Below are 56,274 nucleotides of genomic sequence, written 5' to 3' on the forward strand. Positions count from 1 at the left end.
ACGCCTTCGACCCCTGGCTACACACCTACAACCACCACCGCGCCCACACCTCCCTCAACGGCCACACACCAGCCCAACGCATTCACAACCTCACAGGGCAATACAGGTAGCGGAACCTCAGACGCCTTCCGGCTCCGGGATCTCATCCTGAAGTAGCTCCCTACTCGGCGTCCTCATAGGTCCGGGCCGCTGTCCTCGCCAGAAGACGTCTGAGAACCCGCCGGTGGTCCGGCTGAGTCCTCGGACGCCGCAAGCGGCTGCCGCCGCTTTTCAAACAGAACCTAGTTCTCGCGTTCGGCCGCGCGGACTTCCAACCGGGCGCGCGCCGCGAGCGCGCCGCGCAGCCCGATCCGCAGCGGCGCCCATGCCGCTCCCCGGTGCCGGTCGGCGAGGTAGCGGTAGGCGCTGCGGTGGTGCTCGGTGAGCATCGGCCCGGGATTGCGGGACGTGGCGTGCCCGCCGATGTGCGTGATCCGGGCGCTGGGCACGTAGATGTTCAGCCAGCCCTTGCCGCCGAGCCGGTCGCCGAGGTCGACGTCCTCGAAGTACATGAAGTAGCGCGGGTCGAATCCGTCGACGCTGTCGAACGCTTCGCGGCGCAGCAGCAGGCACGATCCGGACAACCAGCCCGCCTTGCGCTCGCGGATCCCGGACTCCGACTGCCGGTAGGCGCGGGTCCACGGGTTGTCCGGCCAGACCCTGCTGAACGCGGCGTGCCCGGCGCCGCGGCCCAGCGAGGGCAGCAGCCGCGCCGACGGGTAGACGCTGCCGTCCGGCTCGTTGATCAACGGGCCGAACGCGCCGCCGCGGGGCCAGCGGTCGGCCGCGGCCAGCAGCTCGTCCAGCGCACCGGGCTGCCATTCCACGTCCGCGTTGCTGATCACGACCCAGCCGACTTCGTCGCCGAGTTCGGCCGCGCCGCGGTTCGCGGCCCCGCCGTAGCCGAGGTTCGCCCCGGTCGGCACGAACCGGACCTCGGGACGCGCTTCGGCGGCGCGTTCCGGGATGCCGTCGGTCGAACCGTTGTCGGCGAGCACCACCTGCGCCTGGCGGGTGGTCGCCGCTTTGATCGAGTCGAGGTTGCGCTCCAGCGTCTCACCGGGCGAGTAGGTCACGATCACGACGGCGATCTCGTCGCCGTAGCTGCGGGAGGCGGTCACGGCGGCCCATTCTGCCGAACACGGTCCGGGGTGGGCTGACGCCCCTCAGCACCGCCGGAGTTCGTCGTCGAGCCGCATCCGGGTGGTGGTTCCGATCTCGCGCAGGAATTCGGCGTCGTGCCCGGCGACGATCAACGCGCCGGCGTAGGACTCCATGGCCTGCGCGAGTTGCCGCACGCTGGCCGCGTCCAGGTTGTTGGTCGGTTCGTCGAGCAGCAACAACCGCGGTGCCGGTTCGGCCAGCAGCAACGTGGCCAGCGCCGCCCGGAAGCGCTCTCCGCCGGAGAGCCTGCCGACCGGCCGATCGGCGTCCGCCCCGCGCAGCAGGAAGCGGGCGAGCTGCGCGCGGATCGCGTTGGGTGTGGCCGACGGCGCGGCCTGCACGACGTTGTCCACGGCCGACATCCGCTCGTCGAGCACGTCGAGGCGCTGCGGCAGGTATCGCGCCGGTACGAGCGTGCGGACCTCGCCCGCGTCCGGTTCCAGCTCGCCCATGATGGTTCGCAGCAGCGTGGTCTTGCCCGCGCCGTTGGCGCCGACCAGCGCGATCCGTTCCGGTCCGCGCACCTCCCAGTTCACCAGCGGACCGTTGCGCAGCAGCACGCCGGTGAGCCGCAGGACCTCCTTGCGCGCGGGCACCTCCGTCGCCGGGAGGTCGATCCGGATCTCGTCGTCGTCGCGGACCGCTTCCTCGGCGGCTTCGAGCCGTTCCCGGGCCTGGCGCACCTTGTCGTCGTGCATGTTGCGGTACTTGCCCGCCGCGATTTCCGCGTCCTCGGCCCGTTTGCGCATCCGGACCTTGGGTTCCCGCTTGGTCTCCCAGCGCTTGCGGCCGTAGCGCTGCCTGCGGTCCAGCTTGATCCGCGCTTCGGCCAGCTCGCGGCGCTGGCGCTTGAGGTCCTGCTCGGCCGCGCGCACGCTGCGCTCGGCGGCTTCCTGGTCGGCGGCCACGGCCTGCTCGTAGTCGGTGAGGTTGCCGCCGTAGCAGGTGAGCGCGCCGTCGCGGAGTTCGGCCATGCGGTCCATCCGCTGCAACAGCTCGCGATCGTGCGAGGCGATCAGCAGCACGCCGTCGTAGGAGGCGATCGCCTGGTGCGCGATTGCCCTCGCCCGCTGATCGAGGTTGTTGGTCGGTTCGTCGAGCAGCAGCACGTCGGGCTCGCGCAGGAATTGCGCGGCCAGTCCGAGCAGCACCAGCTCACCGCCGGAGCACGCGCCCACGTGCGCGTCCAGCGGTACCTGTCGGAGGCCGAGCTGGTCGAGGGTCGCGCGGGTCCGCTGCTCGACGTCCCACCGCTCGCCCACGATCGCGAAGTGCTCTTCGCGGGGATCGCCGCTTTCGATGGCCGCGATCGCTCGCCGGACCTGCGCCACCCCGAGAACCTCGTCGACACGGCTCTCGGAGTCCAGGATCAGGTCCTGCGGCAGGTAAGCGAGTTCCCCGTGCGCGCTGACGGTTCCGGAGGTGGGTCGCAGTTCGCCCGCGATCAGCCGCAGCAAGGTGGACTTGCCCGAGCCGTTCGACCCGATCAGGCCGGTGCGCCCGGCGCCGAGCACGACGTCGAGGTGGTCGAACGCGAAACCGCCGTCCGGCCAGGCGAAGGTGAGATCGGAGCAGACGATGGATCCGGACATGCGGGCTCCCGTCGAGGTCGCGACTGGTGACGCGGCCCGGGGATGCGACTTCCGGGCCATGGGCGGCGCGTTCGCGCGCCCGCGTTGCGCGGCCTCAAAGGAGCACGTCAGTACCTCGATGTCCGGCGGTGGTCGTGCTTCGACCGTAGCGAGCACGGCAACCGGTTTTCGCCGCGATCAGCTCCGGCGGCGGTGCAGGTGATGCGCGCGGGCGTACGCCTCGCGGTGCTGAGTGGCGCAGGAAGCCCAGGTGAAGTCCTTGGCGCGGCGTTGCGCGGCGGTCGACAGCGCGGATCGGCGGGCGGGGTCGTCGAGCAGTTCGGTGAGCCCGGCGGCCACGTCGGCGGCGCGGATCCCGCAGTAGGCGACCGCGTCACCGCCGACCTCGGGCAGGCTCAGCCGCCGCGTGGTCAGCACCGCGGCGCCGCAAGCCATCGCTTCCAGCACGGGCAGGCCGAAGCCCTCGCCGATGCTGGGATAGGCGAGGACGTGCGCGCCGCCGAGGAATCCGGGTAACTCGGCGAACGGCACGTACCCGGCGCGGATCACCCGGATGCGGTGCGGCACGGCCTCCAGCGCCCGCTCCACCCGCACGTCCCAGCCGGGTTGCCCGGCCAGCACCAGCGCCGGATCGTCGGCGCGACCGCGGGCGGCGAGGGTGAACCCGCGGATCAGCGCGGGCACGTTCTTGCGCGGCTCCAGCGCGCCGAGGAACGCCACGTAGGGCTGGTCGCGCAGGCTGAACCGGTCGCGCACCGCGCGGATCTCGGCCGGTGACGGCGGGTGGAAGAACTCCGGGTCCACGCCGTGGTGCATGACGTGCATGGCGCGGCGGTCCGCTCCGGCGCTGCGGGCGAGCCCGGTGGCGGTGGCTTCGCTGGGCACCACGCACAGCGTGGCGCGGCGCAGCGCGGTTTTCGTCCAGGTGCGGAAGAACCGGGCCTTGACCGGGGAGTGCAGTGCGGCACCGGTGAAGAAGGTGGCGTCGTGCAGCGTCACCACGGACGCGGCCGGATTCGCCAGCGGCGTGGTGTAGTGCGGCGAATGCAGCACGTCGGCGCCGAGCCTGCGCACCAGCCGCGGCAACGTGGTCTGCTCCCAGGTCAGCCGCGCGGTGCGGGTGGCGACGGCTTCGGCGGCGGGCACCACCCGCGAGTTCGGGGCGATGCGGGCGTAGAGCCCGGCGTCCCGGGGCTGGCAGACGACGCTGACCCGGGCGCCGTCCTGGTCGAGCGCGGCCAGCAGCGAATCCACGTAGCGACCGACGCCACCGCGGTCGGCGGGGACGGCGGTGGCGTCGATGAGCAGATGCGGCTCACCTCGTTGCACAGCGTGCAGCGTACGGGGGCGCCGGAGGCGATCGTGGCCGGTTCCGCAAATCTTGAGCGCGTCTCTGCTTCAGCGGTGCAGGTGGGCTCGCCAGACGGCGCGGGCGGTGCGGTGCCAGTCGAACTCGGCGGCTCGGCGGCGCCCGGCCGCGATGAGTTCGGCGCGCAACGGCTCGTCATCGACGGCGCTGCGCAGCGCACGAGCCAACGCGGCGGGATCGCCCGGTGGCGCCGCGATCCCGGCGCCGCCGGCGACTTCGACCAGCGCGGGGTCGTCGGAATGCGCGACCGGCACGCCGAGCGCCATCGCCTCCAGCACCGGCAGGCCGAAACCTTCGGCGAGGCTGGGCATGGCCACCGCGGCAGCGCGGCGGATGAGGATGCCGAGTTCCGCGTCGTCGACTCCGCGCAGCAGCCGGATGCGTTCGGGCGGCAACCCGTGGTGTTCGGCGATGCGCGGCAGGTCGACACCGCCCCAGCCCTGCTCACCGACGACGACCAGCGGCACGTCCGGCGCCTCCGGCTGGGCCAGGGCGCGCGCCAGGTGCTCGTGGCCCTTGCGGGGTTCGATCGTGCCGATCGCGAGGATGTAGCGCGGCGGCAAGGTCGCGGCCAGCACCCGCGAGCAGTCCGGCTCGGGCTCGGTGAGCAGTGCTGGCGCGATCCCCTCGCCTGCCACGTGGATCTCCGCGCGAGTCGGCACCCTCCCCGCGAGGTCGGCGGCGACCGCTTCGGTGGGCACGATCAGCGCGTCGGCTTGCGCGGCGGCGCGGCCAACCGCGCGGCGATGCCAGCGGACGCCGCGCGGGGTCAGCGTCTCGGGGTGGGTCCAGGGGACGGTGTCGTGCACGGTGACCACGAGTCCGCGGCCGCGCCTGCGCGGCGGGGCGAGCGGGGTCATCGCGTGGACCGAGTCGCCACCGGGCCACCACGGCAAACCGCGCTCCCAGCCTCCGATCAACGCTTTTCGGGGCAGTGGCAGGACTTTCGGGCCGTGCACGCCGTCGACCGCGGCGCTGCCGGGATGTGCTGTGCGGCTGACCGCGGAGGTCACTTCCCAGTCGTCCGGGGCCGTGGCGGCGAGGGCGCGCAGCAGTTCTCGCGTGTAGCGGCCGGTTCCGCCGGGCACGGGAGCGAGCAGTTGCTCGGCGATCACCAGCAGCTCGGGCACGCGGTCACCCTAGTCCGCAGTGGTTCGATCTTCTTGCCGGGACCAGCGGCGATGGTGCCGAACCGGGAGATCGCGCTTCCGCCGGGTTAGGCTCCGCCGGGTGGGAACCCTGCGCAGCACCGTCGTGGTCGTCACGTGGCGCGGGCGGGCGCACGTGGCGGACTGCCTGGACGCGGTGGCCGCCCAGGACCGTCCACATCGGATTCTGGTGGTGGACAACGCGTCGGCCGACGGGACCGCGGAATTGCTGGCGCGGCACCCGTCGCGGCCGGAAGTGCTGCGGCTGTCCCGGAATCGCGGGTACGCGGGAGGTATCACTGCCGCGTTGGCGCAGGTGAGCACGCCGTTCGTCGCGTGGCTCAACGACGATGCGGTTCCCGAGCCCGGTTGGCTCGCGGCGCTGGAGGACGCGCTGGACGCGGATTCCGGAGCGTGGGCTGCCGCCTCGGTGCTGCGGGCGCCGGACGGTGCGGTGCAGTCGGTCGGGGTGCGGCTCACTGCGGATGGGCACGGGGCGGATCTCGCCGAGGTGACCGGCGGGAGAGTCCGCGGGGCCCATCGATGCGACGCGGCGCGAGACCGCTCGGGGGCTGCTCGAACCGGCACGGCCGAGACCGGCGAGAAAGGAATCCTCGAAGCTGGCACCGGTGCCGGACCCGGCGAAACGGGGCTCGCGCAAACCGGGCTCGGCGCATCCGCTTCCGAGCTGGGTGAGACCGGTTCCGGCGCAGCGTTCGAGGTGTTCGGGTTCTGCGGTGGTGCGGCGCTGCTGCGGACCGAGCGAGTGCGGGCGGTGGGCGGCGTCCCGGCGAACTTCTTCTGCTACTACGAGGACACCGACACGTCGTGGCGGCTCCGCCTCGCCGGAGGCCGCGTCGTGTCGGTTCCCGCAGCCCGCGTCACGCACCTGCACGGCGCCAGCTCTCGCCTCGGCTCGCCGCGGTTCCACCGCTGGAACGAGCTCAACCGCCTGCGCACGCTGCTGCGCTGCGCTCCCGCCCCGATCGCGACCCGCGAACTTCTCCGCTTCGCGGCCGTGACCTGCGCGCTCCCGCTCCGCTCGGCGTCGCACCGCTTCCGCTGCGCCGACCTCCGCGCGCTACCCGCGCGCTCCCGCGCGCGCCGCGCTCCGCCACTCCCCCGCACTCCACCGAACTTCCGCGTCGCCTTGCGGCTCCGCGTACTGGCTGAGGTGGCTGCCACTGCCCCCGCGGCGCTCCGCGCCCGCCGCGCACACGGCTCCGCCGCTGCGCGGCACGCCGTGTGGTCCAGGTGGTCGGGCGAACACCCGCCTCCCGGATCCGGGCGAACGGACCGCTGGTCCGAATAGATTGGCCGAACAGGCCGTTCACTCCTCGCGGAACCCGGCTTGCGCGCTGGTGCAGGCACGCAGCCGACACACCCGCGCATCGTGAGCGGACTGCGCGAGCGAACGGACCGCTGGTCCCAATAGATCGGGCTAGCGGTCCGTTCACTCCTGGAGCAACACCCCTGGAGAAAACCGGGGATCAGCGGGCGCTGTGCACGCGCGCCCGCCGCGTAGGGCAGGCTTGGGGTGTGGCTGAGCTGTCCGATTCGTCTGCCCTGCCGGTCGTTTCCGTGGTCGTGGTGAACTACCGCGGTGCGCAGGACTCGATCGAGTGCCTGCGCGCGTTGCGGGACGAGCTGGACTACCCGGCTGAGCGGCTGCAGGTGCTCTGCGTCGACAACGCTTCCGGTGACGGCAGTGCGCAGCGCATTCGGGAGGCGCAGCCGCAGGTCCGGCTGATCGAGTCCGGCGAGAACCTCGGGTTCGCGGGCGGCTGCAACCTGGCTGCGCGGGAGGCCGCGGGGCAGGTTCTGGCGTTCCTGAACAACGACGCGCGGCCGCACCGCGACTGGGTGCGCGCGGCGGTTTCGGCGCTGCGGGCGGAGCCGACGGCGGGCGCGGTGGCCAGCAAGGTCCTCGACTTCTCCGGCGAGCACGTCGATTTCGTGGACGCCGGGCTCACCTGGTTCGGCATGGGCTACAAGCGGCACGCGGGCGAGCCCGACGACGGCGGCCACGACGCCCCGCGCGACGTGCTGTTCGGCACCGGCTCGGCGCTGTTCGTGCGGGCGGAGCTGTTCGCCGCGCTGGGCGGGTTCGACGAGCGGTTCTTCATGTTCTACGAGGACGTCGACCTGGGCTGGCGGTTGAACCTGCGCGGCTGGCGGGTGCGGTACGAGCCGCGGTCGGTCGCCTACCACCGGCACCACGCGTCGATGAGCGAGGTCTCGTCGGCGCGCGAGAACTACCTGTTGGAACGCAACGCGCTGGCGGCGCTGTACAAGAACGCCTCGGAAGAGACGCTGGCGAAGGCGTTGCCCGCGGCGATGGCGCTGGCGGTGCGCAGGGCGACTGCGCGCGGCGAGGTTGACCCGGAGCAGCTGGAGATGACGCGGCGACCGGAGGGGGTGGACCACTCCGACGACGTGCCGATCTCGCGGGACGCGCTGGCGGGGATGCTCGCCATCGACCGGTTCGTGGAGCTGTTGCCGCAGCTCAAACAGGCCCGCGAGGTGGAGCAGGCGGCTCGGGTGCGTTCGGACGCCGACCTGGTCCCGTTGATGCGCAAGGCGATGGAGCCCGCCTACCCGCTGCCGCGCTACCTGGCCGCGCACGACGTGCTGGTGGACGTGTTCGGGTTGGAAGAGGTGTTCGGGCGCCCGCGCAACATCGCGGTGCTCACCGGGGATTCGGTGGCCGCGCGGATGGCCGGTCCGGCGATCCGGGCCTGGCACATGGCCGAGGTGCTCAGCGGCGAACACCGGGTGCGGCTGGTCAGCGCGAACCCGCACGTCGACCCGCCGGAGTCCGATTTTCCCGTGGTGGCGGCGAAACCGCGGGAACTCGCCGCGCACGTCGAGTGGGCCGACATCGTGGTGCTGCAAGGGCACGTGCTGGAGATGGTGCCCGCGCTCAAGCACGTCGACTCCACCAAGATCGTGGTCTGCGACATCTACGACCCGATGCACCTGGAACTGCTGGAACAGGGCCGGGACACCGACGACGAGCGCCGCGCGGCCGATCTGCGCGGGGTGACGAAGGTGCTGAACTCCCAGCTGCGGCGCGGTGATTTCTTCCTGTGCGCCTCGCAGCGGCAGCGGCACTTCTGGCTCGGCCACCTCGCTTCGCTGGGCAGGCTCACACCCGGGCTCTACGACACCGACCCGACGGTGCGCTCGCTGCTGGAGGTGGCGCCGTTCGGCCTGTCGCCGGTGGCGCCGCGGCGCACCGGGCCGGCGATCAAGGGCGCGCAGCCCGGCATCGGGGCCGACGACAAGGTCGTGCTGTGGGCGGGCGGTGTCTACAGCTGGTTCGACCCGCTGACGTTGCTGCACGCGGTGCACCGCCTCGCCGAACGCCACCACGACGTGCGGCTGTTCTTCCTGGGCATGAAGCACCCGAATCCGGACGTGCCGGAGATGGGGATGGCCGAGCGCACCAGGCACCTCGCCGGCAGCCTCGGGCTGACCGGCAAGAACGTGTTCTTCAACGAGACCTGGGTGCCCTACGGCGAGCGGCAGAACTACCTGCTCGACGCCGACTGCGGGGTCACTTCGCACTTCGAGCACGTGGAGACCACGTTCGCCTTCCGCACCCGGGTGCTGGACTACCTGTGGGCGGGGCTGCCGGTGGTCACCACGGACGGCGACTCGTTCGCGGACCTGGTGCGCCACGAGGGGCTCGGCGTGGTGGTGCCCGCCGAGGACCCGGACGCGCTGGCCGAGGCGTTGCAGCGGGTGCTCTACGACGCGGAGTTCGCCGCGGCGTGCCGCGAGCGGATCGCCGCGGTGCGGGAGCGGTTCACCTGGGAGTCGGTGCTGGCGCCGCTGACCGAGTTCTGCCGCGACCCGCGCCCGGCGGCCGACCGGCTGCGGGCCGCCGCACCGCTGACCCGCACGCCGCGGCCGAGCCGGTTGCAGGCGGTGCGCCGCGATGCGGCGCTGCTGCGGGGGTACCTCGACGCGGGCGGTCCGGTCGAGGTGGCCAAGCGCGCCGCCGGGCGGCTGCGCAGGCTCGCGGGCGAACGGTTGCGAGGGCGGTGAGTGCCCGGCTGCGGGTGCTGCTGGACGGCACCCCGCTGCTCGGCCCGCGCACCGGGATCGGCCGGTACGCGGCCGCGCTGACCCGCGAGCTCGGCCGGATGTCCGATGTGGACGTTCGAGCGGTCGGGTTCACCGCGCGCGGCCATCGCGCCCTGCGCGATGCGGTTCCGCCCGGGGTGCGGGCGAGCGGCGTTCCGGTTCCCGCGCGAGCGCTGCGGGCGTCGTGGCGCCGGGTTCCGTTCCCGCCGATCGAACTGCTCGCGGGGCGCGGCGACGTCGTGCACGGCACCAACTTCGTGCTGCCGCCGTCGGTGCGCGCCGGTGGCGTGCTGACCGTGCACGACCTGGCGTTCCTGGACGTGCCGGAAGAGGCTCCGGAGCCCGGCTTCGCCGATCTGGTGCGCACCTGCGCCCGCCGGGCGGCCGTGGTCTGCACACCGAGCGCCGCGGTGGCCGAGGCCGTGCAAGAACGGTTCTCCGTGCCGGAGCGCAGGATCGTGGTGACCCCGCTGGGCGTGGACAACGAGTGGTTCGAGGCGGCACCGCCCGGCCCCGAACTGCACCGGCTCGGATTGCCGCAGCAGTACTTGGTGTTCGTCGGCACGGACGGCCCGCGCAAGGGACTCGACGTGCTGCTGCGCGCGCACGAGGCGAGCCTGCCGCCGCTGGTGCTCGCGGGCCCCGGCGAGCAACGGCCGGAAGCGAAGGTGCTGCACACCGGCTACCTGCCGGAACGCGAGCTGCGCAGCGTCGTGGCCGGCGCGCGGGCGTTGGTGCTGCCGTCCCGGGACGAGGGGTTCGGGCTGCCCGCGCTGGAGGCGCTGGCGTGCGGCGTTCCGGTCGTGTGCGCGGAGCTGCCCGCACTGCGGGAGATCACCGGCGGGCACGCGGATTTCGTGCCGTACGGGGATGTCGACGCGCTGCGGGCGGCACTGCACGACGTCGTGTCCCGCCCGGTGGACCGCCGGGCGGCCGCCGCACGTCGCGCCCACGCGGCCCGCTACACCTGGCGCGGTTGCGCCCGCGCGACGCTTCGCGCCTACGAGCTCGCGCGCTGAAACACGTCCGGTGCACCGGGTTTTCCTCATCGTGACCTCCGGGCGCGGATGGCCGTGGGAAGGTTCCCCGTGCTCGGCGACACAAAACCCCGCAGTTCCGGAATAGGCGCGTTCGGAGCCCGCGGGCATTCCGATTGGCCGGTCGCCGAATTTTCTCCGCTGGTTTTCGCCACACCCGCGAACGCAGTGCGGAACAGCACAAGATCAAAACCAATCGATTCGGGAAATGCGCCGTCCGCTGCTCAGATGAAGATCATTCGGCCCGACCCCCTAATAGTCGAATGAGCGCTAGGGGATCGGCCCCATGTCCGATCGCGCGGATCCGCGCCTAATCTTCGAGTCGTGGCGGGAACGCGCTGGTGGCGCGAGTCGCGGTGCGATCGGAATTCCGGCGGGCGAACGAGACCGGTTCGCCGAGTGGATGTGCGGGCCGGATTCCGATGATCGCCGGAGCGTTCCGGCCACCTCCCCACCTGCTCGGCGAAGGGCGTGACGGCGATGTTGACGGTGCACGAGTTCCTGTCCCGGCTCGTGACCGACGCGGCCGATCGCGCGTCGTTCCAGGAGGACCCGCGGGCCCACCTGGACCAGGCAGGACTGGCGGAGCTGAGCAATGCCGATGTCGTGCACGCGGCTTCGCTGGCACTCGATCACGCACCGGTCGAGCTCGTCGACGAGTACTTCCGGACGCTGCCTCCGGCACTGGTCCAACTCGCCGCCGACGGCCCCGGAGTCGATGCGCACGACCTGATGCCGTTCCTGGTGAACGGCCCCGACGACATGGAGCTGGACATGACCACCCCCGACATCTTCGGCCCGCTCGGCGACGTGGACTCGATGCTGCGCGGCGAGGCGAGCTCGACCGAGGACAGCAACAACAGCACCGAGATGACCCGCACCGAAGACGGCGGCAACGGCAACGAGAGCCCGGTGGGCAACGGGAACGGCAACGGCAACGAGGTCATCGGCGACGTGAACACCGGTGACATCAGCGGCGTGGCCGGTGACCTGAACGCGGGCAACATCGCGGGCAACGGCGTCACCGACGTGGTCGGCGGCGTGCAGGACGCCGTCGGCGGCGTGCAGGGCGGCGACGTCGCCGGGCAGCTGGACGGCCTGACCGGCCAGGTCGGTGACATCGCCGGTGGCGACGTCACCGGCGGCCTGCAGGACCTCGGTGGCGTGGCCCCGGACGTGCAGGACGTCACCGGCGGCCTGCCGGTCGGTGATGTTGCCGGCGGTGACGTTGCAGGCGGCGACGTCGCGGGCGGGATGACCGACCTGACCGCGCCGCTGACCGGTGCCGAAGGCCCGGTCGGTGAAGAGGCGGGCGGCGGCCTGCACGACGTCACCGGCGGCCTCGGCCTCTAATCGGCCGAACGACGGGACCTCGGGCCGCTCAGCGGTACCGGTCCGAGGTTCCCGCCGGCGGGCGGCTGAGGCCGCTCGCAGGACTAACCCGGTGATCTGCCGGGTACGCAATCGACGGGGGTCATCGGCAGCGGTGCGACGCCGCTGCGGTGGCCCCCGTTTTCGCGTCCTGTTCATCCTTTGTGGAAGAATTGAGATCTTTGACCAATCCGCCCGGCCACCGGCTCCGAAACACTGATGGCAGGTGCGCATCTGCCAGGCACGGGAGGTGGCGGATGGACGAGTGTCCGATCGACCGGGAAGTCAGCACCGAGCAGCTGCTGGTGAAGATCGGCAGCGGAGATCTCCGGGCGTTCCATACCTTCTACGACCGCACGGTGCGACCGGTGCGGACGCTGGCCAGGGAACTGCTCGACGACGACGCGCAGGCCGAAGAGGTCGCGCAGGAAGTGCTCATCGAGGTCTGGCGCACCGCGCCGCGCTACCGCCCGGAACGCGGCAGCGCGCAAAGCTGGGTGAGCACCATGACGCGCCGGCGTTCGGTGGACCGGCTGCGCTCGGCGCGTGCGGTGCGGGAACGCGACGACCGGTTCGCGGCGGGCTCGCAGGAGACCGCCTACGACTCGGTGACCGAGACGGTGCTGGCGCACTGCGAGCACCTGAAGGTCCGCAGCTGCCTGTCCGCGCTGACCGCGTTGCAGTCCGAGGCGGTGCTGCTCACCTACTACCGGGGACTGAGCTATCGCGAAGCGGCCGAGCAGCTGCGCATTCCGCCGTCGACGGTGAAAACGCGGCTGCGGGACGGACTGCTGCGGTTGCGCGAATGCCTCGGCGACTGCTGCCTGGCTTCTCCCGGGCAAGCTCGAGAAGATCGTCCGTGACCCGCTGACCGACAGTTTTCCCGCGTTCCCGATCGGTTCGTGGGCGCAAACCCCGCCGCTCGCCGTCCGTCCTGTGAGGTTCCACACCGGAAAACCTGGAAGTGATCGACGGGATCTCGTGTTGTACCGGCTGCGAGATCGATCGACGGTCTCGTCACCTACCGGATTCGTCCCGTACCTGAAAGCGGAACGGATTCGAGGAAACGAGCTAGCGGAAGAGGTGAGTTCTCATGCGCAAGCTGAACCGTGGAATCGCAGCCGGACTGATTTCGGCCCCCCTGGTGCTCGGGTTCGCCGGGGTCGCGGGTGCCGCCGACTTCGAGGGCACCCAGTCGGTCGCGGGTCCGGAAGGTGTGCAGTCCAGCCAGACCACGGCGGGCGCCGACTCCAACGGTGACGGCCGGGTCTCCTACGAGGAGAGCCACTCGGTCGCCGGCCCGGACGGGGCGGCGACGCAGCAGACCAGCTCGAGCTCGGACTCCGGCAGCGGTGACTCCGGCTCGGACGGCGGCCTGCTGGGCATCCTCGGGCTGTGAACCCGACGGAGCTGATCAGCTCCACCTGCGCCGTGGCCGCGGGAACTCCTCCCGCGGCCACGGCCACCTTGATGTCCACTGCGGACAGTGGAAAAGGACGCCGTCAACGGCGCAGCGCAGCACCGTCGGTCTCGAAGGCGGCGGTGAGCGCCGATCGCCAGTCTCGCAACGGCGTCAAACCCTCCGCGGCCCATGCGCGCCCGGACAGCACCGAGTGCGCCGGTCTGGGCGCGGGCAGCGGAAATTCCTCCGTCGAGCACGGCTGCACCCGCTCCGGGTCGGCGCCGAGTTCGGCGAACACCGCGCGGGCGAAGGAGAACCAGCTGGTCCGCCCGGCGTTGGTGCAATGCAGCACCGGGCGCTGCGGGTCGCGGCGCTCGGCGAACGATCCGGCGAGCTGCACCACTCCCGCCGCCAGATCACCGGTCCAGGTCGGCGCCCCGACTTGATCGTCCACAACGGACAGCGAGTCCCGCTCCCGTTCCAGGCGGGACATCGTGCGCACGAAGTTCTGCCCGCCTGCGCCGTAAACCCACGCGGTTCGCACCACGCAGGCGCGGGCTCCCGCGGACAGCACGGCCCGCTCCCCATCCAGCTTCGTGCGGCCGTAAACGGTGCGCGGCTCGGCCGGATCGTCCGGTTCGTACGGCACATCCGCATCGCCGGAGAAGACGTAATCGGTGGACATGTGCACCAGCGGAACCCGGCGGGCCGCGCAGGCCCTGGCCAACGCAGCGGCTCCGTCCACGTTGATCGACCGCGCCGCGTCCGCATCGCTCTCGGCCGCGTCCACGGCGGTGTAGGCGGCGGCGTTGACCACCACCGGGCGCAGATCGTTGTCCAGCGCGGTCTCGGCGAACGAGCCGACAGCGTCGCCGACCTCCGCGGCGTCGCGCAGGTCCAGTTCGCCCGATCCCGGCGCGTGCACCAGCGGCACCGCCGAACGCGCCAGCTCCCGTCCGAGCTGACCACGCCCGCCCGGCACGAGCAGCGCGAGGCGCTGCGCGCTCACTTCTGAACCTGCTTCAACGGCTCCCACCACGACCGGTTCTCCCGGTACCAGCGGATGGTCTCGGCCAGTCCCTCGTCGAAGCCGACCCGCGGCCGGTACCCGAGCTCGGCGGCGATCTTGGTGTGGTCCACCGAGTAGCGCCGGTCGTGCCCCTTGCGGTCGTCGACCGGGCGCACCATCGAGAAGTCCTGACCCATCGCCTCCAGCAGCCGCTCGGTCAGCCGCCGGTTGGTCAGCTCGGTGCCGCCGCCGATGTTGTAGACCTCGCCCGGCCGCCCGGACTCGGCGACCAGCTGGATGCCCCGGCAGTGGTCGTCCACGTGCAGCCAGTCGCGCACGTTGCCGCCGTCGCCGTAGAGCGGAACCCGGTGGCCGTCCAGCAGGTTCGTGATGAACAGCGGAAGCAGCTTCTCCGGGAACTGGTACGGGCCGTAGTTGTTCGAGCACCTGGTCACGCACACCGGCAGCTCGTGGGTGCGGAAGTAGGCCCGGCTCATCAGGTCGGAGCCGGCCTTCGCCGCCGAGTACGGCGAATTCGGCTCCAGCGCGTGCTCCTCCGGCCACGAACCGGTCTCGATCGAGCCGTACACCTCGTCGGTGGAGACGTGCACGAACTTGCCCACCCCGGCCGCGAGCGCGGCCTGCAGCAGCGTGTCGGTGCCGACCACGTTGGTCCGCACGAAGTCCGATGCGCCCAGGATCGAACGGTCCACATGGGACTCGGCGGCGAAGTGCACCACCACGTCGACCCCGGTCATCAGCTCCGCGACCAGCTCGGCGTCGCAGATGTCCCCGCGCACGAAGCGCAGCCGCGGATTTTCCGCCACCGGGCGCAGATTCTCCTGATTGCCCGCATAGGTGAGTTTGTCCAGAACCACCACTTCGGCGTCCGCGAACGCGGGATAGGCCCCTTGCAACAGCTGCCGCGCGTAGTGCGAACCGATGAAGCCGGCCCCACCGGTGATCAGTACTCGCATGCCACCTTCCATGGGGATTTCCCTTCCGCCGCAGGGCGGATCGGCAGGGACCGAACGTCGCCCGGAAGCAGTCTGCCACGCTGTCGGCCGGGCGTGGTCAGCGCCGACCACGCAGTGCGAAAAGCGGCGTCCGCGCCGCCGAACAACACGCGGAGTGCAAGCGGCGAACCACTCGCAGTGATCTTCCGACTACGAAGTACGTGCGGCTGCGGCGATTCCGCCCGCTCGCAACCCCGACGGCGGAACACCGTTAGCCTGCGTGGTGGCTTCGCCGAAAAATCACCCCGGCGAGGTGTAACGCTCGCAGGAAGTCCCAAGGAGGATTCGGCGTGGACGACCGGTCGCGACGGCCAGGTGGCCCACCAGGGCAACCGGGCAGGCCCGTCCCACCGCGCGGACCGCAGCGCCAGCCCCGCCCCGGTTCCGGCCCCGCCGGACGTCCCGCACCCGGCGGCGGACCCCGCCAGCCCTCCCAGGACCGCCCCGCACCGGCCGACCGGCCCGCCCGCGCGCAGCAGCGCCCGCCGGGCGAGCAGCAGCGACGACCCGAACCGCGGCCGGAGCGGCCCGCTCCGCCGCCGCCCGAGGACACCTGGAACCGCGGCCGCAACGCCCGCCGCAACGGCATGATCGTCGGGCGGACGTTCGTGGCCCTGCTTTCCGTGCTGGTGCTCGCATTCACCGGCTACGCATGGGCGACCCTGCGAAATCTGAACAGCAACCTCTCCGGCAGCGACGTCATCGGTGGCGGCCTGAGCGAACCGGACGGCGCCACCGACATCCTGCTGATCGGCAACGACAGCCGCACCGACGCCGACGGCAACCCGCTGCCGGACGAGATCCTCAAGACGCTGCGGACCACCGACGACGAAGGCGGCGACCTCACCGACACGATGATCCTGATCCGGATCCCGAACGGTGGCGGGCGCGCCAGCGCCATGTCCTTCCCGCGCGACACCATGGTGCAGATGGGCAACGGGTACGGGGAGAACAAGCTCAACTCCGCGCTGCCCAGGGCCAAGTCCGACGCGAAGCAGAAGCTGCAGGCCAGCGGCGTCACCGACCCGAAGCAGCTCGAACTGCAGTCCAAGGCCGAAGGCCAGAAGTTCCTGATCAAGACCCTGGAAGACCTCTCCGGGGTGAGCATCGACCACTACGCCGAGGTGAACCTGCTCGGCTTCTACGAGATCACCCAGGCGGTCGGCGGTGTCGACGTCTGCCTGAAGGACGAGGTCAACGACAGCGACTACTCCGGCGCGGTGTTCAAGGCCGGGCCGCAGACCGTCGCCGGTGCGGACGCGCTGGCGTTCGTGCGGCAGCGGCACGGGTTGCCGCGCGGCGACCTGGACCGGGTGGTGCGCCAGCAGGTGTTCATGTCCGGGCTGGCGCGCAAGATCCTCTCCAGCGGGACGCTGAGCAACCCGGCCAAGCTGACCAGCCTGATGGAGGCGCTGAAGAAGTCCGTCGTGCTGGACAAGGGCTGGGACGTGGTCGACTTCGCCCAGCAGATGCAGGGCATCGCGGGCGGCGACATCAGCTTCCAGACGATCCCGATCGAGCTGGAGGGCGAGTCCGGTTCGGAGGACGTCACCGCGAACCCGCGCGAGGTCAAGCAGTTCGCGGACGGGCTGCTGCTGCCGCCGCAGGAGCGCGCGGCCAAGGAGCAGGCCGAGCAGGCCGCCGAGAAGCAGCGCGGCGGCACCACCGTGAACGTCTTCAACGCCACCGGCAAGAGCGGCCTGGCGGGCCAGGTGCTGAGCACGCTCAGCGAAGCGGGCTTCAGCCAGGGCGGCAGCTCCAATTCGGACTCGATGGCGAAGTCGGTCGTCTACCACGCACCGGGCGACGAGGCCGCCGCCGGACAGGTCGCCGCCACCCTCGGCGGACTGCCGCTGCAACCGAGCGGCAACCTGCAGTCCGGCAACGTCGAGGTGTACGTGGGCAGCGACTACCAAGGCCCCGGGGCGCAGCAGTTCGCCGGGAACAAGCAGGTCCAGCTCGACGGCGGGCAACGCGCCGCGGCACCGCTGCACGCCCAGCAGTCCGGTTCCGGCGACGCGCCGATCGACGCGGGCGGCGTCCCCTGCGTGAACTGACCGGGTTCCGCGCCGCGTTAAGCTGATCGCGCGCGTCGGCCGGAAGGTGGACCCGCGCGGGCGGACCGCCGGTCCGGTCCCGGTGGCAGGCCGCCAGGGGGAGGGAACGTGGCCGAGGAAGACGTGCCGACCGCGGGCTCGGGCGACTCGCGGGAACCGGACGAGCAGCGGGCCGCGCAACCCGACCACGGGCGCGCTGCGGACGCGGCGGGTGGCGGCTCGGACCCGGGCGACCCGGCTTCGCACGGCACTGCATCGGGGCGCACCGCGTGGCACGGCACGGTTTGGACCGGCACCGTCTGGCCCGGCGACGCATCGGGCGGCACCGCATCGCGCAGCGCTGCTTCGGATGACACGGCATCGCGCAGCGCCGCATCGGACGACACGACATCGCAAAGCGCCGCATCGGCCAGCGCCGCGTCGCGCAGCACCGGATCGGACGGCGCGGCGGCGGCCGACAGCTCAGTTCTGGACGGCTCGGAACCGGACGACGCGGGCGGATCCGAGCGCGCCGCTGCCGCCCCGCGCAAGCACCGCGGCTGGCTGATCGCGGGCCGGACGCTGGTCGCGCTGATCTCCGCCGGAGTCCTGGCGGTCACCGCTGCGGGTTGGGTCGCGCTGGACCGCCTGGACACCGACGTCAGCACCTCCCGCGTACTCGCCGACACGCCGGAAGCTCCCCCGGCCGACGACGGCGCGACCGACATCCTGCTGGTCGGCAACGACAGCCGGACCGACGCGCAAGGCAACCCGCTGCCGCTGAGCGTGCTGCGCGAACTGCGCACGGAGAGCACCAACGGCCTCAACACCGACACCGTGATCCTGATGCGGATCCCGCACGACGGCGGCCCGCCCACGGCGGTTTCGCTGCCGCGGGACACCTCGGTGCCGATGCCCGGCGGCGGCACCCAGAAGATCAATGCGGTGTACGGCCTGGCGAAGAGCGCCGCCGCGGATTCCATCGAAGGCCGCGACTCGGCGCTGGCCGAGCGGCAAGCCCAGCTGGCCGGGCAGCGCGCGCTGCTGCAGAGCGTGCAGCGGCTCAGCGGCGTCCGCGTGGACCACTACGCCGAGGTGAACCTGCTCGGCTTCTACGAGGTGACCGACGCGCTCGGCGGCGTCGAGGTGTGCCTGAACCAAGCCACCAGCGACAAGGACTCCGGCGCCGACTTCGCCGCGGGCAGGCAGACCATCTCCGGCGGCGACGCGCTGTCGTTCGTGCGGCAGCGGCACGGCCTGCCGGGCGGTGATCTGGACCGGATCGTGCGCCAGCAGGTCTTCATGGCGGCGGTGGCCAACAAGCTGCTGTCCACCGGCACGCTGACCGATCCGGCGAAGCTGGCCGGGTTGCAGGACGCGGCGCGGCGTTCGGTGGTGCTGGACGAGAACTGGGACGTGGCCGGGTTCGCCGCGCAGATGCAGGGCTTGGCGGGCGGCGGCGTGCGGTTCGTGACGCTGCCGGTCGCTTCCACCGGCGGCAGGGACGAGCACGGGCAGAGCGTGGTCAAGGTGGATCCCGCGCAGGTGCGTTCGTTCATCGCGGGCCTGGTGCCGAAGACCGGTTTCGCCGCGAACGCCCCGCTGGACCTGGACGGCACGGCCCGGCGCCAGCCTGCGCCACCCGCCCAGGACCCGATCACCTCCGACGGCATCCCCTGCATCAACTAGCCGCAGCCGATCCGAGGCAGGGGTTCCTTCGCCCCAACAGACCGAGCGATCGAGTCGCTCACCCCCGACGTCAGCTCCCGCGCGGTCCGATCGAGGGGCTCCTTCGCGCCAATAGGCCGGTCGAACGGGTCCTTCATTCCTCGCGGTACGCGCGGTGACGAGCGCCTTCGCGCCGGTGGGACGCTCGGTCCCCTTCGCCGCGGGCGGCGGGCTACGCCATAAGGTCGCGGCATGAGCGTCACGCAAGCATTGCTCGCACCCATGCTGGCAACCGGTTCCCCGCGCCCGCTGATCACGCACTACGACGACGCCACCGGAGCCCGTGTCGAGCTGTCCCGCGCGACGGTCGCGAACTGGGCGGCGAAGACGGCGAACTGGCTGGTGGACGAGCTCGACCTGGAGCCGGGCACGCCGGTTTCGGTGGCGCTGCCCGCGCACTGGCAGACCCTCGGAGTGCTGCTCGGCTCCTGGTGGTGCGGTGCGCACGTGGTCGACGACCCGGCGGGTGCCGAGGTCGCGTTCGTCCCGGCCGCCGCGCCCGAGTCCGGCGCGGGCGCGCACGTGACCGCCGTGGTGGGCCTGGACGCGCTCGGCGGCCCGGTGCGCGAGCTGCCGCAAGGAGCCGTGGACTACGTCAGCGACATCCGGGTGCACGGCGACGAGTTCAGCCCGCGCCAACAGGTTCCCGGCAGCGCTCCGGCGCTCGTCGGGTCCACAGTGGACGAAGTGCTGGGCGTGGCCGCGGAGCGGGCCGAAGCCCTGGGCATCGGCCCGGACTCCCGCGTGCTGTCCACATTGGAGTGGACGTTGCCCGGCGGGGTCTACGACGGGCTGCTCGCCGTGCTGTCCGCGCGGAGTTCGCTGGTGCAGGTCAGCAACCCGGACCCGGACAAGCTCGCGCAGCGGCGCACCACCGAGAAGACCACTGTGGACCTCGGCGCGGTGCTGTGAACACCGGCGGGCCGGTCGACCACCGGCCCGCCGCAGCACTCCGAACTCCTTCAGACGCAGCGACCCGCCCTGCCGCCCAGCGACTTGGCCGCGCTCAGACAGCTGCGGGCGCGGAGTCCTTCCGCGCGGCGAAGGCCGCCTGCAGGGTGTATTTCGGGCCGCTGAAGCCGAGCGCGAGGCTCACCGCCGCCAGCACCAGCACGTACTCGAAGCCGCCATCGGTGGCGAAGTACGCCCCGGAGTGCGCGGTGACCAGCGCGCCGAGCATCACGGCAGCCAGCAGCACACCGGCGACCGGCAGCAGCACGCCGAGGATCAGCGCGAGCCCGCCGAGCAGCTCGACCAGCGCGGTGAACCAGGCCGCGGCAGCGGGCAGCGGGATGCCCATCTGCTCGAACCCGGCGCTGACGCCGGACATCCCGTTGATCGCCAGCTTCTGGTAGGCGTGCAGCACGAAGGTCACCCCGACGACCAGCCTGGCCAGCAGGGTCGTCAGGTCGCGGTACCGGTGCATCGGCTTTCCTCCCGGGTCGGTGGGCGCCGCCAGCTAAGCATGAAAGTTCAACTAAATCGCTCCCGCGCGGAATCGGATCACACGGACATCGGCGAAATTCCGCCGAAGGTTCGCAGCGGCACGACCGAACGCAGCACGCCTACCCAAAGTAAGCTACCGGCAAGTAGCATTCGGGCGTGCAAGACGAGACCCTCTTCCGGCCCGCGGGCGAGCTGTTCCTTCCCACCGACTCGGCGGGCAATCCGTGGGGCGAACTGACCGGCGGTGGCCCCGTCGCAGGCTTGATCGCCCGCGCCGTGCAGCGCGAACTGTCCGATCCGGACCTGTTCCTCGCACGTCTCACCGTCGATCTGCACCGCCCGGTTCCGCGGCGCACCGGCGTCGCCGTGCACACCAGAACGGTGCGCGAGGGCAAGCGGCTGCGCGTGCTGGAAGTGGTGCTGCACCAGGACGGGACCGAGGTGACGCGGGCACTCGCGCACGTGCTGCGCCGCGACCGGACGGACGAAGCCGAACCCGATGGCGAGATCCCGTTCGCCGGACCGGACGGAATCACCGACGGCACCCTGCTGCCCGCCGGGCTCGGCCTGCGCTGGGGCGTGCACGACGTGATCCAGGTGCGCTGGCTGTCCGACCAGATCTCCGGCAGCCCGAGCAGGGCGTGGATGCGCCTTCCGCTGCCGCTGCTGCCGGACGAGCCGACGAGCCCGCTCACCCAGCTCGCGGTGCTGGTGGACTGCATCAGCGCGGCCAGTCCGGTCGGCGCCCTGTTCGGGCCGTGGATCAACAGCGACATCACGCTGTACCTGCACCGCGAGCCGCGCGGCGAATGGATCGGCATGGAGATCGAGCGCGACGTCGAGCCGACCGGCATCGGCGTGGCCCGTGCGCGGCTGTTCGACGAGCACGGGCCGATCGGCACGGCGCACGAGGCGGTGCTGGAGCACCAGCTGGGTTGATGCGCGATTCGCACACTCTCGCGCATTTCGCGTGCACGATTTCCGGAACGCTCGTTACACGCCTAGTACCACCTTCACCGATTCGGGTCATCCTGCGGAAAAAAGATTGTGCCCGCCGCACGGCGACGCGCACTGTGATCGTCGGCAGAGATCAGCCGAACGCCCTTCGATAGCGCCCGCGAGACCCGACTCTCGGCGCACCTTGCAGGCCCCCGGGCGCGTATCCGGCGCGCGGGGCGGCGTTCGCAGGCACCGGGATCCCGGCGGTCTTGCGGACCACCGGCGATCGCCGGCTGATCCGCTGCCGGGTAGTCGCCGAGAACGTCGTGAAGAGGAGGCCGTCGTGGAGGAGCAAGCCGCACCGGAACCCTACGAACCGCCGGTACTGGTGGAAGTCGGAGAATTCGGCGCGGACGCCGCCGCGGACGGTTCCGGGCAATTCGATGCCTCCGTTCGCTGATCGGCGGAAAATGCGATGAACACGCAGCGCCGAGATTCCGGGTGGGTGGCCCTGCCCGATGCACCGGAGATGCGGGCGGTGGCCGACCGGTTCGATCCGCACGGCCGGATCGTGCTGCCGCACGCCTCCGGGAACCCGTGGCTGGTCGGCCACTTCGCCCCGGACGAACTCGTTCCGGTGGCGCTGGGGCCGGTGCGGGTGGCGCTGGTCGGACGCTGCCCGATCGACGCGGCCCGGCTGGCCGAGCTGGCCCGCGCGGTGCACTCGGTGTCCGATGTGGACGGCATCGTCCGGGCGCTGCCCGGCGGGGTGCACGTGGTGGTCTCGGTGGGCGGCGACGTCCGGGTGCAGGGCGGGATTTCCGGGCTGCGCCAGGTTTTCCACGGCGTGCGCGAGGGCTTCCCGATCGCAGGCGACCGGGCCGACCTGCTCGCCGGGCTGCTCGGCGCGGGCATCGACGACCGGGCGCTCGCGGCGCAGGTGAGCTGCGCGCAACTGCCCCCGCCGCTGGCCGGGCAGAGCATCTGGTCCGGCATCCGCGCGGTTCCCGCGGACAGCTACCTGCGGCTGCTCGGGCACCGGGCCACCGAGGTGCGCTGGTGGCACCCGCCGGAGCCGGAGGTGCCGCTGCGCCGGGGCGCGCGGTTCCTGCTGGAACGACTCGAATCCGCGATGGAAACCGGCGCGGGCGAGGCCGGGCGCGCCGGATCGGAGCTGTCCGGCGGAATGGAGTCGGCCGCGTTGTGCTCGCTCGCGGCCGCGCGGAATTCGGATCTGCTCGCGCTGCGGATGGGAAACGGCGGACGCGAATCCGCGGCGCCGGAATGGCGATCGGCCGAACCGCTCGTGCTGGACGACGCGGAACTCCCGGATATGTTCGCCGAACCGGACGCAGCGGCCGATCCCGAACATCCTTATCCGGGCTGGCGCACCGCCGCCCGCATCCGGTATTCCGCACGAATTCTCGGCGAACGCGGAGTGCGCAGGCATTTCGCCGCGCACGGCGGGGAAGAACTGTTCCACGACGGTCCCGCACATCTGCACGCACTGCTGCGGCACCGGCCGGTCACCGCGCTGCGGCGGCTGCGCGGCTACCGCGCGGCGCGGAATTGGGCGCTGCCACCGACGATTTCCGCGCTGCTGAGCGCGCACGACGTCGGACGCTGGTGGCACGAACAGGCGGATCGGCTCACCGAGCCCTATCCCGACTCGAACGCCCCGCGACTGGACTGGGGAGCCGCCCCGGTACGCGTGGCGCCGTGGGCGAGCGCGGAAGCGGTGAGCACCACGCGTGCGCTGCTGCACCGGACCGCGCGCAAGACCGAGCGGCTGGCACCGGACCGGGCGACGCATCAGCTGCTGTCCGCGCTGCGCACCGGCGCGCCCGCGCACCGCAGGCTCGCCCGCAGCTACGCGGCGGCGGGCGTGCGGCTGGAGCTGCCGTTCCACGACGACCGGGTGGTGGAAGCGGTGCTGGCGGTGCGCCCGCACGAACGCTGCTCCCCGTGGGAGGACAAGCCGCTGCTGGCCGAGGCGATGCGCGAGGTGCTGCCCGGTGCCCTGCCGCGCAGGGCGAACACCGGCGACGGCGAGGCGATCCGCATCGGTTTCCGGCGCAACCGGGCCGCGATCCTGGCGTTGTTCGCCGATTCCGAACTCGCCCAGCACGATCTGATCGACACCGGCGTGCTGCGCAGGCACCTGCTGGCCCCGCACGTCGGCGAGCACACGCTGTTCCAGCTCGACCACCTGCTGGGCTGTGAGAACTGGCTGCGCAGCGCCACCCGAGCCGGGAGAACGGATGTCCCTGCGACTGCGTCCTGACGTGGCCACCACCGACACCGCCGAGGGAACCGTGCTGCTCGACGAGCGCACCGGCCGGTCCTTCCAGCTCAACCGAACCGGCACGCACGTGCTGCGGGGTCTGCTGCTGGGGCAGGACACCGAACACATCGCCCAGGAACTCGCCGAGCGGCACCGGATCCCGCCGCACCGCGCGAAACGAGACGTGGCCACCATCGTGGAACGCCTGCGCAGCGTCACCCTGCTGGAGTCGGCATGAGCCTGCCCGTCACCCTGCCCGTCCGGGAGAACCTGCCGCTGCGCCAACGCGCTTCGGCCTTGCTGGCCGTCGGGCTGGCGCGGTTACTCGTGCTGCTGCGACCCGCGCGACAGCTCAAGCTGCTGCGCTTCGCCCGCCGCCGGGCCGTGCCCGCGAGTGCCACGCAGGCGCTGGCGGCCAGGCGCGACGTCCTCGCGGTGAGTCCGCGCAGCGCCGACTGCCCGCTGCGGCGGTCCATCGCCACGGCGCTGCTGTGCCGCGCGCGCGGAGTGTGGCCCACCTGGTGCACGGGCGTGCGCACCGCGCCGTTCGCGGCGCACGCCTGGATCGAGGTCGACGGCCACCCCGTCGGCGAACCGCACGCGTCGGCGCATTACCGCCGCCTGCAAAGCATCCCGCCGCGCTGAGCGCTCAGCGCCTCGCGGTTCACTGCTCGGTGGCGCGGCTCTGCAGGGCGGCGTGCTTGTCGTGGACCATCGATTCCAAGTCGGACTGGAACCGGGCCATCGCGGTCCGCAAGCGCGTGCCGAGCTCCCCGGAATCCGCGGCGAGCGTGCGGACCGCGAGCAGCCCCGCATTGCGCGCACCGCCGACCGAGACCGTCGCGACCGGCACGCCCGCGGGCATCTGCACGATCGACAGCAGCGAGTCCATCCCGTCCAGGTGCTTCAACGGCACCGGCACGCCGATCACCGGCAGCACCGTCGCCGCGGCCACCATGCCCGGCAGGTGCGCCGCTCCCCCGGCCCCGGCGATGATCGCCCGCAGGCCGCGGTCGGCCGCTTCGCGGGCGTAGTCCAGCATCCGCTGCGGGGTGCGGTGCGCGGAGTACACGCCGACCTCGTAGGGCACGTCGAACTCGCTGAGCGCTTCCCCGGCGGCCTGCAGCACCGGCCAGTCCGAGTCGCTGCCCATGATCACGCCGACCAGCGGCTGCACCATCCCGATCCCTTCCACACGCACACCAACGACGTCGAGTGAACGGACTGTTCGCCCCAATAGATTGGTCGAACGGTCCGTTCGCTCAAAACCTTCCGCCCGGCAGGGCCGCTCAGTGCACGAGGTGGCCGTCGGCCCATTCCCCGTGCGACAGGAAGTGCGCGGCCAGGTCGGCCTCGCGGCGCACCGCGCTCATGTCCTCGCCGAGCACGTTCACGTGCCCGATCTTGCGCCCTGGGCGCTCGGCCTTGCCGTAGAGGTGCACCTTCGCGTGCGGGAATCGCGCGAACAGGTGGTGCATCCGCTCGTCGACGCCCATCTTCGGTTCGGTGGGTGCGCCCAGCACGTTCGCCATGACCACGGCGGGCGCGGTCAGGCCCGTGCTGCCCAGCGGGTAGTCCAGCACCGCCCGCACGTGCTGCTCGAACTGCGAAGTGAGCGCGCCCTCCATGCTCCAGTGGCCCGAGTTGTGCGGCCGCATCGCCAGCTCGTTGATCACCAGGCCGTCGGCGGTCTCGAACAGCTCCACCGCCAGCACGCCGACCACGCCGAGCTCTTCGGCGATCTGCAGCGCCATGTTCTGCGCCTGCTCGCGCAGCTGCTCCGAGGCGTCCGGGGCGGGCGCGAGGACCTGCACGCAGATCCCCTCCGACTGCACCGTCTCGACCAGCGGCCACGCGGCGCCTTGTCCGAACGGGGAACGCGCGACCAGCGCGGCGAGCTCGCGGCGCAGCGGAACCCGCTGCTCGGCCAGCAGCACGGCGCCGGCTTCGAGCAGCTCGGTGACGGTGCGCTGCGCGCTCTCCGGCGTGTTCAGCGTCCACACGCCGCGGCCGTCGTAGCCGCCGCGAGCGGTCTTGAGCACGCAGGGCCAGCCGTGCTCGGCGCCGAACTCCAACGCGTCGGAGACCGAGCGGATCTCCGCGAACGGCGGCACCGGCAGGCCCATCTCCGCGAGCTTGCGGCGCATCACCAGCTTGTCCTGCGCGTGCAGCAGCGCGTCCGGGCCGGGGTGCACGGCGGCACCCGCGGCGACCAGCTCCCGCAGGTGCTCCCCGGGCACGTGCTCGTGGTCGAACGTGACGGCGTCGCAGCCTTGCGCGAACGCGCGCAGCGCGGCCAGGTCGGTGTGGGGACCGATCTGGACGTCCGGCGCGACCAGCGCCGCCGGGTCGTCCGGGGCGGCGGCCAGCACCTTCAACGACTGCCCCAGGGCGATCGCGGCCTGGTGCGTCATCCGCGCGAGCTGTCCGCCACCGACCATGCCGACGACGGGAGTACGAGTGCGGTGGTCCACGGCTACGCAGCTTAAAGACGCCCGCACTGATCATCTCGATGGGGACCGCCGAATGGCGACGTGCGGCACTTTCGCAGCGGCCGAGCGGCTTGCTCGAACTCAGTCCAGCGTGCCGAGCATCGCGCAGGCCGTGGCGTGGTCCTCCGGCAGTGGCTCCTCCTGCACCCGCACCGGCCCGACCGGCCGCAGCGCCGGATCGGCCGCGATCCGCTGTGCGGCCTGCAGCCGAACCTGCTCGCAGCGCTCGGAGAACCGCTCGTCCCGCGGCGCCAGCACCGCAGCCGTGCTCGTGCGCAGCAACGACACCGTCTCACCGGAGTCGAACACCTCCCGCAGCACGTCGGCGGCGAGCACCATGGCCATCATCAGCGGATAGCGGCCCGAAGCCCGCGGCATCTGCACGGACACGCTGATCAGCACGTGGTCGGCGTCCGGGGACCGCCCGGCGGCGCGCGCTCCCCGGTACACCTCGTGCAGCCGGGTCCGCAGGTAGGACGCGGTGGTCAGGCCGGTCAGCGGGTCCTGCACCTCGCGGTCCACGGTGTGCTCGGCCTGCACATCGGCCCAGCCCAGCGCGACCGGCCGCAGCATCGCTGCGGGCACCGCGTCCGGATCGGCCGAGACCAGCCCGTCCTGGTGCGAGCCCGTGCTCACCGCGTGCAGCGCGGCGACGTCCTGCAACGCCTCGGCGAGCCCGACACCGGATTCCGCGCGGCCCGCGCCGAGTTCGCCCAGCGGCTCCGCCAGCTCCGCGCCGGTCGCCACCGCGCGGCACACCTCGCGCACCGCCCGGATGCCCCAGTCGCTCGGGAAGGGCCATCCCGCGGCGAGGCTCGCGGTGCGCCAGCGCGCCCGCAGCGCCCGCTCGCCGCCTGCAGCGCTCCGGATCCGTTCAGTCATCTCCGACCCCCTTCGGCAACTGGGACGACCTGCGGGTTCCGGTATGACGCAAGACTGCCTGCGGCGCCTGCGGAGGAGTCGATCACAATGGTGGGCGGTCGGTTCGCACCGCGTTGGCGGATCGACCTCCGGCACCGCGAATGGTTCGATTGGGCGGTTCTTGCGCTGATCGGCGGTGCCGGTGCGCGGCCGTTCGCCGCAGCGCCGACCGGCGTCTCGCCGAAGGGGCGCCGCGGCGGATCGAGACAGCGGACCACGAAGGAAGGTGCGGCGTGGCCACAGCCCCGGCAGAAGCGCAGGACCCCAGCGACGGGGAACTGATCGAAGCCGTCCGGCACGGTTCCACCGAGGCGTACGGAACGCTGTACGAACGGCACGTGGCCGCCGCGCACAACATGGCCCGGCAGGTCGCCCGCTCCGGATCGGAGGCCGACGACCTGGTCTCGGAGGCGTTCGCGAAGGTGCTCGACGCGCTGCGCGGCGGGCACGGCCCGAGCACCGCGTTCCGCGCCTACCTGCTGACCTCGCTGCGGCACGTGGCCTACGACCGCACCCGCCGGGAACGCAAGCTGCAGCTGGCCGACGACGTCGCGGAGGTCTCCGGGGCGGATCTGAGCGTGCCGTTCAACGACACCGCCGTGGCCGGGCTGGAGCGTTCGCTGGCCGCGCGGGCGTTCACGCAGCTGCCGGAGCGGTGGCAGACCGTGCTCTGGCACATCGAGATCGAAGGGCAGACCCCCGCGCAGGTCGGGCCGATCCTGGGACTCACGCCGAACGGCGTCTCGGCGCTTGCCTACCGCGCCCGGGAAGGGCTGCGGCAGGCGTACCTGCAGGTGCACCTGAGTTCGCTGGATCCCGAGCAGCCGGGCCTGCAAGCCTGCCGCGCGGCGGTCGGCAGGCTCGGCGCGTGGACCAGGGGCGGGCTGTCCCGGCGGGAAACCGCGCAGGTCGATCACCACTTGGACGACTGCGACCGCTGCCGCGCGCTCGCGGCCGAGCTGGCCGAGGTCAACGGCGGGCTGCGCGCCGTGGTGGCGCCGCTGGTGCTGGGCGCCGGTGCGGCCGCCTACCTGGCGGCGGCACCGGCCGCGGGATCGGTCTCGGCTGCCGGGGCCGGTGCGGCGGGTGCGGCTAACGCGGCGAGTTCGGTGCCGCGGCAGGCGATCTCCAGCGGGGCCGCCGCGACCGCGCTGGTGCTGACCGTGCTGCTGGCGCTGACCTCCGGGACTGCCTCGCTGGGGCCGGTCGCTTCCGACCCGCCCGCTCCGCAGGCGGTGCTGCCGCAGCCACCGGCGCCGAAACCCGCGCCACCGCAGCCGCAACGGGCTCCGCAGCCGCAGCCGGAGGCACCGGCGCCGCCCCCGGCGATCCCGGATCTGCACGCGACGGGGCCCGCGCAGCCGTTGGAGCTGGTGCCCGGCGGGCCCGCGGTCGAGCTGCCGATCACCGTGACCAACCGCGGTCAGATGACTTCCGAGCCGGTCACCGCGACGCTCTCGTTGCCGCCCGGAGTGAGCGCCGAGGTTCCGGGGGCGACCACGCAGGCCAGCGGCCCGGCAGGCACCGCTCCGGCGAGCAGCACCGCCCCCGCCAGCACTACGCCCGCCAGCACTACGCCTGCGAGCGCTGCGCCGGCCGGCACCGCTGCGTCCAGCGCGGGTCCGCGAAGCACTGCTCCAGCCGGCTCCGGCTCGGCAGGCATTGCCACCGCACGCGCCGCTCCAGCAAGCACCGGACCCGCGAGCACCACTCCGGCGAGCGCCCGCTCCGCCGCACCGGCCGGCGAGCCGCAGGTTCGTTGCCAGGCGTACGAGGGCGGCGTGCGGTGCACTTCGGATCGCGGTGTGCCGCCGGGTGGCCACCTCACCTTCCGCCTGCGCGTGCAGGCGGCGCCGAACGCTTCGGAAGGCGAGATCCGCGCGCAGATCACCTCCGGCGCCACGATCGACCTGCAGCTCTCCGCGATCCGGGTCCGGCTGGCCCCCGCCGACGGCGTGGACGTGCGGGTCTCCCGCGCGGCGTTCGACGAGGGCCTGTCCGAGCAGGTCGACGATCATCCGCCGGTGCACCTCGAACTGGACGTGCGCAACACCGGCCGCACGGCCGGTCGTGCCGAAGCGATGGCTCGGCTGCCGGAAGGCACCCGCGCGATCGGGATTCCGCCGGAGTGCGAGGTGCACCCGTCCGAGCGGCAGCTGCGGTGCGCCAAGGACTTGCGGCCCGGCGAGTCCTTCGAGGGCGACCTGTGGCTGCTGACGTTCCAGGACGCGCCCGTGGCGGACGCCGAGCGGCAGGTCACCATTCCCGCTCAGGCCACGCTCGGGCAGGCGAGCGACAGCGACTCGCTGACCTTGCGGTTGCGGTATCCGGGAGTGCCACCGAAGCCGTGCCCGGGCATTCCGGAGTTCCCCGGACAGGGCTGGTGGCACTGCTGGTGGCCCGAGCCGCCCGAGTCCCCAGAACCTCCGGAACCGCCCGAGCCACCGGAGCCGCCACAGCCTCCGGAACCGCCCCGGCCGCCGGAATCACCGCAGCACCCGGAACCGCCCGAACCACCGGAACTGCCGGACCTGCTGCAACCGCCGGACGACCCGCCGCAGCAGGAAACCTCGCGGCCGGAACACGACGAGCCGGACGCGCCGTCCGGAACCCGGCCGTGGCCCTGGCCGCTGCGGGACCTGTCCGGGCGGTGACTCACTGCCGCGTGCGGCGGTGACTCACTGCCGCGTGCGGCGGTGACTCACTGCCGCGCACGCGGCGGTCCGCGCCGACGACCGGCCACCGGAAGCGCGCCGACCGCCACGTAAAATTGCCGCCGTGTCCGTCGTCGATTCGGTGCTCACCCGCATCCCGCAGCCGTACCGAAACGTGGCGATCCGGCACCGCGAACTGCTCAAGTTCGCGGTCGTCGGTGCGATCACGTTCTTCGTCGACACCGCGATCTTCTACGGGCTGAAGCTGACGATCCTGGTGCCGAAACCGGTCACCGCGAAAGTGATCGCCGTGCTGGTGGCCACGATCGCCTCCTACGTGCTCAACCGGGAATGGTCGTTCCGCACCAGGGGCGGGCGCGAACGCCACCACGAGGCGGCGCTGTACTTCCTGTTCAGCGGTATCGGGGTCGCGCTGTACGCCGCGCCGCTGTGGTTCTCGCGGTACGCGCTGCACCTGCAGGAGCCCTACACCAGCAGGTTCGTCGAGGAGATCGCGGACTTCACCGCCGCGCAGATCGTCGGATTGCTGCTGGGCATGGCATTCCGGTGGTGGGCGTTCCGGCGCTGGGTGTTCCCTTCCGGCGATTCCGAACAAGACGAATAGCTCGCCGCGATTCGTCTCGGCCGCACGAAACCGGGTGGCCTCAGCGCGGCGTCGACTCGATCTTCCAGGGAACGCCGAGCACGTCATCGGCACGTGCCACCGGCAGGTAGATCTCGAACAGCGCGGGCCGGGCCTTGCTGAGTTCGAGCCGCCCGCCGTCCGCCTCGATCAACGCCCGCGCCAGCGCCAGCCCGACACCGGTCGAGCCGCCCGCGGAGAACCCGCGATCGAACACGTACGGCACCAGCTGGTCCGGAACGCCCGGCCCGGCGTCGCCGACCTCCACGACGACCGTCCCGCCGCCCTCGCGGGCAGCCAGCGTCACCGCTCCCTTGCCGTGCCGCAGGGCGTTGTCCAGCAGCACCCCGATGGCTTCGCGCAACCGGGCGGGCGTCGCCCTGGCCAGCAGCCCCTCCGGCACCCGTTGCCGCAGCGTCCGGCTCTGCGCGCGCAGCAGGTCCCGCCACTCCGTCGCCGCCTCCGCCAGCAACGCCGAGACGTCCAGCGGCTCCGCGTCCCGCGCCCTGGCCGCGGTGGCGGCGGCGAGCAGGTCGTCGAGCACGCTGGAGAGCCGCTCGGCCTGCTCCAGCGCGGCGGTGGCCTCCTCCGAGACCTCCTGGTCCGGCACTTCGGCCAGCGCTTCCAGACGCAGCTGCAAGGCGGTGAGCCTGCTGCGCAACTGGTGCGACACGTCGCCGACGAGTTCCCGCTCCCGCTGCACCAGGTGCGACAACGCCGCGCCGGAAGCGTCCAGCGCGTCGGCCACCCGGTCCAGCTCGGGCACCTCGTGCCGCTTCGGGTCGGCCCGGAAGTCGCCCGCGCCGAGCCGCGCGGCCCGCGCCGCGACGTGCCGCAGCGGGTCGGCGAGCCGCCGCGCGGTCAGCCCGGCGACCACCATCCCGGTACCCGCCGAGATCACCACCAGCAGCAGCACCAGCCCTGCGACCTGGAACTGCTGCGTGCGCACCGGCGCGCTCGGAGCCGACAGCGTGACGGTGCCGCTCTGCACCATCGGCACCCTCTCGGTCAGCGGCGAGGGCCCCGGGTCGGAGCCGTACACGTAGTCCTGCTGCTTGGTGCGCACCACCAGCTGCGCCCCGCGCGGCACCGCCAGCAGCACCGACTCGACGTCGATCGGCCGGTGCGAAGCGACCTGCTCGTCCAGCGAGGTCGCGATCTGCTGCGAGCGGGTGGACAGATCGGCCCGGGTGAAGTCCTCGACCAGCTTCAGCGCGGTCACGCCCAGCGGCAGCCCGAGCACCACGGCCGTGACCGCCACCGCCAGCAACGTCGCCGCCAGGATCCGCCTGCGCATGGTCAGTCCGCGTTGAACCGGAACCCGACGCCGCGCACGGTCGCGATCCGCTGCTCATCGGCGCGGCCGTTGCCGTCGCCGAGCTTCCGGCGCAGCCACGAGATGTGCATGTCCAGGGTTTTGCTGCCCTTGCGGCTGGCTTCCGGCCACACCTCGTGCAGGATCTCCTCGCGGGTGACGACCTGGCCCGCGTGCTGCATCAGCACCCGCAGCAGCTCGAACTCCTTGTTGGCCAGGCCGACCTCCTGCTCGTCGACCAGCACCCGCCGCGCGGTGAGCTCCAGGCGGACCCCGGACGCCTCCAGCGTTTCCGGCGAGCCGCGGCGCAGCAGCGCCCGGATGCGGGCCATCAGCTCGGCCAGCCGGAACGGTTTGGCCACGTAGTCGTCCGCGCCCGCGTCCAGGCCGACCACGAAGTCGACCTCGTCGGTGCGGGCGGTGAGCATCAGCACCGGGATGCCGCGGCCCTGCGCGCGCAGCCTGCGGCACACCTCCAGGCCGTCCATTTCCGGCAGCCCGAGGTCCAGCACCATCAGGTCGATCACGCCGGACGACGCCTCCCGCAACGCGGCAGGGCCGTCCTCGATCACACGCACCGAGTAGCCCTCCCGCTGCAGCGCCCTCGACAACGGCACAGCAATGGCTGGGTCGTCCTCGGCCAGCAGCACTACGCTCACGCTCCCCACCCTAGATGTCCGCCAAGATCAGACTCGTCTCTAGGGAGCGTTCGCCGGGGGGCGGGGCCGCTGCGCCATCGGCGGGCACGATTAAGGTTCCGAGCGTGACGATCGCCGCTGACCTGGAACTCGCGCTGCACCTGGCCGACACCGCGGACGCGCGCACCACCGCCCGGTTCCGCGCCCAGGACCTGGACGTGACCAGCAAACCCGACCGCACCCCGGTCACCGACGCGGACCTCGCGGTGGAGGACGCGGTGCGCGCGGTGCTGGCCGAGCAGCGGCCCGGTGACGAGGTCGCGGGCGAGGAGCGCGGCGGGGACGCCTCGGGGCCGCGCGCCTGGGTGCTGGACCCGATCGACGGCACGAAGAACTTCCTGCGCGGCGTGCCCGCCTGGGCGACGCTGATCGCACTGGTCGAGCACGGCACGCCGGTGGTGGGCGTGATCAGCGCGCCGGCGCTGGGCAGGCGCTGGTGGGCCGCGGTCGGGCAGGGCGCGTGGGCTTCCGGCGGCGCGGGCCCCGAGCGGATCGCGGTGTCGGGCGTGCGGGAACTCGCCGACGCCTACGTGTCCACCACGCACCTGGGCACCTGGGTCGAGCACCACTCGCGGGAGTCCTACCTGCGGCTGGTGGACGCCTGCTGGGAGAACCGGGCGTTCGGCGACTTCTGGCAGCACTGCCTGGTCGCCGAAGGCGCCATCGACCTGGCCGCGGAACCGATCGTGAACCCGTGGGACGTGGCCGCCGCGCAGGTGCTCGTGCAAGAGGCCGGCGGCACCTTCACCGACCTGGACGGGACCGCGGATCACCGCGGCGGCACGGTGCTCACCTCGAACGGCCACCTGCACGCGGACGCGCTGGCCCTCCTGCGGCGCTGATCGCTTCAGGACTGGCGCTTCAGGACTGGGCGGGCGTACCGCTCGGCGGCGTGGCGGGCTCCTGCACGGTCGTGCCGGTGGGCTTCGAGGTCCGGTCGACCGGGCCGATCACGCCGCGCAGCGCCTGCGTCCAGGTGAGCCTGCCGAACAGGTAGAAGCAGGCGACCTGCTCGCTGCTGAACCGCGCCCAGTCGTAGCGGTTGCCCTGCTCGCGCCAGAACACCTCCCAGCCGGGCACGCCGTCGATCTCGGTGCGCAGCAGGCACCAGGCGTTGTCCGCTTCGGCACCGAGCGAGACCAGTTCCGCGGGCACGCCCATCGCCGTGAGCCAGCCGAGCACCGATTCGGTGTTCACTCCGCGCTCCCCTCAGTCGCTTCCTCCCGCGCGGCAGCCGGCTCAGCGCGCATCCGAGCCGTGCCCGCCTCCGTCTCGGCCCGCTGCACGGTCGAACGTTCCAGCCGGATGGTGCCGGTTTCCTCCAACGCCGGGGCGAGCTCCGCGAGCAGGCCCAACGCCACCAGCTCCGCCAACGGGTGCGTGGTCCGGTAGCGGACGCCGCCGCCGCGCGCGCCGAACCACGGCGCGGTCACGGCTCGCCACACCGGCAACGGGTGCAGCACGCGGTACCGGTGGTACGGCAGCTCCAGGTACTCGGGCGGCAAGCTGCGCTCGGTGAACGCCGTCCCCTCCGGCGCAGCGACGCGGCCTTCGCCGTCGCCGAGCTCGTCGAGGACCGTGTCCGGGTCGAGCACGATCGGCTCACCGGCCTCGGTGCAGCCCTCCGGGAACTCGTCGGGCGGCCACCGGTAATCGGATCCGGTGCTGCGGTATTCGCGGTCCCACGCGTGCTCGGACAGTTCGGCCAGCGGCTCGTGATCGGCGGTGAAGTCTTCGGGGCGCGACGCAGCTCCGCGGGCATCCGGCGGGGGAAGTTTCCCGGAGCGCACCCGGGCCAACGCGTCCCGGTCACCGACGAGCTCCGAGCGCGGGTGATCCAGCGGCCCGAAGCGGCGCGCGGCCCCCGGATCGGGCAACTGCCTGCTGGCGTTGGTCTGGGCGACCGGCAGATGGCCGATCGGGAACTGGTGCAGCATGAACGCCACCGTCTCCTTGTGCTCGCCTTGGCGATGCCCGGGAGCGGCGGCCTGCTCGGCGCGCGGCGGCTGCGGATAGGGCGGCCGGTTCGGCGGGTACGGCGCGCCCGGGTACCCGGCCTGCCGAGCCCGGTACGGGGAGCGCTGCCCGACCGCCGGTTGTCCGGGGTGCGGAGCTGGTGCGCCGGGTGCCTGCTGACCGGCCTGATTCGGTTGCCCGCCGGGCTGCCCCGGACGAACCGGCGGTTGCGCGGGCTGAGCCGGCCGGACCGGTGGGCCGGGCGCCCATCCTTGCGGAAATGCGGGCTGTTGCGCGGAGCCGCGCTGCTGCCCACCGCTGCCGGGCCGGCCCTGCCCTGCCGGCGCGGAGGACGACATGGCCGACCACGCTTGATGCAGCGAACGCGGCGCGGTCACCGAAGCCGGGTCCACGCCTTCGACTCTCCAGCCACCTGCCGCGGACCCGGCGGACGACGAACCGATCGACACGGGACCGGTGTGCTCGCCCTCCGCCTGCCAAGCCGGGCCTTTCCCATCCGGCGCGGGAGGTTCGACGCCCATCGGTGCTCACCCCTGCCCTTTCCGCTCACGCCGGTGGTGTCGGTGGCACCGCGCCGGAGGCGATCACCGGAACGACGCGCACCGTCCACCGAATGGTTCCATGCCGCGCCCGCATGATCCGAGCCGGATCGTCCGCCCGCGGATGCCGGGGAGCACCGCCGCAGGGCCTTGGTCGGCTGCGATGATGCGGTCATGGTGGCGATCGCGTACGAGGACCTCACGCCCGGCCGGGTCTTCGACCTGGGCTCGGTGCGGATCGACCGGACGGAGATGGTGGAGTTCGCCCGGCGGTTCGACCCGCAGCCGTTCCACGTCGACGAAGAAGCGGGCAAGCGCTCCGTGCTCGGCGGGTTGTGCGCGAGCGGCTGGTACACGGCTTCGCTGTGGATGCGGGCCTACGTGGATCACGTCGTGGGCGATTCGACCTCGCAGGGCTCGCCCGGTGGCAACGAGCTCACCTGGAGCGCACCGGTGTTCCCGGACGACGAGCTGCGCTTCGGCATGGTCGTCAACAGCAGCAGGCGCTCGCACAGCAAACCCGGGCTGGGGCTGGTGGAGGTCACCGGCACCGCCGATCGCGACGACCAGCGGGTTCTGCGGTTCACCTTCGTCGCCCTGTTCGGCACCCGCGACGCGCCCGGCCAGGACGGCTGAGTCAGCCGGTGAGCGCTCGGACCACGCCGGACGGGCTCGGGCGGCCCAGCTGCTCGGCCATCCAGGCGCTGGTCGCGGCCAGCGCGGCGAGATCCACGCCGTGCCCGATGCCGAGCCCGTCGAGCATCCACACCAGGTCCTCGGTGGCGAGGTTGCCGGTCGCCGACTTCGCGTACGGGCAACCGCCCAGCCCGCCCGCCGAAGCATCCACAGTGGACACTCCGAGCCGCAGCGCCGCGCAGGTGTTGGACAACGCCTGTCCGTAGGTGTCGTGGAAGTGCACCGCCAGCCGCGAAACCGGCACGTCCGCCGCGGTGCACGCCCGCAGCACCGCCTCGACGTGCCCGGGCGTGGCCACGCCGATCGTGTCGCCGAGCGAGAGCTGGTCGCAGCCCATGTCCAGCAGCCTGCGGCCCGCCCGCACGGCCTGCTCGACCGGCACCGGCCCCTCCCAGGGGTCGCCGAACACCATCGACAGGTAGCCCCGCACGGTCATGCCCGCTTCGACCGCGCGAGTCACCACCGGCTCGAACATCGCGAACTGCTCGTCCAGGCCGCGGTTGAGGTTGCGGCGGCTGAAGGCCTCGGTCGCCGATGCGAAGATCGCGATGTCGGTGACCCCGGACTCCAGCGCCCGGTCCAGCCCGCGCGCGTTCGGCACCAGCACCGGATAGCGCACTCCGGAACGGGGTCGCAGCCCGGCCAGCACGTCGGCCGCGTCGGCCAGCTGCGGCACCCACTCCGGGCGCACGAAGCTGGTCGTCTCCACGACGGGCAGCCCGGCCGCGGCGAGCCGGTGCAGGAACTCGAGCTTCACCTCGGCTGGCAGCACGCCCTGCTCGTTCTGCAGGCCGTCCCGCGGGCCGACCTCCCAGATCGTGACCTCGGCGGGCAGCCCGGCCGGCTCCGGCGAGGGCACCCGCATCGGAAGGCCGAGCTCGGGCGCGCTCATCGCTGCTGCTCGCCGTGGTGCTCGTCCACGTCGTCGTTGACCTCGTGGTAGAGCAGGGTGTGCACCCGCTGCACACCGGGGATGTCGTCGAACTCCAGCGGCTCGTCGGAGGCGGACTCGACGATCAGCGTGCCGCAGCCGAGCATCCGGTCGGCCAGGCCCTGGGTGAACCGCACGCTGTTGATCCGCCACATCGGGATGTCCACGCCGGTGCGGGTGAACACGCCCTCGCGGACCATCAGCCGCCGCGAGGTGACCACGAAGTGCGTGGTGCGCCAACGCAGCAGCGGCGCGAGCGTCCACCAGACCACCAGGATCACGCCGACCACGGCGATCGCGATCCACGCGGGCAGGTGCCAGCTGTACTGCCCGGCCATCGCGGCGCCGTACGAACCGGCCCCGACGACCACCAAGAACAGCAGCACCGGGAAGAACAGCATCTTCCAGTGCGGGTGGGTGTGCACCACCACGTACTCGTCCTCACCGAGCAGGCTGTCCGGATAGGCCACCGGAGATCCCTCCCTCAATCACCGCCGCCGATCACGCTACCTTCCCGCGCGCCCTCCGCACGTGATCAGTTGGGGCGAAGGTGCACCACGTCGCCCGCGGAGACCGGTGTGCTGGCACCGTCCACGCCGCGCACCACCAACCGTCCCGACGGGTCCACGTCGGTGGCAACGCCGCGCAGGTCCTCGGTGCCCAGCTCGACCCGGATCCGCTGGCCGAGCGTGCCGCAAAGTCGCTGGTAGCGGTCCAGCAGGCCACTGGCCAGCACGTCCCCGTCCCGTTCCCGCCACTGCCGGTCAGCATCGGCGAACGCGCGGAGCAGGGCGACGGCGAACTCCTCGCGGTCCACCTCGGCACCCTGCGCTGCCAGCGAGGTCGCGGGCAGCCCGCCCGCGCCGTGCGGCAGATCTGCGGCCTGCTGGTGCACGTTGATGCCCATGCCGAGCACGATCGCCATCCCGTCCGGCGCGGCGACCCCTTCGGCGAGGATGCCCGCGGCCTTCTGCCAGCGGTCGGCGTCGCCGAGCAGCAGGTCGTTCGGCCACTTCAGCTTGGCGGTGAGCCCGAACATCGCCTGCACCGTCTCGGCGAGCGCGACTCCGCCGATCAGCGGCAGCCACGCGATGGCCTCGCGCGGCACGGTGGACGGCCGCAGCAGCACGCTGACGTGCAATCCCTGACCGCGCGGGGAAACCCAGCCGCGGCTCAACCGGCCGCGCCCGGCCTGCTGCTCCTCGGCGAACAGCACCGTCCGGTCCGCCGCCCCGCGCCCGGCGGCCTGCACCAGGTCGGTGTTCGTCGACCCGGTCACGGTGACCACGTCCAGCGCCGAGTACGGGCCGTCTTCCACGAGTCGCTTGCGGAGGTTGTCGGCATCGAGCAGCACGGGCTCCATGCGCCCAGATTACGAGCACGCTCGACCGGGTCGTGCGCGACCTGGGCATCGGCCGGTTGCGCGCTCGTCGCCGCAGCAGTGCCGGTGCGAGGTCAGCTCGGGTATCGGAGCCCGAATCCCAGCGGGAACAGGGCGTCCTGGCCGTCGCCTTCGTTGATCGGCTGCTGGTCGAACGAGCGCATCCAGCTCATCGGCAGCTTCCCGGTCGGGTTGTGGTCGCCGAACAGCACGTCGGCCACCCCCTGCCCTTCGGACCCCGGCAGCCAGGACGCCAGCAGCGCGTTCCAGCCGTCCAGTTCACCGGCGACGTCCAGCGGCCGCCCGGAGACGGTCAGCACGACCACCGGGACGCCGGACTCGCGCAGCTTCGCGATGGTGGCGAGGTCTTCGTCGTCGAGACCGAGCCCGTCCGGCCGGTCGCCCTCGTACTCCGCGTAAGGGGTCTCACCGACCACCGCCACGGCCGCCTGGTAGCTGTCGTCGACGCCTTCTCCGTTGCGGGAGTAGTCGACCTGCGCACCGGGCGCGGACCGCCGGATGCCCTCGAGGATCGTGGTGCCCTCGGTGACGTCCCCGCTCCCGCCCTGCCAGGAGATCGTCCAGCCGCCGCTCTGGTTGCCGATGTCGTCGGCGTTCTTGCCCGCCACGAAGATCTTGCCGTCCTTGGCCAGCGGGAGCACCCCGTCGTTCTTGAGCAGCACCTGCGACTCGCGGACCGCTTCGCGCGCCAGCGCCCGGTGCTGCTCGCCGCCGACCTCGGGAAGGAGGTCGCGCTGGGCGAACGGGCGCTCGAACAGGCCGAGCTCGAACTTCTTGGTGAGGATGCGCCGGTTCGCGTCGTCGATGCGCGTCATCGGCACCCGGCCGGATTCCACCTCGGCGCGCAGGTAGTCCAGGAACTTCTCGTGCCGATCGGACATCATGATCATGTCCAGCCCTGCGTTGACCGAGGCGCGCACCTCCTCCGGCGTGAAGTCCTCCCGCCCGTCGATCTTGTCGATGGCGTCGTAGTCGGAGACCACGATGCCGCCGAAGCCGAGCTCGTCCTTGAGCACGTCGGTGACGAGGTAGCGGTTCGCGTGCAGCTTCACGTCGTTCCAGCTGCTGTAGGAGATCATCACCGAACCGGCGCCGCGCTCGATCGCCTCGCGGAACGGCGGCAGGTGGATCTCGCGCAGTTCCTGCTCGCTGATCTCGGCGTTGCCCTGGTCGTCGCCGCCGGTGGTGCCGCCGTCGCCGACGTAGTGCTTCGCGGTCGCCAGCACCGAGGACGGCGAACCGCCCAGGCGCTCGCCTTGCAGCCCGGTGACCGCGCTGCTCATCGCCGATGCCTGCTGCGGCGTCTCGCCGAAGGATTCGTAGGTGCGGCCCCAGCGGTCGTCGCGCGCCACGCACAGGCAAGGTGCGAAGTCCCAGTCGATGCCGGTGGCGGCGACCTCTTCGGCCGTCGCCGCGCCGATGCGCCGCACCAAGTCCGGGTCCGCGGTCGCGCCGAGCCCGATGTTGTGCGGGTAGATCGTCGCGCCGTGCACGTTGTTGTGGCCGTGCACCGCGTCCACGCCGTAGAGCAGCGGAATTCCCAGCGGCGTGGCCAGCGCCGCGCGCTGGTACTCGTCGTACATGTCCGCCCAGGCTTCGGCGGTGTTCGGCTCGGGCGCGGAACCGCCGCCGCTGAGCACCGAGCCGAGGCGGTACTGCGCCGCTTCCTGCGGCCCGGCGGCGACCCGCTCGGACTGCACCATCTGCCCGAGCTTGTCGTCCAGCGACATCCGCGACATCAGGTCCTGCACGCGTTCCGGCACGGGTGCGGCCGGGTCGCGGTAGCCGGGCTGCTCGGTGACCGCGGGCGTGAAACCGGCGGTGAGCAGCGCGGCCGCAGCGAGGCCGGTCACGGTCAGCGATGTCCGCAAACGTCGGCCCCGCATCGATCCTCCTCATCGAGAACGCATGTTCCGGGCGATTCCGCCATTCCGAACGTTAAGGAACGGTTCCCCGCGTTTCTTCCGCCGAACGGCCGCACCGGACTCCGGGAATTTCCCAACCGCATTTCCGCGGACGATCCGCGAGGATCGACCGCTGCACCTGCGAGGACGGCGAACGGTCCTTCTGGAGGAATGGCGGATCATCGGCAGCCACACTTTCGGCCGTGGCCGGGGTGCGCGCGCGGCGCTTAACCTGCCGGAAGATCATCGGAGGTGGCCGTGCCGGAAAAGTCGAAACGGCGGGGCGTGCTGCGCGCGCTGCTGTGCCCAGCCCTGCTGCTGCTCACCGCGACACCCGCGGTCGCAGCACCGGCCGCCCCGGCCCAACCGGAGCCGGTGCGCGAAACGGTGTGGGTGGACACCGGCCTCGACAACGACGGCGACGGCGCGACCGACCGGGTGGCCGCCGACATCGTCCGCCCGCCGACGGACCGGCCGGTCCCGGTGATCATGGATGCGAGCCCCTACTACTCCTGCTGCGGCCGCGGCAACGAGGACGAGCGCAAGACCTACGACGAGCAGGGCCGCCCGCAGGGTTTCCCGCTGTTCTACGACAACTACTTCGTGCCGCGCGGCTACGCGACGGTGCTGGTGGACCTGGCGGGCACGAACCGCTCCGAAGGCTGCGTGGACGTCGGCGGCGAGTCCGACGTGACCTCGGCGAAAGCCGTCATCGACTGGCTCAACGGGCGCGCGAAGGCTTACCAGCGCCCCACCGGCGGCGCCGAGGCGGACGCCGGCTGGTCCACCGGCGACACCGGCATGATCGGCAAGTCCTACGACGGCACGATCGCCAACGGCGTCGCCGCGACCGGTGTGGAGGGCCTGCGCACGATCGTGCCGATCGGGGCGATCAGCTCCTGGTACGACTACTACCGCTCGGACGGCGTCAGCTTCGGAACCGACCCGCGAGGGCTCGCCGAGAGCGTCGAGGAGGGCGGTGGCCGACCGGACTGCGGCCCGGTCAAGCAGCGGCTCGACGAAGGCGCACCGGCCAACGGCGACACGACGCCGATGTGGCGGCAGCGCGACTACGCACCGGACGCGGGCGAAGTCCGGGCCAGCGTGTTCGCCGTGCACGGGCTGGGCGACCTCAACGTCAAGACGATCCAGTTCGGGCAATGGTGGGACGCGCTGGCCGCGCACGACGTGCCGCGGAAGGTGTGGCTGAGCCAGACCGGCCACGTCGACCCGTTCGACTTCCGCCGCGCGGAGTGGGTCGACACGCTGCACCGCTGGTTCGACCACTACCTCAAGGGCGCGGACAACGGCGTCGAGCACGAACCGGCCGCGAGCATCGAACGCGCCCCGGACGAGTGGTCCGACGAACCCGGCTGGTCCGGCGAGACCGCCGCGCCGACCACGCTGCACCCGGCTCCCGGCGAGTCCCCGGGACTGGGCGGGCTCGGCGTCGCGCCCGCGGACGGCCAGGAGTCGTTCACCGACGACGGACACAGCACCGAGTACGACTGGGCCGAGCATCCGGATCAGCCCGCGGCGAACCGGACGCTGTTCACCTCAGCGCCGTTGCAGCAGGACATGCGGGTCGCGGGCACCGGATCGGTGTCGGTGCGCGCGACGCCGGGCACCTCCAGCGCGCACCTGTCGGCGATGCTGGTCGACTACGGCCCGGCGACCACCCGCGACGCGCTGGGACCGGGTGAGGGCATCCGCACCCTGGACACCGAGTCCTGCTGGGGCGCGAACCGCCCCGGTGACGACGCCTGCTACCGGGACACCGAAGCCACGAAGTCCGATGTGGACTACCAGATCGTGGCGCGCGGCTGGGCCGACCTGGCCAACCACGAATCGCTGTCGCAGGAGACCCCGTTGCAGCCGGGGAATCCGTACGAGATGACGTTCCGGCTGGGCACCACCGATCACGTCGTGCCTGCGGGGCACCGGCTCGGGTTGATCGTCGCGGGCACCGACGGATCCACGATCCAGCCTCCCGAGCAGCCCGGACGGGTCGATCTCGGGCTGGCGGGCACCTCGGTGTCGGTGCCGGTCGTCGGCGGCCCCGCGGCCGCGACCGCGGCCGGCCTGGCGGAGCAGCCCAGCAGCGCCCCGACCGTGCGGCCGGACCGCACCCCATCCCGCCCGACACCCCGCATCAACGGCGACATCCCGGAGTGAAGGACTCCGTCGCCGCGATAGGCCGAGCGACGGCCCCCATCGCTCACCTCCCATCCACACCGAAACCGACACGCACGCGCACCACCCGACCGGTGCCGATGGACTCCTCGGCCCCAATGGGCCGGGCTACGGTCCCCGTCACCACTCGATGGCTCCGGTCCGGGAGCTGCGCGAACCGCACCCGAACCACCCTCTAGAGTCGGGCCGTGCGTTTCGTGCTGGCCTCCGCCTCCCCCGCCCGCCTGTCCGTGCTGCGCGCCGCCGGGATCGAACCGGTCGTGCGGGTCTCCGGGGTGGACGAGGACGCCGTCGCCGCCGCGCTGGTCGATCCGGAACCCGCCGAGCTGGTCACCGCGCTGGCAGCGGCCAAGGCCGAAGCGGTCCGCGCAGGCGAGCAGGACGCGGTGGTCGTCGGCTGCGATTCGATGCTGTCGATGCACGGCGAGGTCGTCGGCAAACCGCACGATCCGGAGGTCGCGGCCAAGCGCTGGCGGCAGATGGCGGGCGGCACCGGCGAGCTGCTCACCGGTCACGCCGTGCTCAAGCTGCGCGGCGGCGAAGTCGTCGCCCGCGCCCAGGCGCACCGCACGACCGCGGTGCGCTTCGCCGAACCCACCGAGGCGGAGCTGGACGCCTACCTCGCCAGCGGTGAGCCGCTGCGGGTCGCGGGCGGGTTCACCCTCGACGGCCTGGGCGGCTGGTTCGTCGAAGGGATCGACGGCGATCCGTCCAGCGTGATCGGCATCAGCCTGCCGCTGACTCGCGGGCTGCTCGCCGAGGTCGGCGTCCGCGTGACCGACCTCTGGACGTCCGGGACCGCGTGACCATCGGTGTGCGCACGGGTGAACGTGAGCACAATTCGGTTACCGCGGGATGGCGTGGGCGCTCGACCGGGTTACAACTGTCCGCGATGGGAAATCACCGGCATCTGACCTCTCGGCTGCACGTCGATCTGCGACGGCAGGCCAGCAGCGTCTGTCGCTGACCGTCCGCGCCCGGCCGTTCCCCTCGCGAGCGGTCCCGGCCTGATCCGCGCGACCCGCCGATCAGCCGCCCTCCCGGAATCCCCCGCGGCGATCTCCGCCGCACGTCCGCTCAGGAGACCCCTGTGTCCACCACTCCCGCGCCGAAGAGGCGACCGCGCTTCAACCCGCGAGCGTTCGCCGTCGCGGTCGTCGCATCACTCGTGCTCGGCGCCGTGCTCGGCTGGATCGCGAAGAGCACCGGCGCGCAATGGCTGATCACCGCGATGGACACCGTCGGGTCCACGTTCACCAAGCTGCTCACGTTCACCGTGCTGCCGTTGATCTTCACCGCGATCGTGGTGGGCATCGACAGCCTCCGCAGCGTCGGCGGCGGCAAGCTAGCCGCCCGGCTCGGCGGCAAGACCGCGATGTGGTTCGCGATCACCTCGCTGATCGCGGTGGTCATCGGGCTGGCCGTGGGCAGGTTCGTGCAGCCGGGCCAGGGCCTGGTGCTGGAACCCGACCCGGAGCGGCTCTCCGCCATCGGGCAGAAGACCCAGGGGTCCTGGCTGGACCTGCTCACCGGGCTGGTGCCGGAGAACCTGGTCAGCGCGTTCGCCGACGGGCAGACGCTGCAGGTGGTGTTCGTCGCGCTGATCATCGGTGCGGCCGCCTACAGCCTCGGCGACCGCGCGAAGCCGTTCGTCGAGTTCAACCGCTCGCTGTTCGAGGTGATCCAGCGGGTGCTGGGCTGGATCATCCTGCTCGCGCCGCTGGGCACGCTCGGGTTGATCGGCAACGCGGTGGCCACCTACGGCAACGAGTTCTTCGCCCCGCTGCTGAAGCTGATCGGGGCGACGTACCTGGGCTGCGCGCTCGTGCTGTTCGTGGTCTACCCGGTGCTGCTGCGGTTCGTCGCGCACATCAGTCCCCGGACCTTCTTCGCGAAGGCGTGGACGGTGCTGCAGTTCGCCTTCGTGTCCCGCTCGTCCAGCGCCACCCTGCCGCTGAGCAGGCAGACCGCGGAGAACCTGGGCGTGCGCGGTTCCTACGCGAACTTCGCGGTTCCGCTGGCCACGACCACCAAGATGGACGGCTGCGCAGCCGTCTACCCGGCGGTCGGGTCGATCTTCATCGCGAACCTGTTCAACATCCACCTCGGCCCGGTGCAGTACCTGACGATCGTGCTGGTCGCGGTGTTCGGCGCCATCGCCACGGCCGGGGTCACCGGCTGGTTCACCATGCTGACGCTGACGCTGAGCGCGCTCGGCTTCCCGCCCGAGGTGGTGGCCACCGGCATCGCCATCGCCTACGCCGTCGACCCGATCATGGACATGATGCGCACGATGACCAACGTGGCCGGGCAGATCGTGGTGCCCGCGGTCGTGGCACGCGGCGAAAGACTGATCGACGACGAGGTGCTGAACTCCCCGAGCGAGCCGCCGCTGCTGTCCCGCAGCCCTTCGGGCGCCGAGGCCTAGGGCCTGGCGAACAGCGGGAAAAATCGGTGTCGCGGAGTTCTCCGGCTGCGCGCGACGCCGCCTACGATGGCGGTGTGGGCAGCGGACGGAACCTTCGGGTGGGCGATGCCGAACGGGAAACCGCGATCAAGGCGCTGGGCGAGCACCTGACCGCGGGGCGGCTGGACGTCGGCGAGTACGACCAGCGCTGCGCCGACGCCGCCGCGGCCCGCTTCCAGTCCGACCTGCGGGCCCTGTTCGCCGACCTGCCGAACATGGTTTCGCCGCCGCACGCGCAGGCACCCGAGCCGCGTCGCCGCCGTCCGGTCGGCCGCATCCCGCTGGGCATCGTGCTGCTGCTGGTCTGCGTCGTGGGGGTGCTCAAGCCGATCCTGCTGCTGCCGCTGGCGGCCGCGGCCGCCGCGCTCGTCCTGCTGATGCGCCGCTGACGACTCGCGCGTGGCGCAAGTTCACCCGGAGCCGACGGCGCGTTGGTTACGGTGAGTGCCATGCACAGCTCGCGGACCCCGACTCGACGGGCGCGCACGGCCGCGCAGTGGGGCGGTGTGGTCGCCGCGGGAATGCTCACCGTTTCCGGTTGTGGCCTGCTGCGCTCGGAGAACACCGCGGAAACGACAGCTCCCCCACCGCCGCCGCCCGCACCGCCGACCACCAGCGCCCCGGCCCCGCTGCCGCCGCGGCCGTTCGAGATGAACATGGCCGGCGTGGACCCGTGCGACCTGCTCACCGAACAGCAGCGCGGGCAGCTGGGCTTCGACCGCGAACCGCTGGCCGACGCCGAGGCCGGTTTCGGCGACGCGCCCACTTGCAGCTTCCGCAACACCACGGCGAAGGTCGGCGCGCGGCTGTCGCTGATCACCACCGAGTCCATGGACGTGTGGACCGACGACACCGCGCAGGTGCAGGCGACTCCCGTGGTGCTGGGCGGCTTCCCGGCGCTGGTCATCAAGACCCCGGACCTGGACATGGCCTGCAACGTCGCGGTCGACGTCGCCGCGGGGCAGCACTTGGACGTGCTCTACCGCGACGACGGCGGCCAGCCGGCGCCGCCGCTGGACGCGCTTTGCGCGGGGGCGCAGCGGGTCGCCGAGAACGCGGTGGCCTCGCTCGCCGATCCCGCACCGCCGACCTCCGAGGAGACCTCCACCTCGGAATCGTCGTCCGGGGAAGCGACCACTTCGCAAGCACCGACCACGCCGCGGCCGACGGACTGAGCCACGCCGCACGCCGCCGCTCAGCGGCTCTTCTGTTCGGTGTGCGCTGCAGTCCTTCTGCTCCGGCGCAGCCGCCTGAACAACCGGCACCGGCCGACGCAGCACCAGCTCCGGAAGATCCGCAGTGTTGATACTCACCGCGTTTGGAGCACTCCCCACGGTGATGGTTGGTGATTAGAGTGAGCGCGGACGTTTTACCCGTGGGAGGGAACAACCCGTGCCGCTGCATTCAGGGGACGGCTCGCCGGATGTTCCGGCGCCGGGAGGCGCCGGCGGTTCCATGCGGGTCGAGCCCAGCGCCATTCCGAACCTCGTGAGTGCCTTGCAGTCCTCGCTGGACGCGGTGGGCGTGCAGATCGAGCACGCCATCACCGAACTGCGCATCCGCCCGTGGGCGGGTGATCCGGTCAGCAGCACCGCGGCCGAGCAGTTCAACCTCCGCTCGGTCGGCGGTGACCAGGACGCGCTGACCGCGCTGTGCGGCTACCGCGACCAGCTGCAGTCGGCCGCGGAGTCGCTGCGGCTGGCGAACCAGAACTACGTGGACATCGACGAGACCAACGCGGCCCGGCTCACCGGTGGGTGCTGAGATGCTCCCCGCCCGCAGGCCGCCTCGGACGGGAGGCCGCAGATGAGCGAGCACCGCTGGCAGGGCTACCGCCACGAGGAGCTCTACGAGCAGATCAACCAGGGTCCGGGTGCGGACGGCTCGACCGACTCGGTGCGGCGCTGGAGCGAGCTGACCCGCGCTCTCGGCGAGATCGACGGCGGTATCGCCGCGGCGCTGAACTCGGCTATGGCCGGTTGGGAAGGCGACGCGGCGGACAGCGCCCGCGGCGGGTTGCGCCCGCTCGGCGACTGGGCCGCCGAGGCGCAGGCCGCCGCCGAGGTGATGCGCGACCGCGCCGAGCAGCAGGCCGCATTCGTCGGCAAGGCGCGCGCGGACATGCCGCAGCCGACGCGGGTGACCTCGGAAGACCCGGGTTCGGCCGTGACCGGCCTGGTGCACCTGTTCGGCGGGCAGACCGACTACGAGGTGCAGGAGGCCCGGCGCGACGCGGCCGAGCAGCGCGCGTTCGAGGTGATGCGCACCTACGAGGGCGCCACGCAGGCCAACACCACCTCGCTGGCCTCGTTCACGCCGCCGCCGCAGGTCGTGGTGGACGGCCCGGCGGCGGCACCGGGCGCGGCGAAGGGACCGGGGCAGCAAGGCATCACGATCAGCTGGCACAACGCCGCGATCGCGCCGCCCGGCGTCCCGGGGTCCGCGTCGGCGCCGAGCGGCAGGCAGTCCGGGCGCGGCGGATCGGGCCGCGGCGGATCGCGCACCGATCAGCACAAGGGCGGCGGGCACACCGGGAGTTCCCGGTCCCGACGGCGCGACGACGACCAAGTCGACCGGAAGGTCACCGAGCAGTTCGGCAACCCCGGCGGATTCTTCGACGAGCAGCAGACCCTGTCCCGTCCCGTGATCGGCGGGGATCCGGGTTGACGACCGGAGCACCGGGCAGCGAGCTGTCGGCCCTGGAGTTCGACGTGCTCACCGAACACCTTGGCGTGGCGGCGGTTCCGCTGGTGCTGCGGGTGCACTCGCCGGGCCGCACCCACCGCGAACGGGCCGAGCTGGTCGATTCGGTGTGGCGCGGACTGGCCGACCGGAACCTGGCTGGCGGCGGCGAGCTGAACCGGGGACTCGCCCGGCTGCTGCGCCTGCTCGACCACCCGACGTCCGAAGTGGACGGACGGTTGTGGTGCGGCCGCAGCGTGCGCGTGTTCGCCGGCGCCCGCGGTGAGGACGGCGTGCTGGTCACCAAGGACGGCGATGCGTTGCGCGTGCGGCGCGCGGCGGCGACCGCCGTCGCGCGGGAGGCGGTTTCGGTGCTGCCCCCGGCGCAGGCCGGCCCGGGACGTTCCGTCGCGGTGCGCAGCGCCGACCTCGACGCGGCGGCGGCCGAGACCGGCGGCGACGTCGAAGCGCTGGAGCAGGAGCTGCGCCGCAGGGGCGTGCGCGCCGACGACGCGGAGGACCTGACCGCGATGGTCCGCGGAGCCGGATCGCGCGGGCAGTTCGGCGCCGCGGCGCGGGACGGGACCGGCAGGCGGGTGCGGGCCGAGCGGGTGGTCGCCTTCTTCGACACCCCGCACGGCCGCTACGCGCAGCTGCGCCGGGACTCCCCGTCCGGCGACCCGTGGAGCACCATCGCCCCCGCCGACGACCGGCGGATGATCGCGCTGGTCGAAGAGCTGCGCGGCGAGCTCACCGGCCACGCGGACGGTTTCGGGCCATAAGCCTTCGACCGCGCAAATGGCCATCGCTTTCGGCGTGACCCGGCGTGCACGCGAAAGGGACCGCTCGCCCCTGCTGGGGACGAACGGTCCGCTCACTTCGATCTCGCGCCTTCGGGTCGACCGCGCAGCGATGACCGGGTACGCGACCGGCACCGCTGCGCAGCTGCTCCCGAACCGCGGCTCAGGCGATCGGTTCGGTGAGGTCCGGCCGGGCTTCCGGCGCCGCCGAACGCTTGGCGTCCGCAGCCTGGTCGTCCGGCTGGGTCTGCGAATCCCGCTCGGCCTCGACCCGCGCCGTGTACACCTCGATCTCGCGCGCGATCCGCTGCTCGTCCCAGCCGAGCACCTCGGCCATCAACCGGGCGACCGGCTCGGCCGACTCCACGCCGCGGTGCGGGGTCTCGATGCTGATCCGCGTGCGCCGGGTCAGCACGTCCTCCAGGTGCAGCGCGCCCTCGTGCGTGCACGCGTAGACCACCTCGGCCTTGAGGTAGTTCTGCGCGGCCGGAATCGGCTTGAGCAGCTCCGGGTTCTCGATCGACGGCGCCAGCACCTCGTGCACCTGCGAGCCGTAGCGGTCCAGCAGGTGCCGGATGCGGTACGGGTGCACCCCGTGCGCGGCGGCGATCTGATCGGCCTGGTTGACCAGCGCGTGGTAGCCGTCCGCGCCGAGCAGCGGCACCCGGTCGGTGATCGACGGCGCGATCCGCCCGGACAGGTCCGGCCCGATCGCGTCGACCGCGTCAGCCGCCATGACCCGGTAGGTCGTGTACTTGCCGCCGGCGATCGCCACCAGACCCGGCGCTACCCGGGCGACGGCGTGCTCGCGGGAGAGCTTCGAGCTCTCGTCGCTCTCCCCCGCCAGCAGCGGCCGCAGGCCCGCGTACACGCCCTCGATGTCCTCGTGCTTCAACGGCGTGGCCAGCACGGTGTTGACGTGTTCGAGGATGTAGTCGATGTCCTTCTTGGTCGCCGCCGGGTGCGCCAGGTCCAGGTTCCAGTCGGTGTCGGTGGTGCCGACGATCCAGTGGCTGCCCCACGGCACCACGAACAGCACCGAAGTCTCGGTGCGCAGGATCAGCCCGGACTCCGAGACGATCCGGTCCCGCGGGACGACGATGTGCACGCCCTTGCTGGCCCGGACCCGGAACCGGCCGCGGCTGCCGGAGAGCCGCTGCAGCTCGTCGGTCCACACCCCGGTCGCGTTGATCACGGCCTGCGCGCGGACCTCGGTCTCCTCGCCGGTCTCGGTGTCGGTCAGGCGCACCCCCGCGACCCGGTCGGCTTCCTGGAGGAAGCCGCTGACCTGGGTGGAAGTGGACACGACCGCGCCGTAGCGGGCGGCGGTGCGCGCGACGGTCATGGTGTGCCGCGCGTCGTCGGACTGGGCGTCGTAGTAGCGGATGCCACCGACCAGCGCGTTGCGCTTCAGCGCCGGGACCATCCGCAGCGCACCGGCCCTGCTGAGGTGCTTCTGCCCGGGCACCGAACGCGCGCCGCCCATCGTGTCGTACATCAGCAGACCGGCCGCGGTGTACGGGCGCTCCCACACGCGGTGGCTCAGCGGGTACAGGAACGGGACCGGCTTGACCAGGTGCGGAGCGATCCTGGTCAGCATCAGCTCGCGCTCCCGCAGCGCCTCCCGGACCAGCGAGAACTCCAGCTGCTCCAGGTAGCGCAGCCCGCCGTGGAACAGCTTGCTGGACCGGCTGGAGGTGCCCGCGGCCAGATCGCGGGCCTCCACCAGCGCGACCCGCAGCCCGCGGGTCGCCGCGTCCAGCGCGGTGCCCGCGCCGGTGACGCCGCCGCCGATCACGACGACGTCGAAGTCCTCGGAGCTCAGCCGCTGCCAGTTGCGTTCCCGATCGGACGGGCCGAGCCTGCCCCCGGCAGCCTCGGACGCGCGCGTCGCCTCGCTCGCGCCGGCGTTCGCGGATGATTTGTCGTCGTGGGACACCAGGCGTCCTCCTCGCTCGAATCGCGATCACCGCCGACCCGCGCCCGCTCGGCACGTCCAGCGATGGTCATCATGCCCGGCCTGCGTCCTGCACGCCTGCCGCGCCGTTGCTGGTCGGACCCGGTTGCGGGTCCTCTTTCGCCGTGTTCGCGCCGATCTCCGCGGTGCGCCGGACGGTGGCGCCGCGCTCGCGCAGCACCTCGATGTCCGCTTCGCGCGTGTGCGAGTCGACGATCACGATGTCGAAGTCCTCCGCTGGCGCGACCGCGTGCAGCGCGCGCCTGCGGAACTTGGTGTGGTCGACGTAGAGCACTCGCCGGCTGGCCGCGGCGAGCATGGCCTTCTTGAGCTGCACCATCTCCTGCTGCGGGTAGCAGCAGATGCCGTCGGTGACCGCGGAGACCGACATGATCGCCTGGTCGACGCGCAGGCCGCGCAGCGCGTCCAGCGCCATGCCGCCGACGAAGGCGTCCGCCCACGGCAAGTAGTCGCCGCCGATCGAGATCAGGTGCACGCCCTGCTGCCCGGCCAGTTCGCCGAACACGCCGCGGTGGTTGGTCACCACGGTCAGCGGAGTCCGCTCCGGCAGCTTCCGCGCCAGGTAGACGCCGGTGGTGGAGTCGTCGAGCACCAGAGCCTGCCCGGGTTCGACGAGTTCCGCGGCGGCACCGGCCAGCTCGTGCTTCTCCGCCTCGTTCTGCTGCATCCGGTATTCCGAAGCCGCCTCGTACAGCAGCGAGGAGGCCGCGGAGACGTAGCCGCGGTTGCGGTGCACCAGTCCCTGGGATTCGAGGTCCGCCAAGTCGCGGTACACGGTCATCGCGCTGGCGCCCACGGTGGCCACCAGGTCGTCGATGCGCAGCGTCCCTTCGGCCATCACCAGCTCGGTGATGCGCCGCCGCCGGTCCTGCTGCTTGCCGGACGGGCGCCTGCCGGATGTCGCGGACATCGATGTCCCCCTCACCGCCGTATCCCCAGCGGGGACTTCCTGCATCGGGTGCCCATCCTCCTTGCCGAGCCCGTCGGCTGGCCCCGCGCCTCTCGGCACGGACGGAGCCGACCGCAGCTACACCGTCTTATTCGATAAAAACACCATCCTGAACCTATTGCAATGTTTGTTTTCACAAGTCTAATGTGACCGTGTTCTCCGGCGCGGTCCGAGCGCCGGAGCAGCTCCAACGGAGGAGGCCGACGCGCCGATGCGCACCCGTCGACCGCTCGCAAGCGCGGGCCGTTCGAGCCGATCACCCGGGGCCTCCCCGGTACCCACCTCGGACATGAGCTGCACTCGACCGCGCCGACGGCGCCGCGATTGAGGGGATCGGAATGAACCTCGGCGAGATCTTCCTGTGGGAGTTGCTGGGCACGGCCATGCTCACCCTGCTCGGGTGCGGTGTGGTCGCGAACGTGACGCTGCGCCGGACGCTCGGGAACAGCGGCGGATGGCTGCTGGTGAACTTCGGCTGGGGCTTCGCGGTCTTCGCGGGCGCCAGCATCGCCGCGCCCACCGACGCGCACATCAACCCGGCGGTGACGTTAGGGCTCGCGGTGGACGGTCAAGTGCCCTGGTCACAGGTGCCCACCTACATCGTCGCGCAGATCGCCGGCGGCGTCCTCGGCGCCGTGCTGTGCTGGGCCGCCTACAAGCTCCAGTTCGACACCCACGACGAGCCTGCCCAGACCGGCGGCATCTTCTACACCGCTCCGACCGTGCGCAACGCGCCGTGGAACCTGGTCACCGAGATCATCGGCACCTTCGTGCTGGTGTTGTGGATCATCCAGACCCCCGGCTCGGAGCGCGGCCCGGACGGATCGATGGAGTTCGGCAACGACGCGCTGGGTTACGCGGCGGTCGCCTTCATCGTCATCAGCATCGGGGCGTCGCTCGGCGGCCCCACCGGGTACGCCATCAACCCGGCCCGCGACCTCGGCCCGCGGATCGCCTACGCGCTGCTGCCGATCCGCGGGAAGGGCTCCGCGGACTGGGGCTACTCGTGGATCCCGATCGCCGGGCCGATCATCGGTGGCGTGCTGGCCGGGGCGCTGGCCTCGGTGCTGCCGGCCACGTGAGCGAGCCGGCGGGCGCGCGGTACCGCCACGCCCGTAGGCGGGCGGTACCGCCGACCGCGGGCCCGCCGGGCTGCCATGCCCGCGGCACGTTCCCCGGGTGACACTGACCCCCGCCACGCGCGAACCCGCAGGAAACCTCCGAAAAGGACGACACCATGGCCTCCTACGTCGCCGCGATCGACCAGGGCACCACCTCCACCCGCTGCATGATCTTCGACCACTCCGGCCGGACGGTGGCCGTCGACCAGGTCGAACACCGGCAGATCTTCCCGAAGGCGGGCTGGGTCGAGCACGATCCCGAGGAGATCTGGAGCAACACCCGGCAGGTGTGCGCGGGGGCGCTGGCCAAGGCCGACCTGGTCAACTCCGAGATCGCCGCGGTGGGCATCACCAACCAGCGCGAGACGACGGTCGTGTGGGACAAGGCCACCGGCAAACCCGTCTACAACGCGATCGTCTGGCAGGACACCCGCACCGACTCCATCGTCAGCGAACTCGCCGCCGACGGCGGGCAGGACCGGTTCCACCAGCAGACCGGGCTGACCCTGTCGCCGTACTTCTCCGGCACCAAGATCCGCTGGATCCTGGACAACGTCGACGGCGTGCGCGCCCGCGCGGAGAACGGTGAGCTGCTGTTCGGCAACATGGACACCTGGGTGCTGTGGAACAGCACCGGCGGCCCGGACGGCGGGCTGCACGTCACCGACCCGACCAACGCTTCCCGGACCCTGCTGATGGACCTGGAGAAGCTGGAGTGGGACCCGGAGATCTGCCGCCAGCTCGGCGTGCCGATGTCGATGCTGCCGGAGATCCGCTCGTCCTCCGAGGTCTACGGGCACTTCCGGGAACGCGGCGTGTTCGGCGGCCTGCCGATCGCCGGCATCCTCGGGGACCAGCAGGCGGCCACGTTCGGCCAGGCGTGCCTGTCGCCCGGCGAGGCCAAGAACACCTACGGCACCGGCAACTTCCTGCTGCTCAACACCGGGACCGAGCGGGTGCTCAGCGAGAACGGGCTGCTCACCACGGTCGGCTACAAGATCGGCTCCAAGGACACGGTGTACTGCCTGGAAGGTTCCATCGCGGTCACCGGGTCGCTGGTGCAGTGGCTGCGGGACAACCTCGGGCTGATCGGCAGCTCGCCGGAGATCGAGCAGATCGCGCGGACCGTGGACGACAACGGCGGCGCGTACTTCGTGCCCGCGTTCTCGGGGCTGTTCGCACCGCACTGGCGCTCCGACGCGCGCGGCGCGATCGTCGGGCTCACCCGGTTCGTCAACCGCGGGCACCTGGCGCGGGCGGTACTGGAGGCGACCGCGTTCCAGACCCGCGAGGTCATCGACGCGATGAACGCCGACTCCGGGGTACCGCTGAAGTCGCTGAAGGTGGACGGCGGCATGGTCGGCAACGAACTGCTCATGCAGTTCCAGGCCGACATCCTCGGGGTCCCGGTGATCCGGCCGACGGTCAGCGAGACCACCGCGCTCGGCGCGGCCTACGCCGCCGGGCTCGCGGTCGGCTTCTGGAGCGGCGAAGAGGACATCCGCTCGAACTGGGCCAAGGACCGGCAGTGGGACCCGCTGATGGCCGAGGACCGGCGCGCCGCCGAGTACCACCAGTGGCAGAAGGCCGTCACCAAGACGTTCGGCTGGGTCGAATGATCCGGTTCCACTGAAAACGTTCGCCGCGTCCGGCCGAGTGCCCCGGACGGACGCGGCGAATTCCGGCGGCGTGCTCGCGCCCTGCTGCTTTCCGGCGGCGACGCGAGCACGCCGCCGTTTTTGCGTTCAGCGGAGTGCGTTTCCGACGCAATAAGACCTCAGCTGCAGCAACAAGACGACCCCAATGCGTGGGTACTGTGGGCCGAGTGGTGGGACCAGCAGGACTGACCCTGAGCGCACAGCGATGAAATAGGACAAGTGATCCCGGACTCCCCTACACGGGATTCCGGGATCTCCGCCATCCGTATCATTCGCACCGCGGCGACCGCCAGCAGCTTCACCACCTGGCGCTGTGGCACTTCAGTCGATCCCGGAAACAGGGCTTCCGGACGTTGCGGAAATGATCTGCGCAAGCAGCGGATCCGTCGACTCACCGGTCTCGTGTTTCGCACTGGAAACCTGCTGTCCTGTGAATTCTCAAGGCCACGGCGTTGGTGGTGACCGGCTCACGAGCTGCGCTGCACGGCCTCCGATGCCGCCAGGCGCCACACCAGCTGAACACCGGTGCAGGCCGGCGCTGGCGGATCGGTCGCGTCGCGGCGGTCGACCTGGGTGAACCCGAGCGCTTCCGGGACGGCGCGACTGCGCAGGTTGGCCTCGTCGTGCACGATCTCGACGTGGTCGGCGCCGATCCGGAAGGCCTCGTCCACCAGCGCCCGCGCCGCCCGCCGCACGATGCCGCGGCCCACGTGATCGCGGTGCAGCCAGTAGCCGATCTCCAGCCCGCCTGGGCCGATCCGCGCCATCAGGCTGGCCGAACCGATCACGTCCGAGCCCGGTCCGAGCACCGCGTAGTCGAACGCCTTGCCCTGCTCCCAATCGCTGCGGCTGCTGCTGACGAAGTCCGTGGCCGTCTTCAGGTCGTAGTCCGTGCTCGCCCACGGCATCCACGGCGCCAAGTGGTCCAGCGACTCGGTCACCACCCGGAAAGCCACGGCGGCGTCCTCCAGACGCCACCGGCGCAGGTCCACCCCGTCGTGGTGCAGCTGCTCGTTCGGTTTCCGCATGTCGCCGCAGTGTTCACGAAAACGCGGCGGCGGGATACCGGTTTTTCCGGTGATCCCACCGCCCATGCGGTCAGCGCAGCTGCTGCTCGGCGACATCGGCGGCCCGGCGCACCCCGCCGGCTTCCCGGATCTCGTCGCGCACCGCGCGCAGCCGGGAAGCGATCGCCGGATCACCGGTCACCTGCTCCAACGCTTTGCGCAGTGCTTCGGGCGTGGCATCAGCGCTCGGCAGGTGCACGCCCAGCCCGAGTTCGGCGAGCCGTGCGGCGTTGGCGAACTGGTCCGCGGCTTGCGGCACCGCGATCATCGGGACGCCGTGGTACATCCCCTCCGTCGTGCCGCCCATCCCGGCGTGCGTGATGAACGCCGCGGCTTGCGACAGCACGCTGAGCTGCGGCACCCACCGGTGCACTTCCACGTTCGCCGGGATCGGGCCGAGATCGGCCGGTTCGACGACCTTGCCGATGGTCAGCACCACCCGCCAAGCCAGCTCGCCGAACGCGGCCAGGCAGCTGCGGTAGAACTCGGGTTGGTCGGTGTAGGCGGAGCCCATCGAGATCAACAGCACCGGCCGGTCGTCCGGCGCTTCCCAATGCCCCTGGAACGCCCGCTCGGTGAGCATCGGGCCGACGAAGGTGTATTCGTCGCCGACCGATTCGCCGCAGTACTGGAACGAGCGCGGAATCGTCACGACGCAGCGCTGCGGGCTCATCGTCCGGAACCTCATGTCCACGCCCTCGTCCGCGAAGAACGTGTCGGCTCGTTCCCAGACCGCTCGCATGGCGGGAGTTTCCTCCCAGCCGAACTGCTCCTCGAAGCCCTCGAACGCGACGTGCGTGGGCGACAGGCACAGCGCAGGAACGCCCCACTGCTCGGCCAGCACCGGCGCTTGCAACGCACCGATGTCGTAGATGACCAGGTCCGGGCGGTCCGCGTCGTAGCTCGCGGCGAGCTGCGGATGCACCGAGATCATCTCTTCGACGAACAGCAGCACCGCGGCTGCCTGGTCATCCGGCCATTCCTGCTGGGTCGACGCGGCGGGCAGCGTCGACTCGTACAGCACTACCTCGGCCCCGGCTTCCGCGATCTGCGGGGCGAAATCGGTGGTCGTGGCATATGTGACCCGGTGGCCGCGGGCCACCAGCTCGGTCACCAGCCCCAGTCCCGGGTTCACGTGGCCGTGCGCGGGCACGGCCATGAACGCGATGTGCGCGCGGCGGTTCTTCAGCACCTTGACTCACTCCAAGCCGATAAGGGAGCCGCTGCATCGAGCGGCCGAGGACGTGGAGACGTGCCGTGGACGCAAGCGCCGACCGCGTAGTCGGCGCGCGTCAACACGGACGCTGTGCAGTCACAAAAAGAACAGGTGCATGAATGAGACCGTAACCGCGCCGCCGAAACCCTGTCATCAGATTATCCGGGCTCACCCCGCCGGCTAGTTGTATGAGGCCATGACGTTGGTGACGCCGGTGGAGAGCCGGGATGCTGGTGGCTGATCTCCGGCGGCAGTGTGTGGCCGATGGTAGTTGTAGTGCACGTTCCAGACCGCCAGAG

51 protein-coding genes and 2 pseudogenes are annotated in these 56,274 nt (G+C 71.8%); 30 read left to right on the forward strand and 23 right to left on the reverse strand.

What is annotated here, in order from left to right; translation table 11 throughout:
• A pseudogene (locus tag INP57_RS28075) lies at window positions 1-110 on the forward strand (IS481 family transposase); the annotation flags it as partial.
• A gap of 171 nt (window positions 111-281) precedes the next feature.
• Here INP57_RS28075 and INP57_RS28080 read toward each other — a convergent pair.
• The 4 genes from INP57_RS28080 to INP57_RS28095 all read right to left on the reverse strand — a co-directional run bounded on the left by INP57_RS28080 (window position 282) and on the right by INP57_RS28095 (window position 5,294).
• A complete protein-coding gene (locus INP57_RS28080; protein WP_200073392.1) occupies window positions 282-1,160 on the reverse strand; it encodes a glycosyltransferase family 2 protein in 879 nt (292 codons plus the stop codon).
• A gap of 45 nt (window positions 1,161-1,205) precedes the next feature.
• Window positions 1,206-2,795, reverse strand: a complete 1,590-nt coding sequence (locus INP57_RS28085) for an ABC-F family ATP-binding cassette domain-containing protein (protein ID WP_200073393.1) — start codon at window positions 2,793-2,795, stop codon at window positions 1,206-1,208.
• Window positions 2,796-2,972: 177 nt separating this feature from the next.
• A complete protein-coding gene (locus tag INP57_RS28090; RefSeq protein ID WP_200073431.1) occupies window positions 2,973-4,103 on the reverse strand; it encodes a glycosyltransferase family 4 protein in 1,131 nt (376 codons plus the stop codon).
• Between the two features lie 90 nt (window positions 4,104-4,193).
• The gene (locus tag INP57_RS28095) at window positions 4,194-5,294 is read right to left on the reverse strand and encodes a glycosyltransferase family 4 protein (RefSeq protein WP_200073394.1); all 1,101 of its coding nucleotides are present in this window, start codon (window positions 5,292-5,294) and stop codon (window positions 4,194-4,196) included.
• A 100-nt stretch (window positions 5,295-5,394) separates the two neighbouring features.
• Here INP57_RS28095 and INP57_RS29905 point away from each other — a divergent pair, with 100 nt between their 5' ends.
• The 6 genes from INP57_RS29905 to INP57_RS28130 all read left to right on the forward strand — a co-directional run bounded on the left by INP57_RS29905 (window position 5,395) and on the right by INP57_RS28130 (window position 13,211).
• The gene (locus INP57_RS29905; protein ID WP_307850322.1) at window positions 5,395-6,624 is read left to right on the forward strand and encodes a glycosyltransferase family 2 protein; all 1,230 of its coding nucleotides are present in this window, start codon (window positions 5,395-5,397) and stop codon (window positions 6,622-6,624) included.
• A gap of 227 nt (window positions 6,625-6,851) precedes the next feature.
• Entirely contained in the window at window positions 6,852-9,365 is a 2,514-nt protein-coding gene (locus INP57_RS28110) for a glycosyltransferase (protein WP_200073395.1), read from the forward strand.
• On the forward strand, window positions 9,362-10,423 hold the full coding sequence (locus INP57_RS28115) for a glycosyltransferase family 4 protein (protein ID WP_307850323.1): 1,062 nt from the start codon (window positions 9,362-9,364) through the stop codon (window positions 10,421-10,423). The genes INP57_RS28110 and INP57_RS28115 overlap by 4 nt, the downstream gene beginning before the upstream one ends.
• 498 nt (window positions 10,424-10,921) lie before the next feature.
• Window positions 10,922-11,794 (forward strand): IniB N-terminal domain-containing protein, encoded by an 873-nt coding sequence (locus INP57_RS30240; RefSeq protein WP_304611171.1) that lies wholly within the window; start codon window positions 10,922-10,924, stop codon window positions 11,792-11,794.
• 275 nt (window positions 11,795-12,069) lie between these two features.
• Window positions 12,070-12,675, forward strand: a complete 606-nt coding sequence (locus tag INP57_RS28125) for a sigma-70 family RNA polymerase sigma factor (protein ID WP_200073397.1) — start codon at window positions 12,070-12,072, stop codon at window positions 12,673-12,675.
• A gap of 230 nt (window positions 12,676-12,905) precedes the next feature.
• The gene (locus INP57_RS28130; protein ID WP_200073398.1) at window positions 12,906-13,211 is read left to right on the forward strand and encodes a hypothetical protein; all 306 of its coding nucleotides are present in this window, start codon (window positions 12,906-12,908) and stop codon (window positions 13,209-13,211) included.
• Window positions 13,212-13,314: 103 nt separating this feature from the next.
• Here the strand turns inward: INP57_RS28130 and rfbD are convergent, their stop codons facing one another.
• Both rfbD and rfbB read right to left on the reverse strand, forming a co-directional pair.
• Window positions 13,315-14,223, reverse strand: coding sequence for a dTDP-4-dehydrorhamnose reductase (rfbD, locus tag INP57_RS28135; protein ID WP_200073399.1), 909 nt, complete (start codon window positions 14,221-14,223; stop codon window positions 13,315-13,317).
• Window positions 14,220-15,200: a dTDP-glucose 4,6-dehydratase gene (rfbB, locus tag INP57_RS28140; protein ID WP_200073433.1), complete on the reverse strand. Its 981-nt coding sequence runs from the start codon at window positions 15,198-15,200 to the stop codon at window positions 14,220-14,222. Before rfbB ends, rfbD begins: the two co-directional genes overlap by 4 nt.
• 329 nt (window positions 15,201-15,529) lie before the next feature.
• On the opposite strand from rfbB, the gene INP57_RS28145 reads away from it, so the two are divergent.
• The 3 genes from INP57_RS28145 (at window position 15,530) to INP57_RS28155 (ending at window position 19,915) form a co-directional block, all read left to right on the forward strand.
• On the forward strand, window positions 15,530-17,296 hold the full coding sequence (locus INP57_RS28145; RefSeq protein WP_307850324.1) for an LCP family protein: 1,767 nt from the start codon (window positions 15,530-15,532) through the stop codon (window positions 17,294-17,296).
• A 108-nt stretch (window positions 17,297-17,404) separates the two neighbouring features.
• Window positions 17,405-18,964 carry an LCP family protein gene (locus INP57_RS30455; RefSeq protein WP_307850325.1) on the forward strand — a complete coding sequence of 520 codons (1,560 nt, stop codon included), beginning with the start codon at window positions 17,405-17,407 and terminating at the stop codon, window positions 18,962-18,964.
• Window positions 18,965-19,195: 231 nt separating this feature from the next.
• The gene (locus INP57_RS28155; protein WP_200073400.1) at window positions 19,196-19,915 is read left to right on the forward strand and encodes a TIGR03089 family protein; all 720 of its coding nucleotides are present in this window, start codon (window positions 19,196-19,198) and stop codon (window positions 19,913-19,915) included.
• A gap of 94 nt (window positions 19,916-20,009) precedes the next feature.
• On the opposite strand, the gene INP57_RS28160 is transcribed toward INP57_RS28155, so the two are convergent.
• Window positions 20,010-20,429: a DoxX family protein gene (locus INP57_RS28160; RefSeq protein ID WP_200073401.1), complete on the reverse strand. Its 420-nt coding sequence runs from the start codon at window positions 20,427-20,429 to the stop codon at window positions 20,010-20,012.
• Window positions 20,430-20,605: 176 nt separating this feature from the next.
• Here INP57_RS28160 and INP57_RS28165 point away from each other — a divergent pair, with 176 nt between their 5' ends.
• From INP57_RS28165 to INP57_RS28185, 5 genes are all read left to right on the forward strand, one after another.
• Window positions 20,606-21,388 carry a thioesterase family protein gene (locus INP57_RS28165; protein WP_200073402.1) on the forward strand — a complete coding sequence of 261 codons (783 nt, stop codon included), beginning with the start codon at window positions 20,606-20,608 and terminating at the stop codon, window positions 21,386-21,388.
• A gap of 343 nt (window positions 21,389-21,731) precedes the next feature.
• Window positions 21,732-21,848, forward strand: coding sequence for a lasso RiPP family leader peptide-containing protein (locus INP57_RS28170; RefSeq protein ID WP_200073403.1), 117 nt, complete (start codon window positions 21,732-21,734; stop codon window positions 21,846-21,848).
• A gap of 15 nt (window positions 21,849-21,863) precedes the next feature.
• Window positions 21,864-23,672, forward strand: a complete 1,809-nt coding sequence (locus INP57_RS28175; protein WP_200073404.1) for an asparagine synthase-related protein — start codon at window positions 21,864-21,866, stop codon at window positions 23,670-23,672.
• Entirely contained in the window at window positions 23,650-23,910 is a 261-nt protein-coding gene (locus INP57_RS28180) for a lasso peptide biosynthesis PqqD family chaperone (protein WP_200073405.1), read from the forward strand. Before INP57_RS28175 ends, INP57_RS28180 begins: the two co-directional genes overlap by 23 nt.
• On the forward strand, window positions 23,907-24,317 hold the full coding sequence (locus INP57_RS28185; RefSeq protein WP_200073406.1) for a lasso peptide biosynthesis B2 protein: 411 nt from the start codon (window positions 23,907-23,909) through the stop codon (window positions 24,315-24,317). The genes INP57_RS28180 and INP57_RS28185 overlap by 4 nt, the downstream gene beginning before the upstream one ends.
• A 19-nt stretch (window positions 24,318-24,336) precedes the next feature.
• Here INP57_RS28185 and purE read toward each other — a convergent pair whose 3' ends face one another.
• The 3 genes from purE to INP57_RS28200 all read right to left on the reverse strand — a co-directional run bounded on the left by purE (window position 24,337) and on the right by INP57_RS28200 (window position 27,046).
• Window positions 24,337-24,852 carry a 5-(carboxyamino)imidazole ribonucleotide mutase gene (gene purE, locus INP57_RS28190; RefSeq protein WP_200073407.1) on the reverse strand — a complete coding sequence of 172 codons (516 nt, stop codon included), beginning with the start codon at window positions 24,850-24,852 and terminating at the stop codon, window positions 24,337-24,339.
• 109 nt (window positions 24,853-24,961) lie between these two features.
• Window positions 24,962-26,146, reverse strand: a complete 1,185-nt coding sequence (locus tag INP57_RS28195; RefSeq protein WP_200073408.1) for a 5-(carboxyamino)imidazole ribonucleotide synthase — start codon at window positions 26,144-26,146, stop codon at window positions 24,962-24,964.
• A 99-nt stretch (window positions 26,147-26,245) separates the two neighbouring features.
• Window positions 26,246-27,046, reverse strand: coding sequence for a hypothetical protein (locus tag INP57_RS28200; protein WP_233628525.1), 801 nt, complete (start codon window positions 27,044-27,046; stop codon window positions 26,246-26,248).
• Between the two features lie 272 nt (window positions 27,047-27,318).
• On the opposite strand from INP57_RS28200, the gene INP57_RS28205 reads away from it, so the two are divergent.
• Window positions 27,319-29,739 (forward strand): sigma-70 family RNA polymerase sigma factor, encoded by a 2,421-nt coding sequence (locus INP57_RS28205; protein ID WP_200073409.1) that lies wholly within the window; start codon window positions 27,319-27,321, stop codon window positions 29,737-29,739.
• 124 nt (window positions 29,740-29,863) lie between these two features.
• Window positions 29,864-30,364, forward strand: a complete 501-nt coding sequence (locus INP57_RS28210) for a GtrA family protein (RefSeq protein ID WP_200073410.1) — start codon at window positions 29,864-29,866, stop codon at window positions 30,362-30,364.
• A 40-nt stretch (window positions 30,365-30,404) separates the two neighbouring features.
• Here the strand turns inward: INP57_RS28210 and INP57_RS28215 are convergent, their stop codons facing one another.
• Window positions 30,405-31,679 (reverse strand): sensor histidine kinase, encoded by a 1,275-nt coding sequence (locus INP57_RS28215; RefSeq protein WP_200073411.1) that lies wholly within the window; start codon window positions 31,677-31,679, stop codon window positions 30,405-30,407.
• A 2-nt stretch (window positions 31,680-31,681) separates the two neighbouring features.
• Window positions 31,682-32,356 carry a response regulator transcription factor gene (locus tag INP57_RS28220; protein WP_200073412.1) on the reverse strand — a complete coding sequence of 225 codons (675 nt, stop codon included), beginning with the start codon at window positions 32,354-32,356 and terminating at the stop codon, window positions 31,682-31,684.
• Window positions 32,357-32,466: 110 nt separating this feature from the next.
• Between INP57_RS28220 and hisN the strand changes: the two genes are divergently transcribed.
• Entirely contained in the window at window positions 32,467-33,237 is a 771-nt protein-coding gene (hisN, locus tag INP57_RS28225) for a histidinol-phosphatase (RefSeq protein ID WP_374220986.1), read from the forward strand.
• Window positions 33,238-33,256: 19 nt separating this feature from the next.
• Here the strand turns inward: hisN and INP57_RS28230 are convergent, their stop codons facing one another.
• Window positions 33,257-33,592, reverse strand: coding sequence for a hypothetical protein (locus tag INP57_RS28230; protein WP_295141430.1), 336 nt, complete (start codon window positions 33,590-33,592; stop codon window positions 33,257-33,259).
• On the reverse strand, window positions 33,589-34,893 hold the full coding sequence (locus tag INP57_RS28235) for a TNT domain-containing protein (RefSeq protein ID WP_200073414.1): 1,305 nt from the start codon (window positions 34,891-34,893) through the stop codon (window positions 33,589-33,591). The genes INP57_RS28230 and INP57_RS28235 overlap by 4 nt, the downstream gene beginning before the upstream one ends.
• A 192-nt stretch (window positions 34,894-35,085) precedes the next feature.
• Here INP57_RS28235 and INP57_RS28240 point away from each other — a divergent pair, with 192 nt between their 5' ends.
• Window positions 35,086-35,547, forward strand: a complete 462-nt coding sequence (locus INP57_RS28240) for a MaoC family dehydratase (protein WP_200073415.1) — start codon at window positions 35,086-35,088, stop codon at window positions 35,545-35,547.
• Between the two features lies 1 nt (window position 35,548).
• Here the strand turns inward: INP57_RS28240 and INP57_RS28245 are convergent, their stop codons facing one another.
• The 4 genes from INP57_RS28245 to INP57_RS28260 form a co-directional block, all read right to left on the reverse strand.
• A complete protein-coding gene (locus INP57_RS28245; protein WP_200073416.1) occupies window positions 35,549-36,499 on the reverse strand; it encodes a hydroxymethylglutaryl-CoA lyase in 951 nt (316 codons plus the stop codon).
• Window positions 36,496-37,008 (reverse strand): PH domain-containing protein, encoded by a 513-nt coding sequence (locus INP57_RS28250; protein ID WP_200073417.1) that lies wholly within the window; start codon window positions 37,006-37,008, stop codon window positions 36,496-36,498. The genes INP57_RS28245 and INP57_RS28250 overlap by 4 nt, the downstream gene beginning before the upstream one ends.
• A 65-nt stretch (window positions 37,009-37,073) precedes the next feature.
• A complete protein-coding gene (locus INP57_RS28255; RefSeq protein WP_200073418.1) occupies window positions 37,074-37,901 on the reverse strand; it encodes a biotin--[acetyl-CoA-carboxylase] ligase in 828 nt (275 codons plus the stop codon).
• Between the two features lie 92 nt (window positions 37,902-37,993).
• Complete coding sequence (locus INP57_RS28260) at window positions 37,994-39,826, reverse strand: glycoside hydrolase family 3 protein (RefSeq protein WP_200073419.1); 1,833 nt, start codon at window positions 39,824-39,826, stop codon at window positions 37,994-37,996.
• A 276-nt stretch (window positions 39,827-40,102) separates the two neighbouring features.
• Between INP57_RS28260 and INP57_RS28265 the strand changes: the two genes are divergently transcribed.
• The 9 genes from INP57_RS28265 (at window position 40,103) to INP57_RS28300 (ending at window position 47,968) form a co-directional block, all read left to right on the forward strand.
• Window positions 40,103-42,019: a Xaa-Pro dipeptidyl-peptidase gene (locus INP57_RS28265; RefSeq protein WP_374220987.1), complete on the forward strand. Its 1,917-nt coding sequence runs from the start codon at window positions 40,103-40,105 to the stop codon at window positions 42,017-42,019.
• Window positions 42,020-42,225: 206 nt separating this feature from the next.
• Window positions 42,226-42,843, forward strand: coding sequence for a Maf family protein (locus tag INP57_RS28270; RefSeq protein ID WP_200073420.1), 618 nt, complete (start codon window positions 42,226-42,228; stop codon window positions 42,841-42,843).
• 86 nt (window positions 42,844-42,929) lie between these two features.
• Window positions 42,930-43,004: a putative leader peptide gene (locus INP57_RS30615; RefSeq protein ID WP_367268954.1), complete on the forward strand. Its 75-nt coding sequence runs from the start codon at window positions 42,930-42,932 to the stop codon at window positions 43,002-43,004.
• A 123-nt stretch (window positions 43,005-43,127) separates the two neighbouring features.
• Window positions 43,128-44,465, forward strand: a complete 1,338-nt coding sequence (locus tag INP57_RS28275) for a dicarboxylate/amino acid:cation symporter (RefSeq protein WP_200073421.1) — start codon at window positions 43,128-43,130, stop codon at window positions 44,463-44,465.
• Between the two features lie 74 nt (window positions 44,466-44,539).
• Complete coding sequence (locus tag INP57_RS28280; protein ID WP_200073422.1) at window positions 44,540-44,893, forward strand: DUF1707 SHOCT-like domain-containing protein; 354 nt, start codon at window positions 44,540-44,542, stop codon at window positions 44,891-44,893.
• A gap of 60 nt (window positions 44,894-44,953) precedes the next feature.
• Entirely contained in the window at window positions 44,954-45,679 is a 726-nt protein-coding gene (locus INP57_RS28285; RefSeq protein WP_200073423.1) for a DUF3558 domain-containing protein, read from the forward strand.
• Window positions 45,680-45,992: 313 nt separating this feature from the next.
• Entirely contained in the window at window positions 45,993-46,268 is a 276-nt protein-coding gene (locus tag INP57_RS28290) for a hypothetical protein (RefSeq protein WP_233628529.1), read from the forward strand.
• A 42-nt stretch (window positions 46,269-46,310) separates the two neighbouring features.
• A complete protein-coding gene (locus tag INP57_RS28295; RefSeq protein WP_200073425.1) occupies window positions 46,311-47,171 on the forward strand; it encodes a PPE domain-containing protein in 861 nt (286 codons plus the stop codon).
• On the forward strand, window positions 47,168-47,968 hold the full coding sequence (locus tag INP57_RS28300) for an ESX secretion-associated protein EspG (protein ID WP_200073426.1): 801 nt from the start codon (window positions 47,168-47,170) through the stop codon (window positions 47,966-47,968). Before INP57_RS28295 ends, INP57_RS28300 begins: the two co-directional genes overlap by 4 nt.
• A 181-nt stretch (window positions 47,969-48,149) precedes the next feature.
• Here INP57_RS28300 and INP57_RS28305 read toward each other — a convergent pair whose 3' ends face one another.
• Both INP57_RS28305 and INP57_RS28310 read right to left on the reverse strand, forming a co-directional pair.
• Window positions 48,150-49,811 (reverse strand): glycerol-3-phosphate dehydrogenase/oxidase, encoded by a 1,662-nt coding sequence (locus INP57_RS28305; RefSeq protein ID WP_233628574.1) that lies wholly within the window; start codon window positions 49,809-49,811, stop codon window positions 48,150-48,152.
• A gap of 184 nt (window positions 49,812-49,995) precedes the next feature.
• Complete coding sequence (locus INP57_RS28310) at window positions 49,996-50,874, reverse strand: DeoR/GlpR family DNA-binding transcription regulator (RefSeq protein WP_233628530.1); 879 nt, start codon at window positions 50,872-50,874, stop codon at window positions 49,996-49,998.
• Between the two features lie 377 nt (window positions 50,875-51,251).
• On the opposite strand from INP57_RS28310, the gene INP57_RS28315 reads away from it, so the two are divergent.
• Window positions 51,252-51,995, forward strand: a complete 744-nt coding sequence (locus INP57_RS28315; RefSeq protein WP_200073428.1) for an MIP/aquaporin family protein — start codon at window positions 51,252-51,254, stop codon at window positions 51,993-51,995.
• 155 nt (window positions 51,996-52,150) lie between these two features.
• Window positions 52,151-53,653 carry a glycerol kinase GlpK gene (glpK, locus tag INP57_RS28320; RefSeq protein ID WP_200073429.1) on the forward strand — a complete coding sequence of 501 codons (1,503 nt, stop codon included), beginning with the start codon at window positions 52,151-52,153 and terminating at the stop codon, window positions 53,651-53,653.
• Window positions 53,654-54,159: 506 nt separating this feature from the next.
• Here the strand turns inward: glpK and INP57_RS28325 are convergent.
• From INP57_RS28325 to INP57_RS28335, 3 genes and pseudogenes are all read right to left on the reverse strand, one after another.
• A complete protein-coding gene (locus INP57_RS28325) occupies window positions 54,160-54,720 on the reverse strand; it encodes a GNAT family N-acetyltransferase (RefSeq protein ID WP_200073430.1) in 561 nt (186 codons plus the stop codon).
• 70 nt (window positions 54,721-54,790) lie between these two features.
• Entirely contained in the window at window positions 54,791-55,918 is a 1,128-nt protein-coding gene (locus tag INP57_RS28330) for a macrolide family glycosyltransferase (protein WP_200073438.1), read from the reverse strand.
• Between the two features lie 237 nt (window positions 55,919-56,155).
• Window positions 56,156-56,274: pseudogene (locus INP57_RS28335) on the reverse strand (IS481 family transposase); the annotation flags it as partial.

Origin of the sequence: Saccharopolyspora galaxeae (genome assembly GCF_016526145.1) — a bacterium.
GTDB classification, from domain to species: domain Bacteria; phylum Actinomycetota; class Actinomycetes; order Mycobacteriales; family Pseudonocardiaceae; genus Saccharopolyspora_C; species Saccharopolyspora_C galaxeae.

Excerpts from the sequence above, each read along its gene's own strand:
- INP57_RS28245 (WP_200073416.1), bottom strand. The coding sequence starts at position 36,499 with ATGAGCGCGCCCGAGCTCGGCCTTCCGATGCGGGTGCCCTCGCCGGAG.
- INP57_RS28255 (WP_200073418.1), bottom strand. The coding sequence starts at position 37,901 with ATGGAGCCCGTGCTGCTCGATGCCGACAACCTCCGCAAGCGACTCGTG.
- INP57_RS28215 (WP_200073411.1), bottom strand. The coding sequence starts at position 31,679 with ATGCGCAGGCGGATCCTGGCGGCGACGTTGCTGGCGGTGGCGGTCACG.
- INP57_RS28240 (WP_200073415.1), top strand. The coding sequence starts at position 35,086 with ATGGTGGCGATCGCGTACGAGGACCTCACGCCCGGCCGGGTCTTCGAC.
- INP57_RS28155 (WP_200073400.1), top strand. The coding sequence starts at position 19,196 with ATGAGCGTCACGCAAGCATTGCTCGCACCCATGCTGGCAACCGGTTCC.
- purE (WP_200073407.1), bottom strand. The coding sequence starts at position 24,852 with ATGGTGCAGCCGCTGGTCGGCGTGATCATGGGCAGCGACTCGGACTGG.
- INP57_RS28175 (WP_200073404.1), top strand. The coding sequence starts at position 21,864 with ATGAACACGCAGCGCCGAGATTCCGGGTGGGTGGCCCTGCCCGATGCA.
- INP57_RS30240 (WP_304611171.1), top strand. The coding sequence starts at position 10,922 with ATGTTGACGGTGCACGAGTTCCTGTCCCGGCTCGTGACCGACGCGGCC.
- INP57_RS28130 (WP_200073398.1), top strand. The coding sequence starts at position 12,906 with ATGCGCAAGCTGAACCGTGGAATCGCAGCCGGACTGATTTCGGCCCCC.
- INP57_RS28185 (WP_200073406.1), top strand. The coding sequence starts at position 23,907 with ATGAGCCTGCCCGTCACCCTGCCCGTCCGGGAGAACCTGCCGCTGCGC.
- INP57_RS28180 (WP_200073405.1), top strand. The coding sequence starts at position 23,650 with ATGTCCCTGCGACTGCGTCCTGACGTGGCCACCACCGACACCGCCGAG.
- INP57_RS28315 (WP_200073428.1), top strand. The coding sequence starts at position 51,252 with ATGAACCTCGGCGAGATCTTCCTGTGGGAGTTGCTGGGCACGGCCATG.
- INP57_RS28200 (WP_233628525.1), bottom strand. The coding sequence starts at position 27,046 with ATGACTGAACGGATCCGGAGCGCTGCAGGCGGCGAGCGGGCGCTGCGG.
- INP57_RS28260 (WP_200073419.1), bottom strand. The coding sequence starts at position 39,826 with ATGCGGGGCCGACGTTTGCGGACATCGCTGACCGTGACCGGCCTCGCT.
- INP57_RS28285 (WP_200073423.1), top strand. The coding sequence starts at position 44,954 with ATGCACAGCTCGCGGACCCCGACTCGACGGGCGCGCACGGCCGCGCAG.
- glpK (WP_200073429.1), top strand. The coding sequence starts at position 52,151 with ATGGCCTCCTACGTCGCCGCGATCGACCAGGGCACCACCTCCACCCGC.
- INP57_RS28330 (WP_200073438.1), bottom strand. The coding sequence starts at position 55,918 with ATGGCCGTGCCCGCGCACGGCCACGTGAACCCGGGACTGGGGCTGGTG.
- INP57_RS28160 (WP_200073401.1), bottom strand. The coding sequence starts at position 20,429 with ATGCACCGGTACCGCGACCTGACGACCCTGCTGGCCAGGCTGGTCGTC.
- INP57_RS28085 (WP_200073393.1), bottom strand. The coding sequence starts at position 2,795 with ATGTCCGGATCCATCGTCTGCTCCGATCTCACCTTCGCCTGGCCGGAC.
- INP57_RS28125 (WP_200073397.1), top strand. The coding sequence starts at position 12,070 with ATGGACGAGTGTCCGATCGACCGGGAAGTCAGCACCGAGCAGCTGCTG.
- INP57_RS28295 (WP_200073425.1), top strand. The coding sequence starts at position 46,311 with ATGAGCGAGCACCGCTGGCAGGGCTACCGCCACGAGGAGCTCTACGAG.
- INP57_RS28310 (WP_233628530.1), bottom strand. The coding sequence starts at position 50,874 with ATGTCCGCGACATCCGGCAGGCGCCCGTCCGGCAAGCAGCAGGACCGG.
- rfbB (WP_200073433.1), bottom strand. The coding sequence starts at position 15,200 with ATGCGAGTACTGATCACCGGTGGGGCCGGCTTCATCGGTTCGCACTAC.
- INP57_RS28325 (WP_200073430.1), bottom strand. The coding sequence starts at position 54,720 with ATGCGGAAACCGAACGAGCAGCTGCACCACGACGGGGTGGACCTGCGC.
- INP57_RS28235 (WP_200073414.1), bottom strand. The coding sequence starts at position 34,893 with ATGGGCGTCGAACCTCCCGCGCCGGATGGGAAAGGCCCGGCTTGGCAG.